This window comes from Streptomyces sp. NPDC001634, from assembly GCF_040298185.1.
In the GTDB taxonomy this organism is placed as follows: domain Bacteria; phylum Actinomycetota; class Actinomycetes; order Streptomycetales; family Streptomycetaceae; genus Streptomyces.
Genome location: NZ_JBEOZU010000026.1, coordinates 1 through 56,368 on the forward strand (window position 1 = coordinate 1; position 56,368 = coordinate 56,368).

At 69.7% G+C, this 56,368-nt stretch carries 52 protein-coding genes (1 of these 52 cut by a window edge); 21 read left to right on the forward strand and 31 right to left on the reverse strand.

Features of this window, described 5'->3' with window-relative positions; translation table 11 throughout:
- Positions 1-171 precede the first annotated feature (171 nt).
- Together ABT186_RS19135 and ABT186_RS19140 are read left to right on the forward strand one after the other, a co-directional pair.
- Positions 172-630, forward strand: coding sequence for an RrF2 family transcriptional regulator (locus ABT186_RS19135; RefSeq protein ID WP_351227417.1), 459 nt, complete (start codon positions 172-174; stop codon positions 628-630).
- 39 nt (positions 631-669) lie between these two features.
- A complete protein-coding gene (locus ABT186_RS19140) occupies positions 670-945 on the forward strand; it encodes a hypothetical protein (protein ID WP_351227419.1) in 276 nt (91 codons plus the stop codon).
- Positions 946-969: 24 nt separating this feature from the next.
- On the opposite strand, the gene ABT186_RS19145 is transcribed toward ABT186_RS19140, so the two are convergent.
- The 13 genes from ABT186_RS19145 to ABT186_RS19205 form a co-directional block, all read right to left on the reverse strand.
- Positions 970-1,494: a hypothetical protein gene (locus tag ABT186_RS19145; protein ID WP_351227421.1), complete on the reverse strand. Its 525-nt coding sequence runs from the start codon at positions 1,492-1,494 to the stop codon at positions 970-972.
- Positions 1,495-1,791: 297 nt separating this feature from the next.
- A complete protein-coding gene (locus ABT186_RS19150) occupies positions 1,792-2,772 on the reverse strand; it encodes a helix-turn-helix domain-containing protein (protein WP_351925987.1) in 981 nt (326 codons plus the stop codon).
- Between the two features lie 33 nt (positions 2,773-2,805).
- Positions 2,806-3,954, reverse strand: coding sequence for an FAD-dependent oxidoreductase (locus ABT186_RS19155; protein WP_351227425.1), 1,149 nt, complete (start codon positions 3,952-3,954; stop codon positions 2,806-2,808).
- A gap of 10 nt (positions 3,955-3,964) precedes the next feature.
- The gene (locus ABT186_RS19160; RefSeq protein ID WP_351925989.1) at positions 3,965-4,672 is read right to left on the reverse strand and encodes a TetR/AcrR family transcriptional regulator; all 708 of its coding nucleotides are present in this window, start codon (positions 4,670-4,672) and stop codon (positions 3,965-3,967) included.
- 113 nt (positions 4,673-4,785) lie between these two features.
- Positions 4,786-6,372 (reverse strand): PstS family phosphate ABC transporter substrate-binding protein, encoded by a 1,587-nt coding sequence (locus ABT186_RS19165; protein ID WP_351925991.1) that lies wholly within the window; start codon positions 6,370-6,372, stop codon positions 4,786-4,788.
- A 160-nt stretch (positions 6,373-6,532) separates the two neighbouring features.
- Positions 6,533-8,329 (reverse strand): pyridoxal phosphate-dependent aminotransferase, encoded by a 1,797-nt coding sequence (locus tag ABT186_RS19170; RefSeq protein ID WP_351925993.1) that lies wholly within the window; start codon positions 8,327-8,329, stop codon positions 6,533-6,535.
- A 164-nt stretch (positions 8,330-8,493) separates the two neighbouring features.
- Positions 8,494-9,672, reverse strand: a complete 1,179-nt coding sequence (locus tag ABT186_RS19175) for an aldose epimerase family protein (protein WP_351925995.1) — start codon at positions 9,670-9,672, stop codon at positions 8,494-8,496.
- A 59-nt stretch (positions 9,673-9,731) separates the two neighbouring features.
- Positions 9,732-10,976 carry a multiple monosaccharide ABC transporter permease gene (gene mmsB / locus ABT186_RS19180; RefSeq protein WP_351227435.1) on the reverse strand — a complete coding sequence of 415 codons (1,245 nt, stop codon included), beginning with the start codon at positions 10,974-10,976 and terminating at the stop codon, positions 9,732-9,734.
- Positions 10,973-12,523 (reverse strand): multiple monosaccharide ABC transporter ATP-binding protein, encoded by a 1,551-nt coding sequence (gene mmsA / locus ABT186_RS19185; protein WP_351227437.1) that lies wholly within the window; start codon positions 12,521-12,523, stop codon positions 10,973-10,975. The genes mmsB and mmsA overlap by 4 nt, the downstream gene beginning before the upstream one ends.
- A 43-nt stretch (positions 12,524-12,566) precedes the next feature.
- The gene (gene chvE / locus ABT186_RS19190; RefSeq protein WP_351227439.1) at positions 12,567-13,676 is read right to left on the reverse strand and encodes a multiple monosaccharide ABC transporter substrate-binding protein; all 1,110 of its coding nucleotides are present in this window, start codon (positions 13,674-13,676) and stop codon (positions 12,567-12,569) included.
- A gap of 50 nt (positions 13,677-13,726) precedes the next feature.
- A complete protein-coding gene (locus ABT186_RS19195) occupies positions 13,727-14,692 on the reverse strand; it encodes a hypothetical protein (RefSeq protein WP_351227441.1) in 966 nt (321 codons plus the stop codon).
- Positions 14,693-14,810: 118 nt separating this feature from the next.
- Complete coding sequence (locus ABT186_RS19200; protein ID WP_351227443.1) at positions 14,811-15,815, reverse strand: zinc-dependent alcohol dehydrogenase; 1,005 nt, start codon at positions 15,813-15,815, stop codon at positions 14,811-14,813.
- Complete coding sequence (locus tag ABT186_RS19205) at positions 15,812-16,969, reverse strand: mandelate racemase/muconate lactonizing enzyme family protein (RefSeq protein ID WP_351227445.1); 1,158 nt, start codon at positions 16,967-16,969, stop codon at positions 15,812-15,814. The genes ABT186_RS19200 and ABT186_RS19205 overlap by 4 nt, the downstream gene beginning before the upstream one ends.
- Before the next feature lie 247 nt (positions 16,970-17,216).
- Between ABT186_RS19205 and ABT186_RS19210 the strand changes: the two genes are divergently transcribed.
- Positions 17,217-18,077: an SCO2400 family protein gene (locus ABT186_RS19210; RefSeq protein ID WP_351227447.1), complete on the forward strand. Its 861-nt coding sequence runs from the start codon at positions 17,217-17,219 to the stop codon at positions 18,075-18,077.
- A 23-nt stretch (positions 18,078-18,100) separates the two neighbouring features.
- Here the strand turns inward: ABT186_RS19210 and ABT186_RS19215 are convergent, their stop codons facing one another.
- Positions 18,101-18,553: a MarR family winged helix-turn-helix transcriptional regulator gene (locus ABT186_RS19215; protein WP_351227449.1), complete on the reverse strand. Its 453-nt coding sequence runs from the start codon at positions 18,551-18,553 to the stop codon at positions 18,101-18,103.
- A 102-nt stretch (positions 18,554-18,655) separates the two neighbouring features.
- On the opposite strand from ABT186_RS19215, the gene ABT186_RS19220 reads away from it, so the two are divergent.
- The 3 genes from ABT186_RS19220 (at position 18,656) to ABT186_RS19230 (ending at position 21,874) form a co-directional block, all read left to right on the forward strand.
- A complete protein-coding gene (locus ABT186_RS19220; RefSeq protein ID WP_351227451.1) occupies positions 18,656-19,678 on the forward strand; it encodes an NADP-dependent oxidoreductase in 1,023 nt (340 codons plus the stop codon).
- A gap of 379 nt (positions 19,679-20,057) precedes the next feature.
- Complete coding sequence (locus tag ABT186_RS19225; protein ID WP_351227453.1) at positions 20,058-20,921, forward strand: hypothetical protein; 864 nt, start codon at positions 20,058-20,060, stop codon at positions 20,919-20,921.
- A gap of 140 nt (positions 20,922-21,061) precedes the next feature.
- A complete protein-coding gene (locus ABT186_RS19230; protein ID WP_351925997.1) occupies positions 21,062-21,874 on the forward strand; it encodes an EI24 domain-containing protein in 813 nt (270 codons plus the stop codon).
- Here ABT186_RS19230 and ABT186_RS19235 read toward each other — a convergent pair.
- The 4 genes from ABT186_RS19235 to ABT186_RS19250 form a co-directional block, all read right to left on the reverse strand.
- Entirely contained in the window at positions 21,861-23,204 is a 1,344-nt protein-coding gene (locus ABT186_RS19235) for a pyroglutamyl-peptidase I (RefSeq protein WP_351925998.1), read from the reverse strand. The two genes, ABT186_RS19230 and ABT186_RS19235, sit on opposite strands and share 14 nt — an antisense overlap.
- A gap of 93 nt (positions 23,205-23,297) precedes the next feature.
- Positions 23,298-23,882, reverse strand: coding sequence for a LysR substrate-binding domain-containing protein (locus tag ABT186_RS47990; protein ID WP_502973249.1), 585 nt, complete (start codon positions 23,880-23,882; stop codon positions 23,298-23,300).
- A 16-nt stretch (positions 23,883-23,898) separates the two neighbouring features.
- Entirely contained in the window at positions 23,899-24,870 is a 972-nt protein-coding gene (locus ABT186_RS19245; RefSeq protein ID WP_351227459.1) for an aldose epimerase family protein, read from the reverse strand.
- 10 nt (positions 24,871-24,880) lie between these two features.
- The gene (locus tag ABT186_RS19250; protein ID WP_351926000.1) at positions 24,881-25,783 is read right to left on the reverse strand and encodes an SGNH/GDSL hydrolase family protein; all 903 of its coding nucleotides are present in this window, start codon (positions 25,781-25,783) and stop codon (positions 24,881-24,883) included.
- A 272-nt stretch (positions 25,784-26,055) separates the two neighbouring features.
- Between ABT186_RS19250 and ABT186_RS19255 the strand changes: the two genes are divergently transcribed.
- Positions 26,056-26,550: a DUF3145 domain-containing protein gene (locus ABT186_RS19255; RefSeq protein WP_351236757.1), complete on the forward strand. Its 495-nt coding sequence runs from the start codon at positions 26,056-26,058 to the stop codon at positions 26,548-26,550.
- Between the two features lie 98 nt (positions 26,551-26,648).
- Here the strand turns inward: ABT186_RS19255 and fabF are convergent, their stop codons facing one another.
- The 5 genes from fabF to fasR all read right to left on the reverse strand — a co-directional run bounded on the left by fabF (position 26,649) and on the right by fasR (position 31,710).
- Entirely contained in the window at positions 26,649-27,920 is a 1,272-nt protein-coding gene (gene fabF, locus ABT186_RS19260) for a beta-ketoacyl-ACP synthase II (RefSeq protein WP_351236759.1), read from the reverse strand.
- A gap of 119 nt (positions 27,921-28,039) precedes the next feature.
- Positions 28,040-28,288: an acyl carrier protein gene (locus tag ABT186_RS19265; RefSeq protein WP_030545387.1), complete on the reverse strand. Its 249-nt coding sequence runs from the start codon at positions 28,286-28,288 to the stop codon at positions 28,040-28,042.
- A 104-nt stretch (positions 28,289-28,392) separates the two neighbouring features.
- Positions 28,393-29,460, reverse strand: coding sequence for a ketoacyl-ACP synthase III (locus ABT186_RS19270; RefSeq protein WP_351236761.1), 1,068 nt, complete (start codon positions 29,458-29,460; stop codon positions 28,393-28,395).
- 16 nt (positions 29,461-29,476) lie between these two features.
- Entirely contained in the window at positions 29,477-30,415 is a 939-nt protein-coding gene (locus ABT186_RS19275; protein ID WP_351236762.1) for an ACP S-malonyltransferase, read from the reverse strand.
- 89 nt (positions 30,416-30,504) lie between these two features.
- Complete coding sequence (fasR, locus tag ABT186_RS19280) at positions 30,505-31,710, reverse strand: fatty acid biosynthesis transcriptional regulator FasR (protein WP_351236764.1); 1,206 nt, start codon at positions 31,708-31,710, stop codon at positions 30,505-30,507.
- An 84-nt stretch (positions 31,711-31,794) separates the two neighbouring features.
- Between fasR and ABT186_RS19285 the strand changes: the two genes are divergently transcribed.
- On the forward strand, positions 31,795-32,448 hold the full coding sequence (locus ABT186_RS19285; protein WP_351236774.1) for a pirin family protein: 654 nt from the start codon (positions 31,795-31,797) through the stop codon (positions 32,446-32,448).
- Positions 32,449-32,498: 50 nt separating this feature from the next.
- Here ABT186_RS19285 and ABT186_RS19290 read toward each other — a convergent pair whose 3' ends face one another.
- On the reverse strand, positions 32,499-33,320 hold the full coding sequence (locus tag ABT186_RS19290) for a serine hydrolase domain-containing protein (protein ID WP_351236766.1): 822 nt from the start codon (positions 33,318-33,320) through the stop codon (positions 32,499-32,501).
- 21 nt (positions 33,321-33,341) lie between these two features.
- Positions 33,342-33,812, reverse strand: coding sequence for a GNAT family N-acetyltransferase (locus ABT186_RS19295; protein ID WP_351236768.1), 471 nt, complete (start codon positions 33,810-33,812; stop codon positions 33,342-33,344).
- A gap of 96 nt (positions 33,813-33,908) precedes the next feature.
- Between ABT186_RS19295 and ABT186_RS19300 the strand changes: the two genes are divergently transcribed.
- Together ABT186_RS19300 and ABT186_RS19305 are read left to right on the forward strand one after the other, a co-directional pair.
- A complete protein-coding gene (locus ABT186_RS19300; RefSeq protein WP_351236770.1) occupies positions 33,909-34,385 on the forward strand; it encodes a MerR family transcriptional regulator in 477 nt (158 codons plus the stop codon).
- Positions 34,382-35,398 carry an aldo/keto reductase gene (locus tag ABT186_RS19305; protein ID WP_351236772.1) on the forward strand — a complete coding sequence of 339 codons (1,017 nt, stop codon included), beginning with the start codon at positions 34,382-34,384 and terminating at the stop codon, positions 35,396-35,398. The genes ABT186_RS19300 and ABT186_RS19305 overlap by 4 nt, the downstream gene beginning before the upstream one ends.
- A gap of 24 nt (positions 35,399-35,422) precedes the next feature.
- Here the strand turns inward: ABT186_RS19305 and ABT186_RS19310 are convergent, their stop codons facing one another.
- From ABT186_RS19310 to ABT186_RS19320, 3 genes are all read right to left on the reverse strand, one after another.
- Entirely contained in the window at positions 35,423-36,274 is an 852-nt protein-coding gene (locus ABT186_RS19310; RefSeq protein ID WP_351926002.1) for a DUF4429 domain-containing protein, read from the reverse strand.
- Positions 36,275-36,340: 66 nt separating this feature from the next.
- Complete coding sequence (locus tag ABT186_RS19315) at positions 36,341-37,558, reverse strand: alpha/beta hydrolase (RefSeq protein ID WP_351236470.1); 1,218 nt, start codon at positions 37,556-37,558, stop codon at positions 36,341-36,343.
- A 245-nt stretch (positions 37,559-37,803) separates the two neighbouring features.
- Positions 37,804-38,448, reverse strand: a complete 645-nt coding sequence (locus tag ABT186_RS19320) for a TetR family transcriptional regulator (RefSeq protein ID WP_351236468.1) — start codon at positions 38,446-38,448, stop codon at positions 37,804-37,806.
- A 112-nt stretch (positions 38,449-38,560) separates the two neighbouring features.
- Here ABT186_RS19320 and ABT186_RS19325 point away from each other — a divergent pair, with 112 nt between their 5' ends.
- Positions 38,561-40,192 (forward strand): MFS transporter, encoded by a 1,632-nt coding sequence (locus ABT186_RS19325; protein ID WP_351926004.1) that lies wholly within the window; start codon positions 38,561-38,563, stop codon positions 40,190-40,192.
- A gap of 272 nt (positions 40,193-40,464) precedes the next feature.
- Here ABT186_RS19325 and aceE read toward each other — a convergent pair whose 3' ends face one another.
- Positions 40,465-43,212: a pyruvate dehydrogenase (acetyl-transferring), homodimeric type gene (gene aceE / locus ABT186_RS19330; protein WP_351236465.1), complete on the reverse strand. Its 2,748-nt coding sequence runs from the start codon at positions 43,210-43,212 to the stop codon at positions 40,465-40,467.
- A 427-nt stretch (positions 43,213-43,639) separates the two neighbouring features.
- Between aceE and ABT186_RS19335 the strand changes: the two genes are divergently transcribed.
- The 6 genes from ABT186_RS19335 to ABT186_RS19360 all read left to right on the forward strand — a co-directional run bounded on the left by ABT186_RS19335 (position 43,640) and on the right by ABT186_RS19360 (position 49,967).
- Positions 43,640-44,077, forward strand: coding sequence for a DUF3052 domain-containing protein (locus tag ABT186_RS19335; RefSeq protein WP_310776329.1), 438 nt, complete (start codon positions 43,640-43,642; stop codon positions 44,075-44,077).
- A 251-nt stretch (positions 44,078-44,328) separates the two neighbouring features.
- Entirely contained in the window at positions 44,329-44,787 is a 459-nt protein-coding gene (locus tag ABT186_RS19340; RefSeq protein ID WP_351236463.1) for a peroxiredoxin, read from the forward strand.
- Positions 44,788-44,900: 113 nt separating this feature from the next.
- Positions 44,901-45,476, forward strand: a complete 576-nt coding sequence (locus ABT186_RS19345) for a TerD family protein (protein WP_351236461.1) — start codon at positions 44,901-44,903, stop codon at positions 45,474-45,476.
- A 1,693-nt stretch (positions 45,477-47,169) separates the two neighbouring features.
- Positions 47,170-47,745, forward strand: a complete 576-nt coding sequence (locus tag ABT186_RS19350) for a TerD family protein (RefSeq protein WP_351225437.1) — start codon at positions 47,170-47,172, stop codon at positions 47,743-47,745.
- Between the two features lie 241 nt (positions 47,746-47,986).
- Complete coding sequence (locus ABT186_RS19355; protein WP_351225439.1) at positions 47,987-49,135, forward strand: DUF475 domain-containing protein; 1,149 nt, start codon at positions 47,987-47,989, stop codon at positions 49,133-49,135.
- A 100-nt stretch (positions 49,136-49,235) separates the two neighbouring features.
- Positions 49,236-49,967, forward strand: coding sequence for a TerD family protein (locus tag ABT186_RS19360; RefSeq protein ID WP_351225531.1), 732 nt, complete (start codon positions 49,236-49,238; stop codon positions 49,965-49,967).
- Positions 49,968-50,002: 35 nt separating this feature from the next.
- On the opposite strand, the gene ABT186_RS19365 is transcribed toward ABT186_RS19360, so the two are convergent.
- The gene (locus ABT186_RS19365) at positions 50,003-50,848 is read right to left on the reverse strand and encodes a TerD family protein (protein WP_351225441.1); all 846 of its coding nucleotides are present in this window, start codon (positions 50,846-50,848) and stop codon (positions 50,003-50,005) included.
- A gap of 210 nt (positions 50,849-51,058) precedes the next feature.
- On the opposite strand from ABT186_RS19365, the gene ABT186_RS19370 reads away from it, so the two are divergent.
- The 4 genes from ABT186_RS19370 to ABT186_RS19385 all read left to right on the forward strand — a co-directional run bounded on the left by ABT186_RS19370 (position 51,059) and on the right by ABT186_RS19385 (position 56,217).
- Positions 51,059-52,225: an HpcH/HpaI aldolase/citrate lyase family protein gene (locus tag ABT186_RS19370; protein WP_351926006.1), complete on the forward strand. Its 1,167-nt coding sequence runs from the start codon at positions 51,059-51,061 to the stop codon at positions 52,223-52,225.
- A 17-nt stretch (positions 52,226-52,242) separates the two neighbouring features.
- A complete protein-coding gene (locus ABT186_RS19375) occupies positions 52,243-54,657 on the forward strand; it encodes a phosphoribosyltransferase (protein WP_351926008.1) in 2,415 nt (804 codons plus the stop codon).
- Positions 54,654-55,466 (forward strand): HAD family hydrolase, encoded by an 813-nt coding sequence (locus ABT186_RS19380; protein WP_351225447.1) that lies wholly within the window; start codon positions 54,654-54,656, stop codon positions 55,464-55,466. The genes ABT186_RS19375 and ABT186_RS19380 overlap by 4 nt, the downstream gene beginning before the upstream one ends.
- 91 nt (positions 55,467-55,557) lie before the next feature.
- Positions 55,558-56,217, forward strand: coding sequence for an O-methyltransferase (locus ABT186_RS19385; protein WP_351225449.1), 660 nt, complete (start codon positions 55,558-55,560; stop codon positions 56,215-56,217).
- Positions 56,218-56,286: 69 nt separating this feature from the next.
- Here the strand turns inward: ABT186_RS19385 and ABT186_RS19390 are convergent, their stop codons facing one another.
- A protein-coding gene (locus tag ABT186_RS19390) for an FmdB family zinc ribbon protein (RefSeq protein ID WP_351225451.1) crosses the window boundary here: on the reverse strand, positions 56,287-56,368 show its 3' end. It continues 143 nt past the right edge of the window; 82 of the gene's 225 nt are visible here — the last part of the coding sequence; the start codon falls outside the window, past its right edge; its stop codon occupies positions 56,287-56,289.

The window sequence follows — 56,368 nt, forward strand, 5'->3', positions numbered from 1 at the left end:
CCGGTCGGCGCGCTCGCGGCGGCGCACACCCCGCCGCTCCCGCCGAGCGAGAGGCCGAGCGCGGCGGTGCCGGCGATCGCGCTGAAGGTACGTCTGCTCAACACCAGGACAGTCTCCTCGACAGGCGCGGCTCCGGTCATTGTCCCCGGTGACAAGCATGACAATGGGCACATGAGGATCTCGGCACGGGCGGATTACGCGGTACGGGCGGTCCTGGAGCTGGCCGTACGACAGGACGACGGCCCGGTGAAGGCGGAGACGATCGCCGCCACGCAGGGCATTCCGCACAAGTTTCTGGAGGGGATCCTCGGCGATCTGCGCCGTGCGGGTCTGGTGACCAGCCGGCGCGGCGGGTCCGGCGGCTACGGCCTGGCCCGCGAGGCGTCGGCGATCACGGTGGCGGACGTCATCCGTGCGGTGGACGGCCCGATCGTGTCGGTACGGGGCGAACGGCCGACGGGCCTGACGTACACGGGCTCGGCAGAGCCACTCCTTCCCCTGTGGATCGCACTGAGGGCGAACGTACGAAAGATCCTCGAAGGCGTCACGGTCGCGGACATCGCGACGGGCACACTGCCGGCACCGGTACGGGAGCTGACGGAGGAGCCGGCGGCTTGGGAGAACCCTTAGCCTGCTGTTCGGGGGGCGACCCTGAGTAGGGTCGTGGCCATGACCAACGCGAAGGACCGCTGGCCGAAGGCCGACCTGGAGAGCGGCGTCGAGGATGCGACGCTGCTCATTCTCGAATGGCTCGGCGAGCAGGGCGTGGGGGCCATGATCCGGGTCGATGCGGAACGGGTGCGCGACGGCCGCCCTGCATGGACGTTCGCTGCCCACGGTGGTCCTCTGGCCGAGGGCATGCGAGCTGACGGGGTCTCGGCGGCGGAGTGCATGGGCAGGGCACTGATCAGGCTGCGGGAGGCTGGGCTGCCCGTGCCCTTCTGAGCTCTGAACTTGAGCGGCTCACACTCAGTCGTCCGCGGCGACCAGGAGGGTGAGAATCCCTATGGAGTGGTCGATGAGCACGAGTTCATGGAACTCGAAATGGACGGGACCGTAGTCGTGCTGTGCCTCCTCCGGGAGGTCGCCGAGTGCGTACCGGCTCGTCGCCCGGTGAATCGGGGTGTAGACCGTCTCGTGCAGCCGGGCCTCCAGTGCCCGGGGGAGGACGACCCCGGCAGTGGCCCACTTGCGAACGGTTTCGAGCGCGGCCTGCTCGTCGATGGGCTCGTATGTGTCAGGGGTGATGCGGTCGGACCACCACTGGCCATGGCGTGGTTCGAGCCAGAGGCCGGAGCCGTCGTAGGTGTCCCGGAACTCCGGGTGCGCGATCAGCGCGGCGAGAAGGTCCCGGTCCTCCGATACGGCCGACGGCAGATGGAAGCGCTTCAGGTGAACCCACCGGTAGCCATGACCCTGCCCGTCCCGGAAGTCGAAACTCTTGAAGTTCACAAGGGGGCTGTCCCAGTGGGTCAGCTCGTCGGCCGAACTCATACCCTCCGCATTTTCGAATAGACAGTGGGAAAAGCTCCCGTCCTCATGGAAACCGGTGGAGACCGGCTGACGTGCCGCATCTCCCGGGGCGCCCTCCCCCGCGAGGTACCCCGGGAGTGCGGATCTCAGGAAGGTGCACGCCCCGCTCCCCGCGTGCGCGCACTCGACAGTCCCGTATCGCCCTCTCCTTCAGCCTGCCGGGTGGCCCGCAGGATGTCGTTGGCGCAGAGTCCACAGTTGCTTGGCGTTGCGTCTACTCGGCCATCACTCGGCCATCACTCGGCCATCACTCGGCCATCACTCGGCCATCGAGAGCGCCCGTTGGCGGTAGTCGCTGGGCGGTATGCCATATGTGGCGCGGAAGACGCGGGTGAAGTCGCCTGCACGGGGAAAACCCCAGCGGCCCGCGATGGCGTGGATGGGGGTCGTGACCAAGGCCGGGTCGGTCAGGTCGCGGCGGGCGCGTTCCAGGCGCTGGCGGCGGATCCAGGCCGCGACCGTCTCTTCCTCGTGCTGGAAGAGGCGGTGCAGATAGCTGGGGGATATGTGGTGGGCGGCGGCGATGGCGCGCGGGGTCAGCCGCGGATCCTGCAAGTGCTGCTGGACGAACGCCTTGATCTGCAGGACCAGGGCCCGCTGACGGCTTTCCGGGGGGAGGAACCGGTCGGCCTCCAGGGCGTTCGCGAACAGCGCGGACAGCAGATCGACCACCACCATTCCCAGCCGGGGCCCGTCGGTGGGGTGGTAGGCGGCGGTGCCTCTCGCCAACTGCTTGAGCAGCTGTGCCAGCACCGCCCCGAAGCCGGTCAGTGACGACAGCGGCAGCCCGGCCACCCGGTCGAGCTGATTACGGGACAGCGGCAGCAGCGCCTTGGGGACCTCCAGCCCGATTCCCGTGTGCGGGGTGGAGTCATTGCCCCCATAGATGTCGACAGGGCGTGAGGTGTCGACGAGGCACAGACTCTCCGGGCCGAACAGGGCCTGCTCCTCGCCCCGAGCGGCGCGCAGCGGCCCGCTCAACGGAAGGGAGAGGTGGAGCCCCTCGGGGTCGGACTGCCGGACCAGCTTCGGTGTGCGCAGAAAGCGCGCCGGCTGGAACGTCGTCGGCCACACCGTCACGGCACCGAGATCCAGAACACGCTGAACAGCCCGGAAATCCTGCCGGTGGTCACTCTGGAGCTCCAACGGGGCGTGGGTCCGAGCGACCAGTTCCCGCCAGCCGTCGAACCGGTCCTCCGCCGGCAGGTCCTCGCTCCGGAACACCATCTCGTTCAGCATGCGCCCCTCCTCGCCGTGTCGACTTTCACGGCTTCAGGAGCCGTTCCCCCTCATCATCTCGATCAAGCCAGGTACGGCGTCCGGGCCGAAGAGGAGGTCCATACCCGCGGCCGACCGGTCGGCGGCCTCCTTGGCGCGTGGGCACAGGGACTCTTCGTAGGCGATGAGCCCGGCGTCGAGGTCGTCGCGGTGGGCGGCCAGGGCCAGGGCGAGTTCCGCGCCGTCCTGCATCGCCATGTTGGCGCCCTCGCCCGCGAACGGGGACATCAGATGGGCCGCGTCGCCGAGGATCGTGATGCCGGGAGTGTGTTCCCAGCGGTGGCCGACGGGAAGGGCGTGGATCGGGCGCGGAACGAGCGGGCCCTCGGCGTCGGTGATCATCGCGCGCAGCCGCTCGTCCCAGTCCTCGAAGTACTCCAGAACGGTCTTCTTCGCGGCCGGCGTGTCGGTGAAGTCGATGCCGGACAGCCACTTCTCGGGCACCTTGAGGGCCACATACGCGTGGATCGAGCCGTCCGGTTCGCGGTGCGCGAGGATGGCCTTGCCGTCGCCGAGGGCGAACAGCATGCCGCCGCCCGCGAGTTCGGCCGTCGCGGGGTGTCGGAGGGCGGCGTCCGGCAGGTCGGCCTCCACGAACGAGACGCCGGTGTACGCCGGCTGGGCCGGGGAGAGGACGTGGCGGACCCACGACCGGGCGCCGTCCGCACCGATCAGCACGTCCGTGGTGAAGGAGGCGGGGGTGCCGTTCTCCTGGGTCAGCACCAGGTACTGGTCGTCGACCAGCGGACGCGAACCCTGGGTCCGTACGCCCCAGCGGACCGTGCCCTCGGGCAGCGACTCCAGCAGGATGCGGCGCAGGTCGTTGCGGTCCACCTCCGGACGCCCGCTCTCCGATGCGTCACGGAAGTGCAGCGTGCCGTCCGCGCCGACGATCCGGGTCTCCTCGCCGCCCCGGTGGACGATCGCCCGGAACTCCTCCATCAGCCCGGCGGCCTGCAGCGCGACCTGCCCCGATTCCTCATGGATGTCGAGCATGCCGCCCTGGTGGCGGGCGGTCGGCGAGGCATCACGCTCGTAGACGGCCACCTCGATGCCGTGCGTGTGGAGCACGCGGGCCGCGACGAGACCGCCGAGACCGGCGCCGACTATGGCGATGCGGTGGTGGACAGTGGATGCGGACATGCTGGCCTCCTCAAGGAGTACGTGGTGTGGTGGGCGGCTCCGGTGCCGCCGTGATGCCGCTGATCAGCACCTGGAAACCCCAGGCCAGGCGCTCCTCGCCGGCGCCGGACAGCAGTGCCGCCCCCAGCGCGGCGATCTGCGGGTGCCGGTCCGTCGACGCGTTCAGCAGGGCCCGGGTCAGTGCGTCCCACTCGTCCTGCGCCTCGGGTTCCTGCCCCCGGGTCGCGTGCTCGGCCGCGCTCGCCGTCGCGTACTGCAGCAGCAGGTCGAGGCCCCAGGAAGCGCGCTGGGGCGGGACACCGCCCTCGGCGAGCAGGGCCAGGACCGCGTCCACCAGGTCCAGGTAGTTCTCCCCGAAGGGGCGGGCCACCAGGGCCGCGCGGGCCAGCGCCGGGTGTTCGAAGAGCACGCCGACGTACGAGGTCAGCAGCCGTACGAGCCGCTCACGCCAGTCGTCGGCGGCATTCGTGTGGGACAGGTCCACCTCGCCGAGCAGCCGGTCGAGTACGGCCGCGTGCAGTTCAGCCGTGTTGCGGACATAGACGTAGAGCGATGCGGGGCCTGTGTCGAGTTCCTGCGCCAGCCGGCGCATGGTGACCCGCTCCAGGCCCTCGGCACGCATCAGCTCCACGGCCGTCGTGACGATCCCGTCCCGGGTGAGGGCGGGTTTGGCGGGGCGTTCGCGGCGGCTGCGGGGGGTTGGGGGCTGCGCTGTCATGCCACCACGGTAACGAACATGTTCGTAGCGAACAAGTGCGTGACGAACATGTTCGTCATCGGCCGCCACCGGGCCGGCCCTCCGGCAGACGACGGAAATGTGTCAAACAGGACCTAGCTGGGGCGGCACAGCAGTGGCTTGGCCAGTTCCGCGCAGGGGCGGTCGCCGTGGGCGCGGATGATGTCCTTGCCGACCTCGTTGGCCAGGTAGCGCAGGAAGCCGGCCGCCAGGGAGTCCGCGGGCGGCTCACCGTAGGTGTACGCGAACTCCGTCTGCCAATACGGGTACGCACCCTCGTCGGCGCCCTCGAGGGTGGCCGGGTAGCCGTCGATCCGTACCAGCTGGACGTCCTCGTGCGCCGTGGCGGCGCCGACCTCGCTGTGGCCCAGGGAGCCGGGGGTCGAGGCCACGGTGTCCAGGAGGGTCTGGGTGTCGCCGACCTCGCAGCGGCCCGGCCTGGCGTTGTCGAGGGCCGCGCAGTCGCTTGCCGTGGCGGCCAACAGCGCCCGGTTGCCGAGGACTTGGCGTTCGAGGGTGGTGCGGGTGCCGGAGCCGGGGTTGCGGCTGACGAGGTGGATCGGTACGTCGTTGCCCTTGACCTGGTTCCAGTTGGTGATCTTTCCGGCGTAGATGTCCCTGACCTGCTTCAGGGACAGGTCCTGGACCCCGGTGCCCTTGTTGACGACCAGGGTGAAGAGGGAGAGGGCGACGGGCCGGGGCAGGAGCTGCGGGCGGCCGTCGCTCTTGGGGCCGTCGCTGAACGCCAGCCGGTCGCCGAGCCCCTGGCCGCCCGCCGGCTTGGCCTTCTTGCCCGCCGCGGCCAGGGTGTTGAGCCCCGAGACGCTGCCCTGGAAGGTGTCGTCGCCGATCGGGATGTGCGCGTCGGGGCACGTCTTCTCATACTGCTTCGCGGCCTCCCGGAGCACCGGAGCGAACGCCGTGGAGCCGGAGAGCGTGAGGGTCCCCTTGGCGCAGTCCAGCGGGGCGGCCTTGGTGTCGCCGCGGGTGAACGTGATGAGGGACTGGACGGTGCCCACCAGTATCAGAGCGGCGAGCAGCACCAGGACCGGCCTCGAAGCGAACGGGTAGTACTCGGTCTTCTTGATCCTTCCGCGGCGCACCCCGCCCACGAGGCTGGCCTCGACCAGAGGATCGGGGAACGTGTCCTCCCCGAAGCCGTCCTCGCGTTCCAGGACTGCCAGCACCTTGTAGTGGTCGCGGCGGTTGAGCTTCACCTTCGGCAGCTCGATGAGACCGTCGACGACCCCGAGGCCCGGGACGTCGGGCGGGGGGCTCTGGCCCTCGGTGACCGGTCTCTGGGTGAAGAAACGGCGCAGCTCATTGCGGCTGAGTTCGGTCACGACCATGCCGACGACGCGGCGGCCCCGGCAGGTGACCCGGATGCCCACCGGGTCTCCTTCGGGAGCCAGGTAGTTGCTCTCCACGATCGGGGCCCAGCCGCTGTTCTCGATCCGCAGCAGGACGAACGACGGGTCCTTCAGCGGCGCGCCGTTCGTCCCCCGCATCTGCTGGAGCACCCCGGCATAGCGTGCGGCCGCCGCGTCAGTGGCGGTGGTGTCCATCTGGACGCGGTAGCCGAGCCGTTTGCGATCGGCGAGGACGAACTCCCAAAGGGCCGCGGCGACGGGGACCGTGAGACCGAGAACGGCGAAGACGAACTCCCAGGAAAAGCCCGGCACAGCCAACTCCGGTAGCAGATGGGGTGGTTGGAGAGGCCATGGTGAAGGGACGGGAGGCGTCACACCCGGGGAAACCGGGATCCTCCCGCTCGAATTCACCCATGTGTCATCTCGGACACCCGGGGTTCGCCTGCCGGAGCCGCGATCCTGCTTCGCGGGCTCAGCCCACCTGGTTGTACATCGCGCCCGCGGCCGGCCAGCCCGTGGGCTCGGGGACCGGTTCCGGCTGGGTACGGCCGCGGACCTGAGCGGCCGTCAGGCCGCCCGCGGCGGGCATGCCGAGGCCGCGCCGGTTCTGCGCGGTCGCCGCGAGTCCGGGCATGCCGGTCTGCGGCACGGCCTGCAGTCCTGCCGCAGCAGGGGGCATACCGGTCTGCGGGACCGCCTGCAGACCGGGCATACCGGTCTGCGGAACCGGCTGCAGACCGGGCATGCCGGCCTGCGGAACCGGCTGCAGACCGGGCATGCCGGCCTGCGGAACCGGCTGCAGACCGGCGGCCGGAAAGCCCCCAGGCGGCATCATGGCCGCCGGGGGAGCCATGGGCATGGCGGCGGCCGCCGGAGCGGGCATCGGGGCAGGGGCCGGAACCGGGGCCGGCACGGGCGCAGGGGTGGGGGTGGGGTAGGGCAGCGGAGTCGGCGCGGGCATCGGTGCCGGAGGGGGAGCCGGTGCCGGAGCGGGCGCCGGGGCCGGTGCCGAGCCCGGGGCCAGCGGCATCGCCGCGGCCTGGGAGGCCAGGCCGATGCCCGCCCCGTTGGTCTCGCTGACGAGCCGGTCCACCGCCGCCGTACCCGAGCTGTAGCTGGTCCCTGTGCTCAGCTCGGGCACGGCGGCTCCCCTCCTGGTCCCGTAGAGCACCTGTTCCAGGCCGGACACCAGGCGACGCACGTCCACCTGGGGGCGCACCACGAGTCTCAGGAAGCGGCTGGATGAACCGATCTTGTTGCCGCACTCGCGGACCAGGATCCGGTGCTCGGTGAGCATCCGGTCACGGACCACGGTGCCTTCGGCGCCCAGGGGGAGGCGCACGAAGAGGAAGTTGCCCTGGGACGGGTAGACCGTCAGCCCGGGCAGTGTGGAGAGCTGGGCGGTCATGTCCAGCCGGTCGCGGCGTACCTGCTGGAGGCTCTGCATGTACTCGGCGCCGTGCTCCTTGAGCATGAACACCACATGCTCCGCGAAGGAGTTGACGTTCCACTTGGGCAGCATGGAGCGGACCTGGCCCGCAAGTGCCGGGTTGGCGACCAGGTAGCCGAAACGTATGCCGTGGAGCCCGAAGCTCTTGCCGAGGCTGCGCAGGACCACGACGTTGGGCCGCAGCATCGCCTCGTGCACGACGCTCGGCTCGGCCTCGGCGTCCGCGAACTCCAGGAACGACTCGTCGATGACGATCAGGTCCAGATCGGCCATCGCATCCATGAACTGCACGAGCGCGTGCTTGTGCAGGAAGCCCCCGTCGGGGTTGTTCGGGTTGCAGATGACGGCGACTCGGGTGCCGCGCTTGCGGATGAACTCGGCGTACTGGGCGAGGTCCAGGGCGAAGCCGCTGGACTCCTGGAGCGGGAACATGTCGACCCGCTTGCGGGTCTCCATGGGCTGGTCGGTCCAGCGGCCGAAGGTGGGGACGGGGATGGCGAGGGACTCGCGGACCATCAGGTGGTCGATCCAGGTGATCAGTTCGGTCGAGCCGTTGCCCATCGCCACGCACTGCGGCGGCAACTGGAGCAGGTTGCACAGCTCGGCCGTGATGGTGTCCGCGCTGCTGGGGTAGTACGTGACGATCTCGCGCAACCGGGCCGCCATCTCGTCGAACATGGCGGGGGTGGGGAAGTAGGGGTTGCACGGGATACAGAAGTCCACGGGCCCCGTCCCGTCGCCGCCCTCACGCGTCAGCGCAGCCATCGACGGACTGTGCGCCGCGGTGCTGCGGAACAGCGAGGTGACGTTGTCGCCCATGGAACCTCCGTATGGGGCGGACCCGGTGGGGAGGCGGGCCCGTCGTCTGTGGGTGGCCCGCGCGGGGGAGCACGGGCCACCCAGTCATACGGATACGGAGGTGGCGTTGTTCAACGGGTGTGAAACCGGTGTGACTTCGGGAACCGATTCCACCCCCTGGCGCGTTACGAGCTGAACGTGTGGATCGTCGTCGACCGGTACGTCTGCCCGGGCCGCAGCACGGTCGACGGGAAGTTCGCGTGGTTGGGCGAGTCCGGGAAGTGCTGGGTCTCCAGGCAGAGCGCGTCGCCCTGGCGGTAGGTGTGGCCGCCGGTGCCGACGAGCGTGCCGTCGAGGAAGTTGCCCGAGTAGAACTGCAGGCCCGGCTGGTCGGTGGCGATCTTCAGGGTGCGGCCGGAGCGCGGGTCGTGGAGGGTCGCGATGTGCTCGGGCTTCGCCGTGATGCCCTTGTCGAGGACCCAGTTGTGGTCGTAGCCCTTGGCCTGGACCTGCTGCACATGGCCCGCCCGGATGTCCCGGCCGATGGTCTTGGCGTGCCGGAAGTCGAAGGGGGTGCCCGCGACCTTGGCCAGCTCGCCCGTGGGGATCAGGCCCGAGTCGGTGGGCGTGTAGCGGGAGGCGGCGATCTTGAGCTCGTGGTTCTCGATCGTGCCGCTGCCCTCGCCGCCCAGGTTCCAGTAGACGTGGCTGGTGAGGTTGACGACGGTGGCCTTGTCGGTGGTGGCCTCGTAGTCGATGCGCCAGTCGCCGTGCCTGGTGAGGGTGTACGTCACCTTCGCCTTGAGCGTGCCGGGGTAGCCCATCTCGCCGTCGACGCTGGTGTAGTGCAGCACCAGGCCGACGTCGGAGCCCTTGGTGAACGGCTCGACGTCCCAGATGTGCTTGTCGAAGCCCTGCTTGCCGCCGTGCAGGCTGTTCACGCCGTCGTTGACGGACAGCTGGTAGCTCTTGCCGTCCAGGGTGAACTGGCCCTTGGCTATACGGTTGCCGTAGCGGCCGATGAGTGCGCCGAAGTACGGGGTCTTCGCCACGTAGTCGTCGATGTTGTCGAAGCCCAGGGAGACGTTGGCGTGGCGGCCGCGCCGGTCGGGGATCTCCAGGCCCTGGACCACACCGCCCCAGTTCAGGACCTTCAGGCGGGTTCCGCCGTTCTCCAGCGACCAGCGGTAGACCTTGGTGCCGTCGGCCAGCTTGCCGAAGAGTTCCTTCACGGGCTTCCTGCTTCCCGAAGCGCTGCCTGAGGTGCCTTCCGCGGCGTGTGCCGCGCCGGCCGTACCGACCGTCGTGGCGGCGAGTCCCGCGGCCGCCGAGGCGGCGATAATGGTGCGTCTGCTCAGTTCCATGTGCGGCTCCTGTACTAGGAAGTTGAAGGCCCCCACCTCCTGGCGGGGGCCTTACCGACTTACGAACCGGACTTGCGCTTGTTCCACACGTCGAAGCCGACTGCCACCAACAGGGCCAGGCCCTTGATGACCTGTTGCCAGTCGGTGCCGACGCTGAGGAGGTTCATGCCGTTGTTCAGCACGCCGAGCACGAGACCACCGATGATCGCGCCGAGGACGGTACCGACACCGCCGCTCATGGACGCGCCACCGATGAACGAAGAGGCGATCGCCTCGAGCTCGAAGTTCACGCCCGCCTTTGGCGAGGCCGCGTTCAGACGGGCGGCGACCACCAGACCCGCCAGGGCCGCGAGCACGCCCATGTTCAGGAAGACCTGGAAGGTGACCCTCTTGTCCTTGACGCCGGACAGCTTCGCCGCCGGCAGGTTGCCGCCGATCGCGTAGATGTGGCGGCCGAAGACGGCGTTGCGCATCACGTAGCCGTAACCGACCACCAGGACGCCGAGGATGATGAGGATGATCGGCGCACCGTTGTAGCTGGCGAGCAGCATCGTGAGGGCGAGGATCGCGGCGACCAGGGCGACGAGCTTCAGCGCGAACAGCCGCGCGGGAACCACGTCGAGGGAGAACTCCTGCTGCCGGCGCCGGTCGCGCACCTCCTGCCACACCACGGCGGCGATCAGGACGAGGCCGAGGAGCAGCGTGAGGTTGTGGTAGTTGGTGTTCGGGCCGACCTCGGGCAGGAAGCCGTTGCCGAGCTTCTGCAGCCCGTCCGGGAACGGGCCGAGGGTCTGCCCCTTGAGCAGGATCTCCGTCAGACCGCGGAAGAGCAGCATCCCGGCGAGGGTGACGATGAACGACGGTATACCGAGATACGCGATCAGATAGCCCTGCACCGAGCCCGCGACCGCGCCCACCAGCAGGCACAGCACCAGGGCGATCGGCCACGCCACACTGTGCTGCACCGTCAGCACCGCCGCGAACGCGCCCACGAACGCCGTCAGCGAGCCGACCGACAGGTCGATGTGCCCCGCGATGATCACCAGCATCATGCCGATCGCGAGGATCAGGATGTAGCTGTTCTGCAGCACCAGGTTGGAGACGTTGCGCGGCAGCAGCAGGTCGCCGCCGGTCCAGATCTGGAAGAGGACGACGATCAGGCCGAGCGCGATCAGCATGCCGTACTGCCGCATGTTGCGGCGCAGGCCGTTCAGTACCAGCTGGAGCAGGCCGCCGCCCGTAGCCGATCCGCTTTTGCCCGGCGGCGCGGGGGCCGGGGTCTTGGCGGTCACATCCGTGCTCATCGGGTTACCTCTTTGTCCTTTGTCATGTGACGCATCAGCACTTCCTGCGTGGCCTCGGCCCGCGGCACCTCACCTGTCAGCCGTCCCGCGGCCATCGTGTAGATGCGGTCGCACATGCCGAGCAGCTCCGGCAGCTCGGAGGAGATGAAGACGACCGCCTTGCCCTGCGCGGCCAGCTGGTCGATGACCGTGTAGATCTCGTATTTGGCGCCCACGTCGATGCCGCGCGTGGGCTCGTCCAGAATCAGCACCTCCGGACCCGCGAAGATCCACTTGCTGAGGACCACCTTCTGCTGGTTGCCGCCCGACAGCTTGCCCACCGGCTCGAAGACGGTCGGCGCCTTGATGTTCATGGACTTGCGGAAGCCCTCGGAGACCTGGCGCTCCTGCTGCTCGTCGACCACACCCCGCTTGGCGACCTTGTTGAGCGCCGTCAGCGAGATGTTCCGGTTGATGGTGTCGATGAGGTTGAGGCCGTAGTGCTTGCGGTCCTCGGTGACGTAGGCGATGCCGTGCTCGACCGCCTCGGCGACGGTCTTCGTACGGATCTCCTTGCCGTCCTTGAGGACCGTGCCGTTCGCGTACCGGCCGTAGGTGCGCCCGAAGACGTTCATCGCCAGCTCGGTGCGGCCGGCGCCCATCAGTCCCGCGATGCCGACGATCTCCCCGCGCCGCACGTTGATCGACACATCGTCGACAACCTTGCGCTGCTGGTCGATCGGGTGGTGGACCGTCCAGTTGCGGATCTCCAGGGCCGGGGCCGCTCCCACCTCTCCCTCGTACGACGTGCGCTCGGGGAAGCGGTGGTCGAGGTCGCGGCCGACCATGCCGCTGATGATCCGGTCCTCGGTCGTCTCGGGCGCCTTCACATCGAGCGTCTCGATGGACTTCCCGTCGCGGATGATCGTCACCGAGTCGGCGACCCGGCGGATCTCGTTCAGCTTGTGGGAGATGATGATCGAGGTGATGCCCTGTTTCTTCAACTCCAGGATGAGATCGAGGAGTTTGCCGCTGTCCTCGTCGTTCAGGGCCGCCGTCGGCTCATCGAGGATGAGCAGCTTCACCTGCTTCGACAGGGCCTTGGCGATCTCCACGAGCTGCTGCTTGCCGACGCCGATGTCGGTGATCCGGGTCTCCGGGTGCTCGTCGAGGCCGACGCGGCGCAGCAGTTCGGTGGCGTGCTTGAGTGTTTCGTTCCAGTTGATGAACCCGCGCGTGGCGTGTTCGTTGCCGAGGAAGATGTTCTCGGCGATGGAGAGATACGGCACCAGCGCCAGTTCCTGATGGATGATGACGATGCCGTGGTGCTCGCTCGCCCGGATGTCCTTGAACTGGCAGACCTCTCCCTCGAAGAGGATTTCCCCTTCGTAACTGCCGTGCGGGTGGACGCCGGAGAGGACCTTCATCAGGGTCGACTTACCGGCGCCGTTCTCCCCGCAGATGGCGTGGACCTCGCCCTGCCGGACGGTCAGATTGACGTCCGACAGCGCCTTGACGCCGGGAAAGGTCTTGACGATCGAGCGCATTTCCAGGACGGGTCCCGCCATGGTCGTGCCTTCCAGTCGTTGCGGTCGGTGGGGGATGCGTCGGCTACTTCAGCTGTGCGTCGGTGTAGTAGCCGCCCTTGACCAGGGCGTCCTCGTAGTTGGACTTGTCGACGCTCACCGGCTGGAGCAGGTAGGCGGGGACGACCTTGGTGCCGTTGTCGTAGGTCTTGGTGTCGTTGGTCTGCGGCGTCTTGCCGTTGAGGGCGTCGTCGACCATGGTCGAGGCGACCTTGGCGAGCTCGCGGGTGTCCTTGTAGACGGTCTGCGTCTGCTCACCGGCGATGATCGACTTCACCGAGGCGAGCTCGGCGTCCTGGCCGGTGATGACCGGCAGCGGCTTGCTGCCCGAGCCGTAGCCGTCCGACTTCAGCGCGGACAGGATGCCGATGGAGATGCCGTCGTAGGGCGAGAGCACCGCGTCGACCTTGCCGCTCTTGTAGGCGGAGGTGAGGATGTCCTCCATGCGCTTCTGCGCGGTGGTGCCGTCCCAGCGCAGGGTGGTGACCTGGTTGAGCTTGGTCTGGCCGGACTTGACCACCAGCTCCTTCTTGTCGATGTACGGCTGCAGCACGCTCATCGCGCCGCCGAAGAAGTACTTGGTGTTGTTGTCGTCGTTCGAACCGGCGAACAGCTCGATGTTGAACGGGCCCTTCTTGCCGCTGTCCAGACCGAGCTTGTGCACGATGTACGTGCCCTGCAGCACGCCGACCTTCTCGTTGTCGAACGAGGCGTAGTAGTCGACGTTCTTGGTGCCGAGGATCAGGCGGTCGTAGGCGATGACCGGGATCTTCGCGGAGGCGGCCTCCTGGAGGACGTTGTTCAGCGACTTGTTGTCGATGGCCGCGATGATCAGGCCCTTGACGCCCTGGGTGATCAGGTTCTCGATCTGCGAGACCTGGGTGCTCGGGTCGTCCTCGCCGTAGACCAGCTTGGTCTTGTAGCCCTTGGCCTCGAGGTTCTTGACGACGTTGTTGCCGTCGTTGATCCAGCGCTCGGAGGACTTGGTCGGCATCGCGATGCCGATGGTTCCGCCCTTGGCGCTTCCCTTGTCGTCCTTGCTGCCGCCCGAGCCGCTCTGGCCGCAGGCGGACAGGGTGAGGGCGAGGGAGGCGGCTCCGGCTATCGCGGTGAGAGCGGCTCTACGAGTACGCATGCTGATCAGTCCTTGTTCTTCTCGTCGTTGAGAGGGGTGCGGCCGGCGGTTCAGGCGCCGGTGGGGAAGCGGTTGAGGGAACCGGGCAGCCGGGAGCCGAGCGGCGCCATGTCGCCGTCCGCGCCGTGCCGGGCGAGCAGGTCGAGAGCGAGACGGCCGCGCCGCACCCGCTCCCGGGCGGTGTCCAGGGTCAGATCCCGCATATGGGTGCCGTAGGGGTAGATCCCGGGCGCCTTGGACAGACCGAACTTCAGATAGAGCGGTGCGCCGCGCCGGATCAGCTCGGCGACCTCGTACATCCGTACGTACCCGCCGAGGTCGTCGGGGGCCTCGATGTACATGTCCATGGGAGCGGCGGAGACCCGCCGGATCTCGGTGAGATGGTCGAGCGTCAGATCGCTGGGCACGTTGAGCGAGTCCGCGCCCAGGCGCTCGTAGACGGCGTACGACGCCGGGTTGACCGGGCCGATCAGCGCGGACACCTTGAGCGTGGTGTCGGCCGGGATGATCCCCTTCTCACGGGCCCGGTGCAGGGTCCACAGCACACCCTCGTCGGCGACGAGCAGGCACTTGACGCCCAGCTCCGTGGCCCGGACGGAGTCCTCGACACAGCCGGCGACGGCGTCGTGGCCGCGGGCGCGCAGACCGCCGCCGCGGGAGTCCGTGCGCACCGAGCCGCCGATGTCCCAGGTGCCCCGTGGCCCCGTGAAAAGGCACAGCTCGATGTCACGCTCATTGGTGGCCTCGACCATCTCGGTGATCTCGGCGTCGGTCAGCATCCATACGCCGCTGCCCTGGCTGATCCGGTGGATCGGCACGTCGAGCCGAGAGGACTCCTTGAGGACCACGGCCAGCGCCTCGGGTCCCTCGCACGAGGGTATCTCGGTGCGCCAGCGGCCGCCTCCGGGGAAGGTGTGCGGCGATGCGTCGGCGGGGGAGAGGTCGGGCGCGCCCAGGCCGAGCTCGGCGAGCGCCTGCTCACCGGGCCTTCGGGCTGCCGTAGCGGAGTCGGTCACAAGGTGTCCTTCATGTTCGGTATTTCGGACGAGGTTCGCGGCTCAGGGTGTGAGGGGTTGGTGGTACGCCGGTACGGAGTTCGTCAGGTAACTCCGTACCGGCGTACGGCTTCGGGGATCACGGCCGCAGCAGGACCTTTCCGACCTTCGGGTCGCCGGCGCCCACGAGCTCGATGGCCTGCGGGAACTCGGCGAGCGGCAGCTCGTGCGTGACCAGCGGCAACGGATCGAGCAGTCCGGCGCCGAAGACCCGCACCGTGTGCGCCCAGGCGTCGGGCGGTGCCCCGAACACGGTGTGCACCTCCAGCTGCCGTACGACGAGATCGGTGGGGTCGAGGCCCTCGGCGCCCGGCGCCGGAATGCCCGTCAGGACCAGGCGTCCGCCGCGCCTGAGCAGGGAGGCGGCGGTGCGCGCGGCGGACGCGGACCCGGCGGTCTCGATGACGACATCGAAGTCGTCGGGGAGTTCCCGGTCCTTGGTGCGGAAGTCGGTGGCGCCGAACTGCCGCGACAGCTGCTCGCGGTCGTTCCTGGTGCCGACCACCAGCAGCTCGGCCGGGGAGATCGCCTTCAGGAACTGCACGGCGAACATGCCGAGCGTGCCGGTGCCGACGACCGCGACCCGCTCGCCGGGCTGCGCGTTCGCCTTCAGGGCGGCCGCCGCGATGCAGGCGGCGGGCTCCAGAAGGGCAGCCGCCGTCAGGTCCGCGTCGTCCGGGAGGACGTGCAGCAGACGGGCCGGGAGGGTGAGGGTGGTGGCCATCGCACCCGGCTGGGTGAAGCCCGTCTCCTCGTACCCCGAGGTGCACAGGGTGGTCTCACCCGTGTGGCAGCGGTCGCAGACCTGGCAGTTGCGGAAGCCCTCCCCGACGGTCTTGCGGCCGACGAGGGACTCGGGCACTCCGGCGCCCACCGCCTGGACGGTGCCGGACCACTCGTGGCCGGGGATCAGCGGGTAGCGGACGTAGCCCTCGGGCCGGTTGCCCTGGTACACCTCGCGGTCACTGCCGCAGATACCGACGGCGTGGACCCGGACGAGCGCCTCGCCGGGACCGGGCGCCACGGGCTCGTGGGGGACCAGGCTGTGCGCGCCCGGTGCCTCGATGACTACCGCGGTGCTCACTTCGCCCCCTTGGGCTTGCGCTGCTCCCAGCCCTCGGCCCACAGGTCGAACCGCGCCTGCTGCTGCGGGAACTCGGCCGCTGCGTCGACATCGAGCTCGACACCGAGGCCGGGCGCGTCGGAGAGATGGAAGTACCCGTCGACGACCTGCGGCGCGCCCTTCACGACCTTCTTGATCTCCGCGTCCGCGAAGTCGTTGAAGTGCTCCAGGATCTTGAAGTTCGGGGAGGTGAAGCCGACCTGGAGGGAGGCGGCGGTCAGGACGGGCCCGCCGACGTTGTGCGGCGCCACGAGCATGTAGTGGGTCTCGGCGGTGGCGGCCAGCTTCCTGGTCTCCCAGATACCACCGATGTGGCCGACGTCCGGCTGGAGGATGTCGACGGCCTGACTCTCGAAGAGCTCGCGGAACTCGATGCGGTCGTGGATCCGCTCGCCGGTGGCCACCGGGATGTCGACCTTCGCGGCGACCTTCTCCAGCGCCTTGAGGTTCTCCGGCGGGACCGGCTCCTCCAGCCAGGCGGGCTTGAACGGCGCGAGCTCACGGGCGAGCCGGACGGCGGTCGAGGGCGAGAACCGGCCGTGCATCTCCAGCATCAGCTCGGCCTCGGGCCCGATGGCGTCGCGCACGGCCTCGATGAGGGAGACGGAGTAGAGGGTCTGCTGGTGGTCGAGCTCGAAGTGACCGGTGCCGAAGGGGTCGATCTTGAGGGCCTTGTACCCGCGCTCCATGACCAGCTGGGCGGCCTTGTGGTACGCCTCCGGCGTTCGCTCGGTCGTGTACCACCCGTTGGCGTACGCCTTGACCTTGTCGGTGACCTTGCCGCCCAGCAGCTGCCACACCGGAACGCCGAGGGCCTTGCCCTTGATGTCCCAGCAGGCCATCTCGACGACCGCGATGCCGGACATGACGATCTCGCCGGCCCGCCCGTAGTCGCCGTACTTCATGCGGCGCACGAGATCCTCGACAGCGAACGGGTCCGATCCGAGAATGTGGTTGGCCTCGGCCTCCCGCAGATAGCCGATCAGCGCGTCGGTGTGACCGAGCATCCGGGTCTCGCCGACTCCCGTGATCCCCTCGTCGGTGTGCACCTGGACGTAGGTCAGATTGCGCCAGGGCGTCCCGACCACGTGAGTGCTGATTCCGGTGATGCGCACGGCAGTTGCCCCTCAGCTGTTCGAGATTTCGTCACACGTTCGAAATGCTGGCGTGACAGTAAGGACGGTGCGGTGGGAGTGTCAATGGGTCGAACGCATAACGGTTTCGGCACGGCTTTCGATACTGTTTCGGAGGCTGCTTCTGGCGCCGGGCTCAACTCGCCACACCGAGCGGGATAGTTCCCCACACAACTTTCACAGCAGCCACTAGGAACGTTACCGGGCAGGAACTTAGTCTTCCCGCGTCATGGACTACTGCCACCCGTGCCGAAGGCACCTCAACGGCGCCCTCGCCTGCCCGGGGTGCGGAACACCCGTCGAAGAACTGCGCGCGTACGCATACGCGGACGAGGGCGACACACACGCCGGTGCCGACGGTTTCGGCGGTGTCGATGGCTTCGGCGGTTCCGCTGGTTTCGGCGGTTCCGATGGTTTCGGTGGATCCGAGGCGTCGTACGGGGACGGCAACGAGGACTCGGACGAGGACGCGGGTGAGCACGGGAGCGAGGACGCGGCCGTGCGCCCCGGGCGTGCGCAGAACCGGCGGCGGACGAAGGGACGCGCCGGGGCGCCCGGTGGCCGCGACGGTGATCACGGGACGCGGTCCGGGCGTCGCGACCGCAAGGCCGCCGCGCACCGGCGGCGCCGGCGGCGGGTGCTGTTCGCCGGGGCCGGACTGTTGCTGGCGGCGGGTGGTCTGAGCCTGGCCGAACTCGGTATCGAGGCGCCCGGCTCGACCCCGAAGGCTGCGACCGCCGGGAGCGAGACCGCGGAAGGAGCGGCCTCCGCCAAGCAGACGGACGGGACCTCGGGCGGTACCGGGAGCGGGGGCGTCGCAGGTACGACCTCGGTGTCGTCGTCGGCGTCCGCGTCTCCGTCGGCTTCCGCGTCCTCGAAGAGCAAGAAGTCCGACGAGGAGAAGAAGAAGGCCGGGGCCGCGCAGTCGGCGGCCGCGACATCGCTCCCGCCCCACTCGGCACCGGCCCCTACGGCGACGGCTACCACGGCACCCGGTTCGGCTCCGTCGGCGAAACCGACGTCGACGATCCCGACGCCCGAACCGTCACCAACGAAAACGTGCAACCGATTCCTGTGGTGGTGCACCTAGGGCTCCCGGCGAGGCGGGTCCCGTCAGCCGGCGTCCGTCGCCGTCCCGTCCAGCATGCGGAGCAGCAGATCCCGCAGGGACAGCCGTTCCTCTCGGGACAGGCCCGCCAGGGGCTCGCGCGCGAAGTTCAGGGAGTTCCGCAGGCCACGGGCCACCTGTCGGCCCTCCTCCGTCACCGCCGCCAGCTTCACGCGGCGGTCCGCCGGGTCCGGGCGGCGCTCCACCAGACCACGCGCCTCCAGCCGGTCCACTATCCCGGTGACGTTGGACGGCTCGCACTTCAGCTTCTGCGCCAGCCGCCGCATCGGCAGCGGCTCCAGTGACAGCAGGCTCAGCAGTCGCGCCTGCGCACCGGTCAGCGCGTGGTCGGCCGCGGCCTCCTCGTACTCCTCGTGGTAGCGGGCCACGACGGTGCCGATGAGGTCCACGACTTCCAGGGTCAGGGGGTCGATGCGGGTTGTTCTCTGCGTGGCCATGAACTCCAGGCTACCTCTTTACTTGACATCCTGAAATATTCAGGAGCATCGTTGTTTCAGGTACTGAAGTATTTGAGCCGCAGCACGTAGAGGAAAGGCCCCATGTCCGACACCCCCGCTCTCCCCGCCGTCAGCCGCGAATGGCACCTGCTCAGCCGCCCGGTCGGCTGGCCCAAGCCCGAGGACTTCGCCCTCGTCGAGACGGAGGTCCGGCAGCCGGGTGAGGGCCAGGTGCTCGTGCGGAACAAGTACGTCTCCGTCGATCCGTACATGCGCGGCCGTATGTCCGCCGCGAAGTCGTACGTCGCCCCGTTCGAGCTCGACAAGCCGATGCAGGGCGGCGCGGTCGGCGAGGTCGTCGTCTCCAACGCCGAGGGGATCGAGGTCGGCGACCACGTCCTGCACTTCTTCGGCTGGCGCGAGTACGCGGTCGTGGACGCCAAGAACGCCGTGAAGGTCGATCCCGACGCCGCGCCGCTGTCCACGTACCTCGGCGTCCTCGGCATGACCGGGCTCACCGCCTACGCCGGTCTGCTGCGTACCGCCGCCTTCAAGGAGGGCGACTCCGTCTTCGTGTCGGGTGCCGCGGGTGCTGTCGGCAGCCAGGTCGGGCAGATCGCCAAGCTGAAGGGCGCCTCGCGGGTCATCGGGTCCGCCGGCTCCGACGAGAAGGTCAAGCTCCTGGTCGAGGAGTACGGCTTCGACGCGGCCTTCAACTACAAGAACGGCCCGGTGGGCGAGCAGCTGCGCGAGGCCGCCCCGGACGGTGTCGACGTGTACTTCGACAACGTCGGCGGCGACCACCTGGAGGCCGCCATCGGCTCCCTCAACCAGGGCGGCCGTATCGCCGTCTGCGGCATGATCTCCGTCTACAACAACACCGAGCCGGCCCCCGGCCCGAGGAACCTCGCCCGGCTCATCCAGACCCGCGGCCGCATCGAGGGCTTCCTGGTCGGCGACCACTACGACCTGCAGCCGCAGTTCGTCGAGGAGGTCGGCGCCTGGGTCCGCTCCGGCGAGCTGAAGTACCGCGAGACCGTCGTCGAGGGCATCGAGAACAACCTGGAGGCGTTCTTCGGCGTCCTGCGCGGCGACAACATCGGCAAGATGATCGTCAAGCTCTGACGTCCGGACCGACCATGGTCATCACCGTGACGCTCGTCCGACCAAGGTCGTTTGGTACGACGGAGGCCGCACCCTTGGACGTGGGGTGCGGCCTCCGCGCTTCCCGGGCTCGGGCTTCCCGGCTCGGGCTTGCCGGGCTCGGGCTTGCCGGGCTCGGGCTTGCCGGGCTCGGGCTTGCCGGGCTCGGGCTTCCCAGGCACAGGCTTCCCGGGATTCAGGTTCCCCGGCAGAATCTCCCCCTCCGGTGGTCGCGGAGATGGCCTGGTGGTGACGGAAGCCCGAACGGCGCCTCCAGGGCGGCCGGAGAGGGCATGCTGGAGGCGGCTGCCTCGGCACCGTTCGAGGCCCGTGACGCTTCGTACGAGGCGAGGAGGGCTCCATGTCCCCGATTCCGTCGCTCCCCAGCATGGACGACGTGGTGCGCATGGCGCGCAGCACCACCGATATCGCCGGCCAGCTCCTGGACACGGCCGGGAACATCACACGGATCGCCGTCAACACGCTGGACCCGAGGGACGGTTCGGGGGCCGAAGCACTGCGTGTCCTGCGGCAGACCACGGCGGAGCTCGCGGACGCGAGCGCGTCGCCGCAGGCGCAGGAGGCGTTCTACCGGATCGTCGACACGCTGACCCGGCTGGGCACGACCGGTGCGCCGCTGGCGGTGCACCCGGTGAGCGAACCGGCGCAGGCGCTGCTGACCGCGCTGGGCGACAGTCTGCTGCCGGTGCTCGACGCGCTCGAACCGGCGGTGGAGGAGGTCGCGTCGGTCCTGGGGGAACTGGTGGAGTCGACGTCGCCGCTGCTGCCCGCGGCGGCCGGCCTGGCGGCGGGCACGCTGCTCGCCCTGACGCCGCTGATCCGGGCCGCGGCGGAGGTGCTCCGGGACTCGGCGCCCGAACTGACGCGCATCGCCGACGCGCTCACGGCGGCGCTCGCACCGCTGATGCCGCTCCAGGTGGGCCTCGTGGAACGGGCGGCGGCAGCGGGGGCCACCGTGGTCCGGGCGACCCTGCCGCCCCTGGCAGACCTCACGGAAGCGGCGGCGGCCACGACCAAGGCAGCCCGCCCGGTGCTGCTGGCGGGCGAGGAACTGCTGGTCGCGGGCCTGGAGCAGATACAGCCGCTGCTCCTTTCCGCGGCCTCCCGCACGGGCCGCTACGCGAGGGCGACAGCGGTACGGGTGTCGGCGGCGATGAACCCGGCGGCGGAACAGGGGATGGTGGTGGCGGTGACACCGGCATGACTGTGCAGCCCGGGGCGAGCACAACCAGCCCGTCCGGCGTTTGAGGACGAGGCCGTTGAGGCCGTGGGGGCCGTTGAGACCGATCGGGGTTCTGGGGGCGCAGCCCCCAGGGACGGTAGGGCCCCCACTAGAGTTCACCCATGCGTGATCTTGGGGCGGGATTCGGCCATCTTCTCAACGGCCAGCGCTGGGTGGCCCGGCACGGCAAGCAGTACGGGTTCGGTCTCCTGCCGGGGCTGATAACCCTCGTCCTCTACGCGGCGGCGCTGGTCGCCCTGGCCCTCTGGGGCGACGACGCCGTCACCTGGGCCACCCCCTTCGCCGACGGCTGGCCCAGCCCCTGGCTCGGTCTCTTCCGCGGCTTCCTCACCGTCGTCCTCTTCGCCCTCGCCCTCCTCCTCGCTGTCCTCACCTTCACCGCCGTCACGCTCCTCGTCGGCCAGCCCTTCTACGAGAACCTGTCGGAGACGGTCGACCGGGACGTGTCCCCGGACGGCACGGCACCCGAGTCGGGCCTACCGCTCCACCGCGAACTGTGGATATCGGCCCGCGACAGCCTCCGCATCCTCCTCCGCGCCGCCCTCTGGGGCGTCCTCCTCTTCGCCCTGGGCTTCCTGCCGTTCGTCGGCCAGACCGTCGTCCCCGTGATCGGCTTCTTCGTCACCGGCTTCTTCCTCACCGAGGAACTCACCGCCGTCGCCCTCCAGCGCCGCGGTGTCGAACTCCGCGAACGCCTCACCCTGCTGCGCTCCCGCAAACTGCTCGTCTGGGGCTTCGGAACGCCCCTCGGCCTCGCCTTCCTCGTCCCCTTCGTCGCCGTCTTCCTGATGCCGGGCGCGGTCGCGGGCGCCACGCTGCTGGCCCGCGACCTGCTGGGCGAGGAGATCACCGACGAGGGTGATGAGCCCGGGAACCCGGGCGACCCCGAGGGGCAGCAGGTCACCGGTCCCTGATGGGGTCACCGAACGTCGAGTTCGCCGCCACCGTCACGATCGCGCGGACCTGCGCGATGATGTCGAGCCGGTTGCGTACGAACTCGGGATCTGTGACCGTTCCGGTCGCCGGATCCGTGTTCCCCGTCCCGAACTGCAGGACCGGGGTGTGCACATGTCCGCCCGGCAAGGTGTCGTGCAGCCCGAGCCGGTCCCGCAGCAGCGTCGCCCGGTACGCGATCTCGTTGGAGAGGTAGTTGCCGCCGCCCCCGGCCCGGGCCGTCGACCCCGCGGTCGGTCCGTCCGGCCGTACGACGGGATCGGTGCCGCCCGCCGGGATCTCGGTCACCTCCGTGTGGTCGTACACGGGGAAGCGCCCGGTGTGGGCGGCGACGATCGCCCGGTAGGGGAGGGTGGTCGAGGTCCACTGCGGCTGTGTGGCCGGGGCCGGGACCGGGATCGTCTCGGTCCGGCCGATGTTGTCGTTGTCCGGGAAGCCGCCCCGCCAGGCCCCGTTGGTCCGCTCGACGTCGAACCGGCCGACCCGGCCCTGGCTCACGGTCGTGAACAGGTCGACCTTCGGCAGATACGGCCGTAGCGTCCGCTCCACCGTCCCTCCCCCGGAGTCGAACGCCTGGGAGGTGCCCCCGGCGAAGTCCTGCCACCGCACCGGGAACACCACGGTCTCGATGCGTGCCGGGCCGTCCGCCGTCTCGATCGTGGTGCCGTCGAGCGCGAGTGCGGTGGCCCCGGACGGGTTGGAGATGCGGATGTCCCGGTCCAGCGTGAACGGGTCGAACCCGGTGAGCAGGATGCGCTTCACGCCCTTGTCGTGCGGGTACCGGATGGCGTCCTGGCCCCGTGAGGTCACCTCCAGCTTCGACAGCAGCGCGGCGCGCTGGGCGTCGGACAGGCCGAACTCCGGCTCCCAGGTGCGTACTTCCCTGGCCATACCGAGCCGTGCCCAGTACAGCGGCCGGTCGTCGTCCCGGCTGAGGCCTGCCCGTCTCCCACCACCACCCTTCCAAGGAAGCGCTTCGCGCCTTTCATATTCCGCGGGGCCCCGCCCCTGCGCCCGCCCGACGGCCCGCCGCCACAACAGGGAACCCTGCCGTGCGACCACACGCTCGGCCTGTGCGTACGAGTGGGTCTTCGCCAGCGCCCGCGCGAACTCGGGTGCCACGGAGTCGAATCCGGAGCGCTTGAGGATCTCCTGCGGGACTGCCCGGTCGAGCCTCTGTTCCTCGACGGTCGCGGTGGGGGCCGCCTGAGCCGTCGCGGTCGGCGGGGCCGCGAGTCCGGCGAGCAGGGCAAGACCGAGGGCGCCGATGCGAACACGTAGGGAATGCAAGGGAGTTCAGGTCCTTCCGTCGCAGTGGGGTGCGCTGGTGCGGGACAGCCGCAGTATCGCGTGACGGAAGTGACGTGTGCCATGGGGCGGGAGTCAGGAGGAGGGGATTCGCGCCGCCGCCTCCCGCAGCACCGCGACGAACGCCTCGGCGGCCTGCGGTCTGGACCGCCCCCGTGCGGTGGCCGCGCACACCGCCCGCGCCGGCGCGCCCTCGTCGAGTACCGGAAGCAGTACGACGTCAGACCGTACGGACTCGGCGGCGAGCGCCGGGACCAGGGTGACCCCGAGGGCGGCGACGTACCCCAGCTTGGCGGTCCACTCGGCCACGACATGCGCGACGCGCGGGCGGAAGCCCTGGCGCAGGGCCGCGTCGAGGAGGGTGCCCTCGGGGCGGGAGCTGCCGGAGAGCCGGTCGGCGTCGGCGAGCCGGCCGAGCCGCACCGGAACGGTTCGTACGAGATCCAGGCCGGCCGTTCGATCGCCGGCCGCTCGACTGCCGACTGCCGACTGCCGACTGCCGACTGCCGACTGCCGACCGCCGACCGCCGGGTGACGGCGACGGTTGACGTCTGACTCGGGACGTGTTCCTCCCTGGCGCACCGCCGGTCCGTCACCTGACCTCCGGGCCGGGGCTCGTCGCTTCCCGGCCCCGTACGACAGACTCGCGGGCCGGAACACGTCGGTTCGGGGCTGGCTAGCGCACCGAGAAGCCGTAGACCGTCTCCGACCGGTACACCCCGCCCGGCCGCAGCTCCGTGCTCGGGAACTCCGGCCGGTTCGGGGAGTCCGGGAAGTGCTGCGTCTCCAGCGCGATGCCCTCGCCCGGGATGAACGGGTCGCCGAGGTGGTCCGCGGTGTACAGCTGGAGCCCGGGCTCGGTGGTGGCCACGGTCAGGACCCGCCCGGAGGCCGGGTCGTGCATCTCGGCGACCTCCTTCGCGGCTCCGGTCACACCCTTGTCGAGCACGAAGTTGTGGTCGTACCCCGAGCCGACCTTCCGGGGCGCCCGGAAGTCGAAGCGGGTGCCCTCCACGTCCTCCGGCGCGCCGACCGGGATCAGGTTCAGGTCCACCGTGTTGACCCGCGAGGCGGCGATCCGCAGTTCGTGCCCGCCCGCGTTCCCCGAACCGGCCAGGTTCCAGTACGAGTGGTTCGTCAGGTTCACCACCGTCGGCGCGTCCGTGACCGCCTCGTACGCGATCCGCAGGGCACCGTCCGCGGCGAGGGTGTAGGTGGCCGAGACCTCCAGTCGGCCCGGGAAACCCTCCTCGCCGTGCGGGCTCACCCGGGACAGCCGTACACCGTGCTCCACCGGCTCCACGTCCCATATGTGCTTGTCGAAGCCTCGCGCCCCACCATGCAGCGAATTCGGGCCGTTGTTCGGTTCGAGCGCATAGGTCCGGCCGTCGAGCCGGAAGCGGGCGCCCGCGATGCGGTTGGCGTACCGGCCGACCAGCGCGCCGAGGTACGGCTCCGGATGGGTCAGATAGCCGTCCAGATCAGGAAAGCCCAGCACCACCTCCGCCGGACGCCCGTCCCGGTCCGGGACCTCGGCCGACTGTACGATCCCGCCGTACGACAGGACACGCACCCGCACTCCGCCGCGCTCCAGCGTCCAGCGGTGGACGGGCGTGCCGTCGGGAAGTGTGCCGAAAAGTTCGCTCATGTGGGAAACCCTAGGTCACAGGGTCCTTTGCCGTGATCGTGCGGTAGGCGATCTCGGCGAGTCGCGCCTGACCGATCGTGCTCGGGTGGAACCAGTCCCAGTGGCTCAACTGGTCGGTGCCGAAGTGGTAGTCGAAGACCGCGTTGCCGTCGAAGCGGCACCGCCGGTCCTTCGCGCACACCTCCTTCAGTACCTGGTTGTAGGCCTTCACACGGGCCTGCACCGTGTTCCGCCGCTTGGTCGCCTGCGCGTCCAGCGCATCCGCGTCGCCCAGCATCGACGGGCAGATGCCCAGTTTCCACACCTGCTTGCCGAGCTGACTGGTACGGCCCTGCGACCACAGCCGCAGCAGGTTCGGCACGCTGGACACGTACACCTGCGCCTTCGGCAGTGACTCGCGCAGGGTGTCCATGGCCTCCTGGAACTGCTTGCGGAAGTCGGCGACCGAGGTCATCGCGGAGGCGGAGGAGCGGCAGGCGTCATTGGCACCGGCCATCACCGTCACCAGCTCCGGCTTCTTCTGCACCGCCTGCTCGACCTGGCCGGCCAGATCGGACATCCGGGCCCCGGTCACTGCGTAGTTCCAACTGTGCTGCGCGGCCCCGTCCGCCCCGAGCAGCCGCACCGCGAGGCTGTCGACACTGGCGTCGCCACCCGTCGCCCACGACACCTCGGGGCAGTCGGTCAGCACGGTGCAAGCGTCGAAACCGCGGGTGATGGAGTCGCCGACCGCGGCGACAGAAGCGGGGGCGCGGTTCCAGACCGGAGTGGGCTTGGGGGACGGCTGCGCCTTGACGGCGGTGCCCTCGGGGGCGGCCTCGTTGCCACCGGAGGCGTCGCACCCGGCGAGCCCCAGAACGGCCGCCGTCGCGATCGCGACGACGGCCCGCGAGCGGTGGCTTCGCTTCCGCATCCCCTGATCCCCTCGTTCGTCGTCATCTCGGCGTAGCTGCACAGCGGCGAAGCACACGGATGGTCCGTCCGTGCGCGCAGTCGTTCGGCAGCGCTTCGAACACGCTGGGTCAGCCCCGCGTCCCCTTGGGTGAAACCTCGGAGTTTACGGGCGTCGGGACCGACGGTACGTCACACTCCTTGCGCCGCCGCACGGTAGCCTCGCCCCGTGGCCGCTCTTGCCACACCCCTTCCGTAAAGTTACAAGATGTCGCGGTCTGCCCGGAGGTTCAGGTGACGACACGTGGAGTCCTGTACGTGCACTCCGCGCCACGCGCACTGTGCCCGCATGTCGAGTGGGCAGTCGCAGGCGTGCTGGGAACGCGCGTCAACCTCGACTGGATCCGGCAGCCCGCCGCCCCCGGCACCTGGAGATCGGAGTTCTCCTGGCAGGGCGAGGCCGGCACCGCCTCCAAGCTCGCCTCCGCGCTGCGCGGCTGGCATCTGCTGCGCTTCGAGGTCACCGCGGAACCGTGCCCGACCGCCGAGGGCGAGCGCTACAGCTGCACCCCCGACCTCGGCATCTTCCACGCGGTCACCGGCATCCACGGCGACATCCTGATCCCCGAGGACCGACTGCGCGCCGCCCTGGTGCGCTCCCAGCGCGGCGAGACGGACCTGGAGACCGAACTGGCCAAACTACTGGGCAAGCCGTGGGACGACGAACTGGAACCGTTCCGGTACGCGGGTGAGGGAGCTCCGGTGCGCTGGTTGCACCAGGTGGTCTGAAACGCGCGCGACAAGCCCCCACCGGCCCGCAGCAAACGACGAACGGCGTGTGGCCCGAACTCCACCAAGGAGTTGGGGCCACACGCCGTTCAGAGCCGTCAGACCGTCCGGAACGCGAGCACCACGTTGTGCCCACCGAACCCGAAGGAGTCATTGAGGGCAGCGATGCGGCCCTCGACCGGCAGCTTCCGGGCCTCGCCGCGCACGATGTCCGCGTTGGCCTCGGCCTCCGGGTCGAGGTTCTCGACGTTGATCGTCGGCGGAGCCACCCGGTGGTACAGCGCGAGCACCGTCGCCACCGACTCCACGCCGCCCGCGCCACCGAGGAGGTGACCGGTCATCGACTTGGTCGCGGAAACCGCCATGTGGTCCGCGTCGTCACCGAAGACCTTGCGCAGCGCCTTCAGCTCGGCCACGTCACCGGCCGGCGTGGAGGTGGCGTGCGCGTTCACGTGCACGACCTCGGCCGGGTTCAGGTCGGTGTTGTCGAGCAGGTTCTGCAGGGCGTGCGAGATGCCGCGGCCCTCCGGCTCCGGCTGCACGATGTCGTGGCCGTCGGCGGAGATGCCCTGGCCGACCGCCTCCGCGTAGACGCGGGCACCGCGCTTGGCGGCGTGCTCGGCCGACTCCAGGACCAGGACGCCCGCGCCCTCGCCGAGGACGAAACCGTCGCGGTCGACGTCGTAGGGACGCGATGCACCCTGCGGGTCGTCGTTGTTCTTGGACATCGCCATCATGTTGCCGAACGCGGCGATCGGCAGCGGGTGGATCGCCGCCTCCGTACCGCCGGCGACGACGACGTCGGCACGGCCGGTGCGGATCATCTCGATGGCGTAGCCGATGGCCTCGGCGCCCGACGCGCAGGCGGAGACCGGGGTGTGCACACCGGCGCGGGCACCGACGAGCAGGCCCACGTTGGCGGACGGGCCGTTCGGCATCAGCATCGGCACGGTGTGCGGGGAGACACGGCGTACGCCCTTCTCCTTGAGCACGTCGTACTGGTCGAGGAGGGTCGTGACACCGCCGATGCCGGAGGCGATGACGGCACCCAGACGGTCGGGGTCGACGCTTCTGTCCTCGCCCGCCTTGTCGGTGAAACCGGCGTCCGCCCAGGCCTCCTTGGCCGCGATCAGCGCGAACTGCGCCGAACGGTCCAGACGGCGGGCCTGGGGCCGCGGGATCACCTCGGACGGTTCCACGGCGATCTGTGCGGCGATACGGACCGCCTGTTCGGCGGCCCACTCCTGCTCCAGGGGACCGACCCCGGACTTGCCGGCGATCAGCCCCTCCCAGGTAGAGGCCACGTCGCCACCCAGCGGTGTGGTTGCGCCGATACCGGTGACGACCACGGTGCGATTGGTCGAGCTCACGGGAATTCTTTCTCCAACGGATACGAGGATTCAGCGGCGCCACCGCCGGGTGGCGGGGCGACGGCCCGATTGCCGGGCCGGGGCCCGGCGTTGGGCAGTCAGCCCAGGTGATCGGACGATCAGGCCTGGTGCTTGAGGATGTAGTCGGCGGCGTCACCGACCGTCTTGAGGTTCTTGACGTCGTCGTCCGGGATCTTCACGTCGAAGCGCTCCTCGGCGGCGACGACGACCTCGACCATCGACAGCGAGTCGACATCCAGGTCGTCGGTGAAGGACTTGTCCAGCTGGACGTCCTCGGTGGGGATCCCGGCGATCTCGTTCACGATCTCGGCGAGACCGGCGACGATCTCTTCCTGAGTGGCGGCCATGTCAGGCGCTCCTTCGTTGATATTCCAGAGGGTGTGGCGCCCGCCGCGTCAGCGGCAGGTGTCTGCAGTTCCCGCACCGGACCGCAAGATCCGGCACGGAGTGCCTAGGGGAGGGTAACGACCGTCGCGGCGAAGACGAGACCCGCCCCGAAGCCGATGACGAGCGCGGTGTCGCCGCTCTTCGCCTCGCCGGTCGCCAGAAGCCGCTCCATCGCGAGCGGAATCGAGGCGGCCGAGGTGTTGCCGGTGGTGCGCACATCGCGGGCGACCGTGACGTGCTCCGGCAGCTTGAGAGTCTTCACCATCGAGTCGATGATCCGCACGTTCGCCTGGTGCGGGATGAAGACGTCCAGGTCGTTCGCGGTGATCCCGGCCGCGTCCAGCGCCTGCTGGGCGACCTTCGCCATCTCGAACACGGCCCAGCGGAACACCGCCTGGCCCTCCTGCGTGATCGCGGGGAACTTGACGTTGCCCTCGCTGTCGAGCGGGAGCGTGGAGAGGTCGCCGGTGGGGGTCCCCCCGCTCGAGCGAAGTCGAGAGTGGGGGAGGAACTCGTTCCACGGGACCGTTTGCTTGATGGTCTCGGACTTGTCGCCCTCCGAGCCCCATACGGTCGGGCCGATGTGCGGCTCGTCGGAGGGGCCCACGACGACCGCGCCCGCGCCGTCGCCGAACAGGAAGGCGGTGGCCCGGTCCTCAAGGTCCGTCAGGTCGGAGAGCCGCTCCACGCCGATGACGAGGACGTACTCCGCAGACCCCTCGACGATCATGCCCTTGGCGAGCGTGAGTCCGTAGCCGAAGCCCGCGCAGCCGGCCGAGATGTCGAAGGCGGCGGCCTTGTTCGTACCGAGCTTGTCGGCGATCTCGGTGGCGATGGCCGGGGTCTGGCTGAAGTGCGAGACCGTGGAGACGACGACCGCGCCGATCTGCTCGGCGGTGATCCCGGCGTCGGCGATCGCCTTGCCGGACGCCTCGATCGACATCGCAGCGACGGTCTCCTCGTCGTTCGCCCAGTGCCGGGTTTCGATGCCGGAGCGGGAGCGGATCCACTCGTCGGAGGAGTCGATCTTCTCCAGGATCACCTCGTTCGGCACCACACGGACCGGGCGGTAGCCGCCGACGCCGAGGATGCGCGCGAACGGAGCGCCCTTCCTTGCCTTGATCTTCGACATGCTCTCGGGCTCCTTCTCAGGCGCTGTGCTCGGCGATGAGCTCGCGAGCGGCGTCGAGGTCGTCGGGGGTCTTCAGGGCCAAGGTCTTGACGCCCGGCAGCGCACGCTTGGCGATGCCGGTGAGGGTGCCGCCGGGGCACACCTCGATCAGCGCGGTCGCGCCCAGCTTCTCGAAGGTCTCCATGCACAGGTCCCAGCGGACCGGGTTGGCGACCTGGCCGACCAGCCGCTGCAGCACCTCGGCGCCGGTCTCGACGACCTGCCCGTCCTTGTTGGAGACGTACGTGACCTGCGGCTCGGCCGGCGTCAGCGACTCGGCGGCCCGCGCCAGGGTGTCGACCGCGGGGGCCATGTGGTGCGTGTGGAACGCACCGGCCACCTTCAGCGCGACGACACGACGCACGCCCTCGGGCTTGTCCGCCTCCAGGGCGGCGAGTTGCTCCAGGGTGCCTGCGGCGACGATCTGCCCGGCGCCGTTCACGTTCGCCGGGGTCAGGCCCAGCCTCTCCAGGTGCGGGATCGTCGTGTCGGGGTCGCCGCCGAGGAGCGCCGACATGCCCGTGGGCGTGATGGCGGCGGCGTCGGCCATGGCCAGGCCCCGCTTGCGTACGAGCGTCAGCGCGGCCGTGTCGTCGAGTACGCCCGCGAAGGCCGCCGCGGTGATCTCACCGACGCTGTGGCCCGCGACCGCGCCGGGGACGCCCGCCGCGTCAGCGGCAAGTGTGTCAGTACCCAGTGCCGCGGCGGACAGCAGACCGGCGGCGACCAGGAGCGGCTGGGCGACGGCGGTGTCCCGGATGGCGTCGGCGTCGGCCTGCGTTCCGTAGTGGGCGAGGTCGAGCCCGATGGTGTCCGACCATGCGGCGATGCGGTCGGCGGCGCCGGGGAGGTCGAGCCAGGGAGTCAGGAAGCCGGGCGCCTGGGCGCCCTGGCCGGGAGCGACGAGTACGAGCACTCTCACACTCTCTCTTGGGGACGGCCGGGGCCGCCCGTGGGGACAAGGACGAAGAACCGCAGGGGGTTTTGTGGGCCCCCGACAAAAGACTAGATCTGGGGATCTCCCTCGGCCAGACGCCCCAGGATCAGTGCGATCCGCAGCGTGAACGCGGAGCGTACATCAGAGGGCGACCATCCGGTGACGTCAGTCACACGTCGGAGCCGGTAGCGCACGGTGTTCGGGTGAACGAAGAGCATCCGGGCCGCGCCTTCGAGACTGGAGGCCTGCTCCAGATACACGCTGAGGGTCTCCAGGAGCGCGGAGCCCGCCTCCTCCAGCGGTCTGTAGATCTCCTCCACCAGCTGCTCGCGGGCGCTCGGGTCACCGGCGATCGCGCGCTCCGGGAGCAGATCGTCCGCCAGCACCGGCCGCGGCGCGTCCTGCCAGGCAGAACACGCCTTGAGGCCCGCGGCGGCGGCCTGCGCGGACCGGGTCCCGGCGAGCAGATCGGGCACGATCGGCCCGGCGACGACGGGACCCGCGGCAAACGGCCCGATCAGCGACTTGGCGACGGCGAGCGGGTTGTCGCTGCCGCCGGCGATCACGACCAGCCGGTCCCCGAGTACACCCGTGAGGACCTGGAGCTTGGCATGCCGGGCGGCCCGCCGGATCGCCTCGACCGTCAACTCGCTGTCACCGTCGGGCGCGGTACCCAGCACCACACACACATGTTCCGGCGAGTTCCAGCCGAGCGCGGCGGCCCGGCTGACCGCGCCCTCGTCCGCCTCCCCGCTGAGCACGGCGTTGACGACGAGCGACTCCAGACGGGCGTCCCAGGCGCCGCGGGCCTCGGCGGCCTGGGCGTAGACCTGGGCGGTGGCGAAGGCGATCTCACGCGCGTACACGAGGAGCGCCTCGCGCAGCACGGACTCGTCACCGGGAGCGGCCACCTCGTCGATGGCGGACTCCATGACCTCGATGGTGGTCCGCACCATCTCGACGGTCTGCCGCAGGGTGATGGCCCTGGTCAGCTCGCGCGGGGCGGTCCCGAACACATCGGTGGAGATGGCCTGCGGGGCGTCCGGGTGCCGGAACCACTCCGTGAACGCGGCGATACCCGCCTGGGCAACCAGCCCGATCCATGAACGGTTCTCCGGGGGCATCGCCCGGTACCACGGCAGGGTCTCGTCCATACGCGCGATGGCTTGCGCGGCGAGGCTCCCGGACGACTTCTCCAGTCGCTTCAGGGTCGCGGCATGCGGATGGACGGAGTGTGCTGCGGGCTCGGTGTGGCTGACTTCGGGTTCGGGCACGGGGACAAGACTGCCTTATCGGGACGGGACCGCGCGGCGCGGGTCCCTGGGGGCGGGAAGCGCGGGGCTACGGTGGGGACTGTGATGGACGTACGGCGCGCTGACGAGCGCTACCGCGGAGGGGACCCGTCCGCCGGAATCGAGTCCCTGCACGCCTTCAGCTTCGGCCCGCACTACGACCCGGACAACCTCCGCTTCGGTGCGGTCCTCGCGTGCAACGAGGAGCGGCTCGCCCCCGGTGCCGGCTTCGACGAGCACCCGCACAGTCACACGGAGATCGTCACCTGGGTCGTGGAGGGTGAGCTCACCCACCGCGACTCCACGGGCCGCACCTCGGTGATCCGCCCCGGCGACGTCCAGCGCCTGAGCGCGGCGGGCGGCGTCCGGCACGTGGAACGCAACGACGCCGAGGTCCCGCTGGTCTTCGTCCAGATGTGGCTGGCCCCCCGGGACCCGGGCGGGGATCCCGCCTACGAGGTGGTCCACGGCATCGCGGACTCCACCCCGTACGCGGTCCCGGAGGCGGGCGCGATACTCCACGTACGTCGCCTGGCGCCGGGGGAGCGCACGGCGGTACCGGATGCGGAGTACGCGTACGTGCATGTCGTACGCGGCGAAGTACGGCTGGAGGGGGAGGAGTTGGGGCCGGGGGACGCGGTGCGGATCACGGGGGCGAAGGACGTGGAGGCGGTGGCCCGGACTCCGGCGGAGCTTCTGGTCTGGGAGATGACTCCTTAGCTGCGGACCCCACCCCCGGGCACCCCGACGCCGGGTGCCTGGAACCACCCTCAGCCCCGCAACTCCCCCAGCACCGCATCCGTGAACGCAGGCCACACCTCGACCGCCCAAGGCCCGAACGCCCGGTCCGTCAGCGCGGCGCACGCCACCCCCGCGTCCGGGTCGACCCACAGGAACGTCCCCGACTGCCCGAAGTGCCCGAACGTCCGCGGCGACGACGAACTCCCCGTCCAGTGAGGCGACTTGGAGTCGCGGATCTCGAAGCCGAGCCCCCAGTCGTTGGGGTTCTGGTGGCCGTACCCGGGCAGCACGCCCTTCGTCCCGGGAAACTGCACCGTCATCGCCTCGGCCACCGTCCGCGGATCCAGCAGCCGCGGCGCCTGCACCTCCGCAGCGAACCGCACGAGATCCGCGACCGTCGAGACGCCGTCCTTGGCCGGAGAGCCGTCGAGCGTGGTCGACGCCATACCGAGCGGCTCCAGGACCGCCTGCCGCACGTACTCCGCGAACGGGATGTCCGTCGCCTTCGCCACATGGTCGCCAAGGACCTCGAACCCGGCGTTGGAGTACAGCCGCCGCTCCCCGGGCGCAGACATCACCCGGTGCTCGTCGAACGCCAGCCCGGAGGTGTGCGCGAGCAGATGACGGACCGTCGAGCCGGCCGGCCCGGCGGGCTCGTCCAGCTCGATCGCCCCCTCCTCGTACGCGACGAGCACCGCGTACGCGGCCAGCGGCTTGGTGACCGAGGCCAGCGGGAAACGGTGGTCGACCGGCCCGTGCGTCCCGAGTACACCCCCGTCCGCGCGCACGACGGCCGCCGCGGCGGTGGGGACGGGCCAGTTCTCGATCAGCGCCAGGCTCTGCAACGACATGCTTACGAGCCTATAAGCGGCTCAGAGCTGGAGCCGCATCGAGGGGTCCGCCTTGCGCGCGAAGCCCAGCGACGCGTACAGCGGCTCGGCCTCCGCGGACGCGTGCAGATCGACCTGGCGGGCGCCCTGCTCCCGGAACCAGTCCAGCAGGGTCTCCATACAGGCGCGGGCGTACCCGCGGCGACGTGCGTCGGGATCGGTGGCGACGCTGAAGACGTACCCCACGCGCCCCTGTGGATTGCCCGCCCGTCCGATCCGGTACTCGAGCGTCCCGGCCACCAGCGCCGCCAGCGCCCCCGGCCGCTCCGGATGATCGACGACGAACGCGGCGAAGCCGCCGTCCGGATCGGCGAGCCGACGGCGCACGGTCGGCAGGGACTCCGCATGCCACTCGGTGGAGGAGTCGGCCGTGGAGAGCGAGTCGATCATCACCTGGCGCAGTCGCAGCAGTTCTTCGGCGTCCTCGGGCATGGCCCGGCGTACGAGACTCATGCGTGGCACGCTAGTCACGCGCGCCCGGTCAGGTCTCGGCATTTTCCCCTGATTCCGCTTGCTTGGAGTGCACTCCAAGGATTTAGCGTTGAGCCCATGACGGTGATGGAGACCTTGGCCGAGGCGGCCGAAAACGGGACCGACGTCTGCTCCGTACCGCCCGAGCGGCACCCCCGCCCCGACGGAGAGGACAGCTACACCATCAGCGAGGTCGTCGCCTTCACCGGCCTGACGGCGCACACCCTGCGCTGGTACGAGCGGATCGGGCTGATGCCCCACGTCGACCGCTCCCACACCGGCCAGCGCCGATACTGCAACGCCGACCTCGACTGGCTCGACCTCGTGGGCAAGCTCCGGCTCACCGGCATGCCCGTCGCCGACATGGTGCGCTACGCCGAACTGGTGCGCGCCGGCGACCACACCTACACCGAGCGTTACGAACTCCTGGAGGCAACCCGCCGGGACGTGCTCGCCCGGATCGCGGAGCTCCAGGACACGCTCGCGGTGCTCAACCGTAAGATCGACTTCTATGCGGACGCCGGGCGCGCCCTGGCGTCGGAGAGGCCCCGATGACCGACAGCAGGATCGCGACCGTGCAGCTCGGCGACAACGGCCCCGAGGTGGGCGTACAGGGCCTGGGTTGCATGGGCATGAGCTTTGCGTACGGCCCCGCGGACGCCGGGGAGTCGCGCGCCACTCTGGAGCGGGCGCTGGAGCTGGGTGTCACGCTCTACGACACGGCGGACATGTACGGAGTGGGGGAGAACGAGAAGTTCCTGTCGCCGTTCTTCAAGGCACACCGGGGCGAGGTGGTCATCGCCACGAAGTTCGCGATCTCGATCTCCCCGGACGACCCGACGAAGCGGACCATCCGCAATGACCCGCCGTACATCCGCCAGTGCGTCGAGGCGAGCCTGAAGCGCCTGGACGTCGATGTGATCGACCTCTACTACATGCACCGCCGCGATGTGAACGTGCCGATCGAGGAGACGGTCGGCACCATGGCGGAGCTGGTGCGCCAGGGCAAGGTCAAGCACCTGGGCCTGAGCGAGGTCACCGCCGGCGAACTGCGTGCCGCCCAGGCCGTGCACCCGATCGCCGCCGTGCAGTCGGAGTGGTCGCTGTTCAGCCGGGACATCGAGGCGAACGTGGTACCGGCCGCCAAGGAACTGGGCGTGGCCCTGGTGCCGTACTCGCCGCTCGGCCGCGGCTTCCTCACAGGCTCCTTCTCCAACGCCGAAACGGACCTCACGGACCAGGACTTCCGCCGTACGATGCCGCGCTTCACGGGCGAGAACGCGGCCGCCAACGTGGCGCTCCTGGAGCCGATCAAGTCCGTCGCCGAGGCCCACGGCGTCTCACCGGCGCAGATCGCCCTGGCCTGGGTGCAGCAGCAGGCCAGGGTGCACGGCCTCCCGGTGGTCTCGATCCCGGGCACGACCAAGCGCTCGCGCGTGGAGGAGAACGTGGCGGCGACGCGGATCGTGCTGACGGCGGACGAACTGGCGTTGCTGGAGCCGATCGCCTCGAAGGTGGCGGGCGACCGCTACCCGGACATGCGGTTCGCTTCGGCGAGCCGCGAGTAACCCTTGGAGCGCCGGGAGTTACTCCTACAGCTCCGCCAGCAACTCCGCCTTCTTCGTGGAGAACTCCTCGTCCGTGACGAGCCCCGCCTCGTGCAGTTCGCCGAGGTGGCGGATGCGTTCGGCGATGTCCGCCGGGTCCCTGCGGTCGGCGGGCACCGGCGCCGGTGCGGGCCCCGCGGCCCGCACCGCGGCCAGGACCGAGGCCGCGAACGGCAGGGACTCGTGGACCGGGCCGTAACCGAGCCCGAAGACCACGGCCGCCGGATCCTGATCCGGCTGAGCCGGCTGCGCGCCGACCGTATCCCGTCGCACCAGCCGTAGATGACCCTCGAAGACCTCGGGGGAGCGCCACTCCACACCGCTGAGGCCGGTGACCGGGAAACTCTGGTCGCCGGCCTTCCACTTGGCGGAGGACGCGCCCGTCCAGAACCACCGGAAGGACACCGCCTTGCCGTCGAAGGACGCCTTCGCGTCGTACGCCTTGAAGTGCAGCGGCGCCTCGGGCGGTGCGACCAGGAACTGCTCGGCCGGGGTGTCGTCCCCGGTGAGCAGGGCGCGCAGCTCGTCCGCGTAGTACTCGGCGAGGGTCTCGCGGTCGGCCGGCAGCACCAGCCGGTAGGGATCGGACGTCTCCTTCAGCTGCCCGGCCGCCGCCTCCATCAGCGGATCGGCTCCGGGCCTCGGCGCTATGTGCAGGACAACGGTCCCGCGCTTCCCCTGAGTCAGCGTCACCCCCGCGATCGCCTCCAGGGGGATACGACGTTCGCCGAGCGCCTGGAGCAGCTTCGGTGTACGAATCCCCCGTTCGAAGCGGATGAGCACGGAGTCGGACTCGAACTCCCAGGCGGCATGAAATCCGGCCAGTACGTCACCCATGCGGCTCATCGTATGCGGCACGCGCTCCTCCGTCGCCTCCCTCGGCAGACCGCAATTCCTGGTTCTCTACGCGCGTCCGGCAGTCACCGTGCCGGACAAACCCACCCGGCAGGCGTCATCCTGGCGGGCGCAGTGCACCGCGCGGTACGCGCCAATGCCGATCTCGGCGAAGTTGCGCAGGCTCTCGGTGCCCGGTTCGAAGTACCCGGCGTGGCCCTTCGCGCCCTGCGCCGACAGCACCCGCGCCCCGAAGCCCTGGGAGACCGGGTCGGCGCCGTGGCCGAGGCCTCCGAGCTCAACGTGCGGGACGTCCTGGATCCAGTCGTCGGAGTCCCGCATGGCCCACACCCGGGCCGTGGTGTGCAGTCCTGCGGCCGTCCCGGTCCGCATGCCGGGGCTGCCCGCCACGGCTATGTCGGACACCCGCGAGGGCAGCGCGTGGGCGGCGACCCCGCACAGCACCGAGCCGTAGCTGTGGCAGTACAGCTGGACGGGCGCGCGGCCGGGCAGGGCGCGCAGGAGGGCGTTCAGCCGGACGGCACCCTCCTCGGCGCGCATCGCCGTCGCCGCCTCCATGCCGAGCCCGTCGGGCGAGGTGTAGTCGGCCCAGGCGATCACGGCCGTACGGGTCAGGGGGGCCGCCGCGCGTTCGGCCGAGTACAGCGACGTGGCCATGCCGACCGGTGCCGAGTACGGGCGGAAGGTGCGCTGGAAGGTGAGCACGTCGGTGTCGACGCCGGGGACGACGATGGAGATCCGCTGGGCCGTGTCCAGGTTCCCGAAGACCTCGGCCACACGGCCCGAACCCTCCGGGTCGAAGGCGAGGATCTGCCGGTCGTTCCCGGTCAGCGCCTCGAAGCGGTGCATGAGGCGGCCCGCCTCCTGCTGGCCGACGGCCGACAGCCGGTCGTCGTGCATCCGGGCGCGCTCGACCTTGCGCTGGTGTTTGAGGGCGATGCGGTTGGCCGTGTAACGCAGTTGTACGGGTGCCCCGTTCATGTTGCCGACCGCGAGCGGGTAGCGGTGGGCGAGCCGCGAGCGCTGGTGGGCGTTGAGCGAGGCGAAGAAGTGCGTGAGCCGCGCGGGGGACTCATCGAGGTCCGGCAGCTTGCGCCCGGCGATCGTGCCGTGCTCCCACGCGGAGCGCGACGCCTGGAGGGGCGTGGCGCCACGGTGGCTGCGCACCGCGGTCCAGCCGGTCGTCGCGAGCATCACGAAGACGACGGCCAGCGCGAGCAGTGCGCGCCAGACGTTGAGTTGCGGGGAGGTGTCGAAGGAAGTCACTGGAAGGACACACTAGGAGAACGAGAGAGTCTCGCGTTAACCGAGTGACGCGTCTCACGTTTCCCGTGCCCCAATTGCGGCAAAACGGACGTCTATTGGGCGTGATCGTCACGCTGAGTGGATGAGGTGCATATCACTCGGTACTCCGTGTGGCCGATTCTTCACTCCGCGGGGAGTGCTGGCCTTTATGTGCACCGGGAATTCACTTGACTCGTACGGGATTGATACGGGCTGATTCCGCGGAATCACGCCGTACGCCACTTCTCCGCCAACGCGGGGCGTACGGCGTCGAGGTAAGAGACGGTCAGTTCATGGATCGCCGTCACGCTGATGTCTCCCTCGCCCGCACACCACAGTCGTTCCGTGACGCGCATCACTCCGCCGAACACGGCCACCGCGACGCGCGGCCGCGGGTCCGAGTCCACGTCGAGCCCCTCGCGTTCGGCGATCACGCGGGCGATCTCCTCCTCCAGCTCCGCCGAGCGGCGCAGATGGGTGGCGAACAGGGTCGGTGTCGACTCGATCAACCGGTAGGTACGGAGGTGGAGTTCGACCGGGATGATCTGCTCGACGGCCTCGCCGATACCGTCCCAGCCCTCCAGGACCGCCTGGCGCAGGGCCTCCAGTGGCGCCTCGTGGGGCGGTCGCGCCCGCAGCGCGTCGACGAAGTGGGACGCGGCGAGGGAGTGGGCGAAGAAGACGGCCTCCTCCTTGCCGGCGAAGTACCGGAAGAAGGTGCGCTGCGAGACGTCCACGGCCTCGGCGATCTCGTCGACGGTCGTCCGCTCGTATCCCTGGGTGAGGAACAGTTCCAGGGCGGCACGCAGCAGTGCGTCGCGGGTGCGCTGCTTCTTGCGCTCACGCAGCCCCGGGTGCGAAGCCGTCTCCATGTGTCCTCATTTCGTTCATCTGGCCGGTTCAGGCTGTCGGCCAGTGTCGTGACAGTTACCGACTTGTGAATTGGTTTGTCAATTGTCAGCGGCTGTCACTAGCCTCGAGCGCATGACTAGTCAGACCACCGTCGACGCGACGGAACCGGGGGACAGGACGTCCAGTACGTCGACGGCCCCGCCGGGTCGGGCGGCGGCTTCTTCGGGGCTGCGCGGGCATCCGTGGCTCACCCTCATAACCGTCGCCGTCGGGGTCATGATGGTGGCCCTCGACGGCACCATCGTGGCCATCGCCAACCCGGCCATCCAGAAGGACCTGGGCGCCACCTTCGCCCAGGTCCAGTGGATCACCAACGGCTACTTCCTCGCCCTGGCGGTCTCCCTGATCACCGCGGGCAAGCTGGGGGACCGCTTCGGCCACCGGCAGACCTTCCTGATCGGCGTGGTCGGCTTCGCGACCGCCTCGGGTGCCATCGGCCTGTCCGACAGCATCGCGCTCGTCGTCACCTTCCGCGTCTTCCAGGGCCTGTTCGGCGCGCTGCTGATGCCGGCCGCGCTCGGCCTGCTGCGGGCCAGCTTCCCGGCCGAGAAGCTCAATATGGCGATCGGCATCTGGGGCATGGTCATCGGCGCCTCCACCGCGGGCGGACCGATCCTCGGCGGCGTCCTGGTCGAGCACGTCAACTGGCAGTCGGTCTTCTTCATCAACGTGCCGGTCGGCGCGCTCGCGCTCGTCCTCGGCCTGCTGATCCTCACCGACCACCGCGCCAAGAACGCGCCGCGCTCCTTCGACCTGCTGGGCATCGCCCTGCTGTCGGGCGCCATGTTCTGTCTGGTCTGGGCCCTGATCAAGGCTCCGACCTGGGGCTGGGGCGACGGAAGGACCTGGCTGTTCATCGGTGCGTCCGTACTGGGCTTCGCTCTCTTCTCCTTCTGGGAGACCAAGGTGAGGGAGCCGCTGATCCCGCTGACGCTGTTCCGCTCGGTCCCGCTGTCGGCGGGCGTCGTCCTGATGGTCCTGATGGCCATCGCCTTCATGGGCGGCCTGTTCTTCGTCACGTTCTACTTGCAGAACGTGCACGGCATGAGCCCGATCGACGCGGGCCTGCACCTGCTGCCGCTCACCGGCATGATGATCGTCGGCTCGCCGCTCGCGGGCGCGATGATCACCAAGCTGGGCCCGCGCATTCCGCTGGCGGGCGGCATGGCGGCCACCGCCATCGCCATGTACGGCATGTCCACGCTGAAGGCGGACACGGGCAGCGGCATCATGTCGCTCTGGTTCGCACTGCTGGGCCTCGGCCTCGCGCCGGTCATGGTCGGCGCCACGGAGGTCATCGTCGGCAACGCGCCCATGGAGCTCTCCGGTGTCGCCGGCGGTCTCCAGCAGGCTGCGATGCAGATCGGCGGCAGCCTCGGTACGGCCGTGCTCGGCGCCGTGATGGCCTCCAAGGTCGACAGCGCCCTCCCGTCCAACTGGAAGGACGCGGGACTCCCGCCGCTCACGCCGACGCAGCTGGACCAGGCCTCCGAGGCGGTCCAGGTGGGTGTGGCGCCGACGTCGAAGGGAACCCCGGAGGCGATCACCGCGAAGATCACGGGTGTCGCGCACGACACGTTCATCGCCGGCATGAGCCTGGCGTCCCTCGTCGCGGCCGGTGTCGCGGTGGTCGCGGTGCTGGTCGCGCTGCTCACCAAGCGGGGCGAGAACGCGGAGGCGGGCGCGGGGGCCGCGCACATCTGACGCGGCTGCGGGACGAGTTCGCCTATCAGGGTGAAGGCGCTCAAGATCCCTCCCACCCGGCAGGCGCCGCACGTCACAGTGGGTCACGTCCTCCGTACGACATGGTCGTGGGACACGGAGGACGGCCGGCCTGCAGCGCGCTGCCGGAGGGGGGCAGCGCGCAAGCAGGTATCTGAGTACTCCCAACGGGCCTGCGCCGAAAAACGCGTAAGGGCGGCGGGCCATCAGCCCGCCGCCCTTACGCGTTCTTCAACCGCTCAAGCCGAGCAGCCTCACGCGTCGCCGCCCGCCGCACCCGGGTCGGCCGCCGTCACATCGAGCAGCTGGTAGCGGTCGATCGCCTGCTTCAGCACCGACCGGTCGATCCGGCCCGCCCTGACCAGCTCCGCGAGCACCGCGACCACGATCGACTGTGCGTCGATGTGGAAGAAGCGGCGGGCCGCACCGCGCGTGTCGGCGAAGCCGAAGCCGTCTGCGCCCAGGGACTGGTAGGCCCCCGGCACCCAGCGCGCGATCTGGTCCGGAACCGATCGCATCCAGTCGGACACGGCCACGAACGGACCCTCGGCGCCATTCAGCTTCCGCGTCACATACGGGACGCGCTGCTCCTCCTCGGGGTGCAGCAGGTTGTGCTGCTCGCAGTCCACGGCCTCGCGCCGCAGCTCGTTCCAGGAGGTCGCCGACCAGACGTCGGCCCGGACGTTCCACTCCTCGGCGAGGATCCGCTGCGCGTCGAGGGCCCACGGCAGGGCGACACCGGAGGCCATGATCTGCGCCGGGACGGTGCCCGACGGGCCCTCGGCGATGCGGTGGATGCCCTTGAGGATGCCCTCGACGTCCACGTTCGCCGGCTCGGCCGGCTGCTGGATCGGCTCGTTGTAGACGGTGAGGTAGTAGAAGACGTCCTCGCCGTGCGGGTGCTCGGCCGAGGAGCCGTACATCCGGCGCAGACCGTCCTGCACGATGTGGGCGATCTCGTAGCCGTACGCCGGGTCGTACGCCACGCACCCCGGGTTCGTCGAGGCCAGCAGCTGAGAGTGGCCGTCCGCGTGCTGCAGACCCTCACCGGTCAGCGTCGTACGGCCGGCGGTCGCGCCCAGGACGAAACCGCGCGACAGCTGGTCGGCCATCTGCCAGAACTGGTCACCGGTGCGCTGGAAACCGAACATCGAGTAGAAGACGTACACCGGGATCAGCGGCTCGCCGTGCGTGGCGTACGCCGAACCCGCCGCGATCAGCGACGCCGTACAGCCCGCCTCGGAGATGCCGTCGTGCAGCATCTGGCCGGTCGGCGACTCCTTGTAGGCGAGCAGCAGGTCCCGGTCGACCGACTCGTACTGCTGGCCGAGCGGGTTGTAGATCTTCGCGCTCGGGAAGAACGAGTCCATGCCGAACGTGCGGTACTCGTCGGGCGCGATCAGCACGAACCGCTTGCCGAGTTCCTTGTCCCGCATGAGGTCCTTCAGTAGCCGCACAAACGCCATGGTCGTGGCGATCGACTGCTGACCGGAGCCCTTCTTCACCGTTGCGTACGTCTTGTCGTCCGGCAGCTCCAGCGGCTTCGACCGCACGACGCGCGTCGGGACGTACCCGCCGAGCGACTTGCGCCGGTCGTGCATGTACTGGATCTCCTCCGAGTCCCGGCCCGGGTGGTAGTACGGGGGCAGGCCGGACTCGAGGTCCTTGTCGGGGATCGGCAGGTGCAGACGGTCGCGGAAGCCCTTGAGGTCGGCGACCGTCAGCTTCTTCATCTGGTGCGTGGCGTTGCGGCCCTCGAAGTTCGGGCCGAGCGTCCAGCCCTTGATGGTCTTGGCGAGGATCACCGTCGGCTGGCCCTTGTGCGCCTTGGCCGCGGAGAACGCCGCGAAGATCTTCCGGTGGTCGTGACCGCCTCGGCCCAGGTGCAGGATCTGGTCGTCGGTCATGTTCTCGACCATCGCGCGCAGCCGGTGGTCGTCACCGAAGAAGTGGTCGCGGATGTACGCGCCGGACTCGGTCGCGTACGTCTGGAACTGGCCGTCCGGCGTGGTGTTCATCTTGTTGACCAGCACACCGTCGCGGTCCTGCGCGAGCAGCGGGTCCCAGGTGCGGTCCCAGACCAGCTTGATGACGTTCCAGCCGGCGCCCCGGAAGACCGACTCCAGCTCCTGGATGATCTTGCCGTTGCCGCGCACCGGCCCGTCCAGACGCTGCAGGTTGCAGTTGACGACGAAGGTCAGGTTGTCCAGGCCCTCGCGGGCGGCGATGGTCAGCTGGCCGAGCGACTCCGGCTCGTCCATCTCGCCGTCGCCGAGGAACGCCCACACATGCGACCTGGAGGTGTCCGCGATGCCGCGGGCCTCCATGTAGCGGTTCATGCGGGCCTGGTAGATCGCACCGATCGGGCCGAGACCCATGGAGACCGTCGGGAACTCCCAGAAGTCCGGCATGGAGCGCGGGTGCGGGTAGCTGGAGAGGCCGTACGGGGCCTTGGACTTCTCCTGGCGGAACCCGTCCAGGTGCCGCTCGGAGAGCCGGTCCAGCAGGAACGCGCGGGCGTAGATGCCCGGTGAGGCGTGGCCCTGGAAGAAGACCTGGTCACCGCCGTCGCCCTCGTCCTTGCCGCGGAAGAAGTGGTTGAAGCCCACGTCGTACAGCGAGGCGGAGGACGCGAAGGTGGCGATGTGGCCGCCGACCCCGATGCCCGGCCGCTGTGCGCGGGAGACCATCACGGCGGCGTTCCACCGGGTGGCGTTCAGGATCCTGCGCTCGATCTCCTCGTTGCCGGGGAAGAACGGCTCGTCCTTGGTCGCGATGGTGTTGACGTAGTCCGTGCTGCGCATCTCGGGCACGGCCACGCGCCGCTCGCGGGCCCGCTCGATCAGACGGAGCATCAGGTAGCGGGCCCGCTCACGGCCGCGCTGGTCGACGGCGGCGTCGAGGGAGTCGAGCCACTCCTGGGTCTCTTCGGGGTCGAAGTCAGGAACCTGACTCGGAAGGCCGCCAATGATGATCGGATTGCGATCGGATCCGGAAGCCACGCTGTTCCTTACCTGTCAGAGGGCCACTTTTTCCAGGTGCCTGCACCGATCCCCATCGTGTACCTCGTGGATGCGAAACGTCATCTCTACCGCGAGGTAACCACGACGGCGGACGGTTCTTCAGGGGATGGGCCCGACCAGAACGCAACGATACGCCCGGGTCGTGACACGCCCCGCAAAGTCATTCGAGAGTCGTACCCACGGAGGATTCCGGAATGCGCAAACCGGGCAGAACGGTGTGGTGTAGATCACCCCGGGTCGCGATACCGTGCCTGGAGTTGCGGCGACACGGCCAGGATCGTCACCGTTTCGGCGGTCTGAACCGCCGGGTACTTGCGCGATCCGTCCCGCCCGTGTGGACTACGGCCAACGCTTCGCGTACGCGCGTGGCTGAGATACTCACCAAGACATGATCAGGAGGCAACCCGTGAGCGCGACCGCGGACCACGCGGAGGAGCGGACGAACCCTGCCGCGAGGCTGGGGTTCCAGCCCGAGCAGGTGGTCCAGGAGATCGGCTACGACGATGACGTCGACCAGGAGCTCCGCGAGGCCATTGAGGAAGTCGTCGGCAGTGAACTCATGGACGAGGAGTACGACGACGTCGCCGACGCCGTGGTGCTGTGGTTCCGCGACGAGGACGGCGACCTGACGGATGCGCTGGTGGACGCCACCACGTACATCGAAGAAGGCGGCTCGATCCTGCTCCTCACGCCGAAGACCGGCCGTACGGGCTACGTGGAGCCGAGCGACATCTCTGAAGCCGCGACGACGGCGGGTCTGTCGGCGTCCAAGAGTGTCAGCGTGGGCAAGGACTGGAGCGGGTCGCGTCTGGTGACGCCGAAGGCCGCCAAGTCCAAGCGGTGACCGTCCGCTGAGCAGTGCCCTTGGCCGGGGTGGCCGTCCCCGGGGGTCGTGCCCTCGGATCCCCCTTTCGGCCTGAACGGCCTCGTCCTCGATTTCCCGCCAAGCTCTTCGAGCAGGGGGACCCCCGGACGGGCCGGATTCTGCCGGGTTGGGCCGAACAGTCGGCTCAGCCCGGCCTCTCGCATGGGCCGCGGTGATCGCTGCGTAGGGTGGGTCCCACCCGAACAGTCCCACCGGAAGGATGCAGGACCATGGCGATCCAGGTCGGCGACAAGGCCCCCGACTTCGAGCTCAAGGACAACCACGGCGCGACCGTGAAGCTCTCCGACTTCCGCGGTGAGAAGAACGTGGTGCTGCTCTTCTACCCCTTCGCCTTCACCGGCGTGTGCACGGGCGAGCTGTGCGAGCTGCGCGACAACCTGCCGAAGTTCGTCAACGACGACACGCAGCTGCTCGCCGTGTCCAACGACTCCATCCACACCCTGCGCGTCTTCGCCGAGCAGGAGGGCCTGGAGTACCCCCTGCTGTCCGACTTCTGGCCGCACGGCAACATTTCTCGCGCGTACGGCGTCTTCGACGAGGACAAGGGATGCGCGGTGCGCGGGACCTTCATCATCGACAAGGAGGGCGTCGTGCGGTGGACCGTCGTCAACGGCCTGCCGGACGCGCGTGACCTGAACGAGTACATGAAGGCGCTCGACACCCTGTGATTCTTCGGTTCCAAGGCCTGCAGGGCGTGGGAACCCGTCACTAGGATCGACACGTTGATCCGATACCAACGCACGACGGGGCTCCCCGCCCCCGGACATCAATGGGAGGACTCGTGGGAGTCAGCCTCAGCAAGGGCGGCAACGTATCGCTGACCAAGGAGGCCCCCGGCCTGACCGCGGTCCTCGTCGGTCTGGGGTGGGACGCTCGCACCACCACCGGCACCGACTTCGACCTGGACGCCAGCGCCCTGCTGCTGAACTCGTCGGGCAAGGTCGGCAGCGACCAGAACTTCGTGTTCTTCAACAACCTCAAGAGCCCCGACGGCTCTGTCGAGCACACCGGTGACAACCTCACCGGTGAGGGCGAGGGCGACGACGAGGTCATCAAGGTCAACCTCGCCGGGGTCCCGGCGGACGTGGACAAGATCGTCTTCCCGGTCTCGATCTACGACGCCGAGAACCGCCAGCAGTCCTTCGGCCAGGTGCGCAACGCGTACATCCGCGTGGTGAACCAGGCCGGCGGCCAGGAGATCGCGCGCTACGACCTCAGTGAGGACGCCTCCACGGAGACCGCCATGGTCTTCGGCGAGCTGTACCGCCACGGCGCCGAGTGGAAGTTCCGCGCCATCGGCCAGGGCTACGCGTCGGGCCTGCGCGGCATCGCACAGGACTTCGGCGTGAACGTCTGACGGCCGCGCCACCTGGGTCCGGTGCCGCAATGGGCGACACCAGCGCCGGCCCCAAAAACAACCGCCCCGGAACCGGCACACCCCGGGAAGCGGCCCCTCGAGTGACCGGGAGGCCGGACCCCGGGGATTCGGTTGGCCTGGGCTTCGGGAAACCGGGGGCTGCTTCGGGAACCGGGGGTGGCTTCGGGAAACCGTGGGCCCTTTGGTAAACCGGGGCCTCCTCGGGAACCGGAAGCAGCCCTGGGGAACCGGACGGTTCGGCCTTCGGGTGACTCGGGGGCTCGGCCATCCGGGTGACTCGGGGTTCGGCCTTCGGCTGCAGGTCGTCTGGGCATCGGCTGCCGAGGGTTGCGCTTGTGGGCCACCGGGGGCTCGACGCGCGGGCACCGGGGGTTTCAGTTCTCGGGCCACTGGGGGCCAAGGCTCCCGGCCGCCGGGATCTTGGCATCCGGCCGCCGAGGGTTCTGCCCCTGGACCACCAGGGGTTTGAGTCTTCGGCTGCCGGGAGCTCCGGCGCTGGGGCGACCGGGGGTTCCGGTTCCCGGCCGCCGGGGTTTTGGTCTGCGGCCGCCGAGGGTTCTGCCCCTGGGTCACCGGGGGTTTGAGTCTTTGGCTGCCGGGGTTTCGGCTCTGGGGCAACCGGAGGGTCCGGTTCTCGGGCCACCTGGGGTTTGGGCTCCCGGCCATCGGGGTTTTGGCCTTCGATCGCCGGGGGTTCTGCCCCTGGGCCGCTGGGGACTCGACGCGCGGTCGCCGGAGGTATTGGTTCTTGGGCCGCTGGGGTTTTGGCCTTTGGTCGCCGGGGGTTCTGCCCCTGGGGCACCGAGGCGTGAGCATCCGGTTGCCGGAGGTTCCGGCTCTGGGGCTGCCGGGGGTTGCGGCTCCCGGCCGCCGGGGTTTTGGCCTTGTGCCGCCGAGGGTTGTGCCCCTGGGCCACCGGAGGCTTGAGCCTGCGGCCGACCGGGGGTTCGGGCTCTCGGCCGACCGGGGGTTCCGGGTTCCTGGGCCACTGGGGTTTCGGCATTGTGCCGCCGAGGGTCGTGCCCCTGGATCACCGGGGGCGTGAGCCTGCGGGCGCCGGTGTTCCGGCTCTGGGGCGACCGGGGATTTTGGTCTTCGGCCGCCGTGGGTTCCGGTTCCCGGGCCGCCGGGGGTTTAGGCTCCCGGCCATCGGGGTCTTGGCCTTCGGCTGCCGAGGGTCGTGCCCCCGGACCACCGGAGGCGTGACCCCCGGGCCACCGGAGGTTTCGGTTCTCGGGCCATCGGGGTCTTGGCCGTCGGCCGCCGAGGGTTCTGCCCCCGGACCACCGGAGGCGTGAGCCTGAGGCCGCCGGAGGTTTCGGTTCTCGGGCCACCGGGGGCTTCCGCCTCCAACCACCGGAGGTTTCGGCCTCCAGCCACCGGAGGTTTTGGCCTCCAACGGCCGGAGGTGCCGGCTCTCGGGCCACCGGGGGCTTCCGCCTCCAACCACCGGAGGTTTCGGCCTCCAACCGCCGGAGGTTTCGGCCTCCAGCCACCGGAGGTCTCCGCCTCCAACCGCCGGAGGCTTCCGCCTCCAACCGAGGGTTTCGCTCTCCGGCCACGGGGGAGTGACCCCGACCATGCGGGAGTGACCCTGACCACGGGGCCACCCCCTGAACCGCCGGGGGTCGCCGCCCCCGGGACGACGTAGTACTCGGGGAGGACCAGCATCATGGGCGTCACGCTCGCCAAGGGAGGCAACGTCTCCCTCTCCAAGGCCGCACCGAATCTCACGCAGGTGATGATCGGGCTCGGCTGGGACGCGCGCTCCACCACCGGAGCCCCCTTCGACCTCGACGCCAGCGCGCTGCTGTGCGGCGGAGGCCGGGTGCTCGGGGACGAGTGGTTCGTCTTCTACAACCAGCTCAAGAGCCCGGACGGCTCGGTGGAGCACACGGGCGACAACCTCACCGGTGAGGGCGAGGGCGACGACGAGACCATCCTGGTCGATCTCGCCAAGGTGCCACCGCAGTGCGACAAGATCGTCTTCCCGGTCTCCATCCACCTCGCCGACGAGCGCGGCCAGACGTTCGGCCAGGTCAGCAACGCCTATATCCGCGTCGTCAACCAGGCCGACGGCCAGGAACTCGCTCGCTACGACCTCAGCGAGGACGCCTCCACCGAGACGGCCATGATCTTCGGCGAGGTGTACCGCTATGGCGGCGAGTGGAAGTTCCGCGCCGTGGGACAGGGGTACGCGTCCGGCCTCCGCGGCATCGCACTGGACTTCGGAGTCAACGTTTCGTAAAGCCGGGCATGGCGACGGCGGCAGCGAACGCCTCGGAACCGCAATCCCGCACTCTCCGCGCTGGTGTACTGTGCCGTGCTGTCCCGCCGAAGAGTCCGGCGGCCTCCGGACCTGTGTGTCTCCCGTCGAGACCGACCTGTGTGTCCCGGCGGGAGGGGCAGCCCCGTACACTCGTGGTCAACGTTTCGTAAAGCCGGGTACGGCGACGGGGAGCCCCGTACACATACGGATTGGGTAGCCAGTGCTTCTGAAAACCTTCGGCTGGTCGTTCGTGGTCACCGCGGTCGGCCTGGCCCTAGCGGTCCTCTACGGGGGGTGGACCGCCCTCGGCATCGTGGCGATCCTGTCCATCCTCGAAATCTCGCTGTCCTTCGACAACGCGGTGGTCAACGCCGGAATCCTGAAGAAGATGAATGCCTTCTGGCAGAAGATCTTCCTCACGGTGGGCGTGCTGATCGCCGTCTTCGGCATGCGGCTGGTCTTCCCGGTCGTGATCGTCGCCGTCACCGCGAAGAAGAGCCCGATAGACGCGGTCAACCTGGCGCTGACCGACAAGGACCAGTACCAGCAACTCGTTACCGACGCCCACCCCGCGATCGCCGCGTTCGGTGGCATGTTCCTCCTGATGATCTTCCTGGACTTCATCTTCGAGGACCGGGACATCCAGTGGCTGCGCTGGATCGAGCGCCCGCTCGCCAAGCTCGGCAAGGTCGACATGCTGTCGGTCTGTATCTCGCTGATCGTCCTGCTGATCGCCTCCATGACCTTCGCGACCCACGCCCACCAGCATGGCGGCGCACACGTCGACAAGGCCCAGACGGTCCTGATCGCCGGCATCGCCGGCCTGATCACCTACATGATCGTCGGCGGTCTCTCCGGCTACTTCGAGGACCGGCTCGAGGAAGACGAGGAGCGGGAGCACGAGGAGGAGGAAGAGGCCAGGCGCAGCGGCAAGGAGCGCTCGGCGATCCTCCTCGCCGGCCAGGCCGCGTTCTTCATGTTCCTCTACCTGGAGGTCCTGGACGCGTCGTTCTCCTTCGACGGTGTGATCGGCGCCTTCGCCATCACCAACGACATCGTCCTGATGGCGCTCGGCCTCGGCATCGGCGCGATGTACGTGCGGTCGCTGACGGTCTACCTGGTCCGCCAGGGCACCCTCGACGACTACGTGTACCTGGAGCACGGCGCCCACTACGCGATCGGCGCGCTCGCCGTGATCCTCATGGTCACCATCCAGTACCAGATCAACGAGGTGATCACCGGTCTCGTCGGCGTCGTCCTGATCGGCTGGTCGTTCTGGTCCTCCGTGCGCCGCAACCAGGCGCTGGCCGCGGCCGAGGGAAAAGACGAGGGCTCGGACGAGAAGGCTGAGGTCTCGTCCGGGGTATGACACCCCGCAGGGTGAGGAACGCTCTGTGCGGGGCGGCCGTGAGGACTCGTCCTCGGCGGCCGCCCCGCGGCTGTTGAACCGGTATGTACAGGGGGAGGGCATGGGCTTCTGGGACGGCGTGTGGCGCGGCCGTGCGACGGAGTTCGACTCGGGCAGCGCGGCGACCAACGCGATCGAGCTGACCAAGCGGCATCACCGGGTCTCACTCACCAAGCAGGGGGCGGCGTCCGGCAACCTGCGCATCAACCTGTCGTGGCGTATGCGGACCTCCGACATCGGCGCCCCCGAGCGGGGCGGTCTGCTGCGCCGCCCCTTCCGGCTGTTCACCCCGGAGGTCGTGCAGGCGCACACCCAGAGCATGGTCAACGTCGACCTCGACCTGGGATGCATGTACGAGCTGACCGACGGTACGAAGGGTGTGGTGCAGCCGCTGGGCAGCTTCTTCGGCGAGCTCAACGACCCGCCGTACATCAAGCTCAGCGGCGACGACCGGTTCGGCTCCGGATCGGGTGAGACGATCTTCGTCAACCTTGACCACCGGGACGATTTCAAGCGGCTGCTGATCTTCGTCTACATCTACGACCAGACGCCGGCCTTCGACCGTACGCACGCCCATGTCACGCTCTATCCCAGCAACGGCCCCCGCATCGAGATCGGCCTCGACGAACGCCACCCGCAGGCACGCTCCTGCGCGGTCGTCATGATCGAGAACATCAAGGGCGAGATCGTGGTCCGCCGCGAGGTGAGGTTCGTCTACGGCTTCCAGGCAGAACTGGACCGGCTGTACGGCTGGGGCCTGCAGTGGGGCCGGGGCTACAAGACGAAGGCGTGACCCGGGCCGGCCCCATCGCCGGGGACCGGCCCGGACTACCGCCCGATGAACTGCGGGCCCTGCGGCGGCAGCTTGAAGTCGGGGTCCGGGACCGGTACAGCCGTCTGCGGATACCCGTACGCCGGCGCGGCGGCCGCCGTTGTCTGCGGCTGCGGGTACCCGTACGCCGGCCCGCCGGCCGGCTCGGGGTAGCCGTACGCCGGCTGCGTCGTGGCCGGCTCCGGCGGATACCCGTACGAGGGCTGCCGCACCACCGGCTGCTCCGGCGGCAGCGGCACCGACACCTCGGACACCGCGGACACCGTGGGAACCGGCAGCGTCCCCGCCTCCGGCGTCTCCGACTCGTCCACCGAGATGCCGAAGTCGTTCGCGAGGCCCTTCAGCCCGTTCGAGTAGCCCTCGCCGAGCGCCCGGAACTTCCAGCCCTCGCCCCGCCGGTACAGCTCCCCGCAGATCAGCGCCGTCTCGGCACCCGTCTCCGGCTTGATGTCGAAGTACGCCAGCGGTTCTGCGTCGGTGCCGACCGCGTCGTACAGCAGGATGCGCAGCGCCCGCACCCGGTCGAAGGCGATGTCGTCCGCCGACGCCACCAGCAGGATCCGTCCCACTCCCGGCTCGATGCCCGCCAGATCCGTCTGGACCGTGTCGGTCAGCCCGTCCGCCTCCCGCTTCTTGCCGAGCAGCCTGACCTTCCCGGAGGGATGCCGGGGCTGGTTGTAGAAGACGAAGTCCTCGTCGGACCGCACACGTCCGTCGTGGCCGAGGAGCAGCGCCGAGGCGTCGACCTCCGGGACGCCCTGTCCCGCGGCCCAGCGCAGCACTGCCCGTACCGCCGTGGCCTCGAGCGGTACGTTCGACCCTTTCAGCATCGCGTGCGTCATGGCGTCATCCTGCCCTCTCGGTTCTGGTCACGACAACGCGGGGGTGGGGCACCCCGGCGTGGTGGCGACGTGTCATCGACTTACCACCGACCTGTCGGCGACACAGCCGAGTTACCTGAACTTCACGCCCAGTGGGAACCCAGAACACGGAGTTCTACGTACTATTACCGGCCACATCTTTTCGGGCAGTCCAGCCCTACGGGGAGTCTCATGCGTCATTTCGGGCACATCGCCCCTGAGGAGCGGCAGCGCCTCTTCCACCGCGAGCCGGCCGTCTTCACCGCCGACTCGCCCGCCCGTGTGCTCGCGGCGGCCCTGGGGGCCACGCTGTACAGCCCGGCGACCCGGCCGAACCTCGCCGACGATGTGATCAAGCAGGCGGGCCGCGGGGTGGTGTCCATGGTGCTGTGCCTGGAGGACTCCATCGACGACGCGGACGTCGTGGACGCCGAGGAGAACCTGGTCCGGCAGTTCACCGATCTCGCCTCCCGACCTGACGCCGAGCTCCCGCTGCTCTTCATCCGTGTCCGCCTCCCGGAGCAGATTCCTGACCTGGTCGCACGGCTCGGCCCGGCGGTCCGGCTGCTGTCCGGGTTCGTGCTGCCCAAGTTCACCGAGGAGCGGGGTGTCCCGTTCCTGGAGGCGCTGACCGCGGCCGAGTCGGCGAGCGGGCGCCGGCTGTTCGTCATGCCGGTCCTGGAGTCGCCCGACCTGCTCTACCTGGAGACGCGCCGGGAGACCCTGGACGGGATCTTCCGCACGGTCGACAAGTGGCGCGACCGCGTCCTCGCGCTGCGCCTGGGCGTCACCGACTTCTGTTCCTCGTACGGCCTGCGCAGGGCGCCCGACATGACGGCGTACGACGTCCAGATCGTCGCCTCCGTGATAGCCGACGTCGTCAATGTCCTCGGGCGCGCCGACGGCACCGGGTTCACGGTGACCGGGCCGGTGTGGGAGTACTTCCGGGTCCAGGAGCGGATGTTCAAGCCGCAGCTGCGGCGCAGCCCCTTCCTCGAGGGCGAGGTCGAGGAACTGCGCGAGGCGCTCATCGAGCACGACATGGACGGGCTGCTGCGGGAGATCGCCCTCGACCGCACCAACGGCCTGCTCGGCAAGACCTGCATCCACCCCTCGCATGTGATGCCCGTGCACGCACTGTCGGTGGTCAGTCACGAGGAGTTCAGCGATGCCCAGGACATCCTGCGGCCCGAGCGCCTCGGCGGGGGCGTTCTGCGCTCCGCGTACACGAACAAGATGAACGAGGTGAAGCCGCACCGCGCCTGGGCCGAGCGCACCCTCCAGCGCGCCGAGGTGTTCGGCGTGGCCAACGAGGACATCGGCTTCGTGGAACTGCTGGCCGCCGGGCTGCCGCACTGAGTACGGACAAGGAACCGATGAAGAACGTGGTCTGGTCCGGTACCTGGGTCGCCGAGCGGCTCGGGGTCGAACTCGTCGGCGACGAGCAGCTGACCGATCTGCTGGGGCTCGCGCTGCGGCGCAACCCCAAGCGGGCGCACCTGCTCGTCTCCAATGTCCTGGGCAAGCATGTCCCGCAGTCCCCGTCCGTCGTCTACGGCCATGGGTTCGAGCTCGGCCGCCGGGTGCTGGACCTGCTGGGCGCCGACGAGGCGGGCCGCGCGGTGGTCCTCGGGTACGCGGAGACGGCCACCGGACTCGGCCACTCCGTCGCGGACGGAATCGGTCTCGCGCCCTACCTCCACTCCACCCGCCGCCCCGTCGAGGGCGTCGCCCGCGCCGGCGGCTTCGAGGAGTCCCACTCCCACGCCACCTCGCATCTGCTGCTCCCGGAGGATCCGGCGCTGCTGGTGGGCGACGGCCCGCTGGTCCTGGTCGACGACGAGTTCTCGACCGGCAACACGGTCATGAACACGATCCGGGACCTGCACGAGCGGTACCCGAGGCAGCGGTACGTCGTCGTGGCACTGGTCGACATGCGCTCGGTGGCGGATCTGGGGAGGCTGGAGGAGTTCGGCCGGGAGATCGGCGCGCGCATCGACCTGGTGGCGGCGGCCGCGGGGACCGTACGGCTGCCCGATGGCGTCCTGGAGAAGGGGCAGGAGCTCGTCGCCCGGCATGAGTCGCCGGTACCCGACCCGGAGTCCCACGGGTCGATCAGCCGCGTCGATCTCGGCTGGCCCCGTGGACTGCCCGACGGCGGGCGGCACGGGTTCACTTCCAGGCACCGGACGCGGCTCGAGCGTGCGCTGCCCGTCATGGCCGAGCGGCTCGCCGAGGCGATACCCCGGGAGGCGCGCCGCGTGCTCGTGCTCGGGTTCGAGGAGCTGATGTACGCGCCGCTCAGGCTCGCCCGCGAGCTGGAGCAGGTCGTGGCCGCCGAGGTGCGCTACTCCACGACCACCCGCTCGCCCGTCCTCGCGGTCGACGACCCCGGTTACGCGATACGCAGCCGGATCGTCTTCCCCGCCCACGACGACCCGGCAGACGGCCCCGGCGAGCGCTACGCCTACAACATCGCGGGCGCCGGCTTCGACGCCGTCGTCGCGGTCGTGGACTCCGTGGCCGACACCCCCGCCCTGCACGCCCCCGGCGGCCTGCTGGACCGGCTGGCCGCCCACATCCCGCATGTCCTGCTCGCGGTCGTCCCCAGTCATGTCCCCGAAAGGCCCCCTATGCTGCCCGAGCCCCTCCGCGGCCCCGCCTTCTCCTCGTACGCGCCCGACGAGGTCGGCTGGCTGCTGCAGGACCTGTCGGACGTCACCCTGGAGGCGCCGACCGAGGAGCGCGAGGAGGCGATCCAGAGCGGCGGCGCGCACTACGCGGAATCGCTGCCGGTGGAGTACCAGCCGAGCGAGCAGTACCAGCAGCTGTTCCACGCGGCGCTGCAGGCGTCGGCCGCGCGGCTCGCCCAGGCGGTCGGCGTGGTCACCGAGACCGTCCTCGCCGAGCGGTCCCCCTGCCCGGTCCTGGTGTCCCTCGCCCGCGCCGGCACCCCCGTCGGTGTCCTGATGCGCCGCTGGGCCCAGTACCGGCACGGCCTCGACCTGCCGCACTACGCCGTGTCCATCGTGCGCGGCCGCGGCCTCGACGCCAACGCGCTGCGTTATCTGGCCGACCGGTACGACCCCTCCGACGTGGTCTTCGTCGACGGCTGGACCGGCAAGGGCGCCATCACCCGGGAACTCGCCGACGCCATCCGGGAGTTCGAGGCCTCCGACGGCGTCACCGGCTTCGACCCGGAGATCGCGGTGCTCGCCGACCCGGGCTCGTGCGTGCGGACGTACGGCACCCGGGAGGACTTCCTCATACCGTCCGCCTGCCTCAACTCGACGGTCTCGGGACTGATTTCGCGTACGGTGCTGCGCGCCGACCTGGTCGGCCCGCACGACTACCACGGCGCGAAGTTCTACCGCGAACTCGCCGGAGCGGATGTGTCCGTCGCGTTCCTCGACGCCGTCTCCGCCCGCTTCGCCGAGGTCGAGGAAGCGGTCGACGCGCAGACCAAGGACCTGCTCTCCGGCGACCGCACACCCACCTGGGAGGGCTGGGCGGCGGTGGAGCGCATCAGCGAGGAGTACGGCATCCACGACGTGAACCTCGTCAAGCCGGGCGTCGGCGAGACCACGCGCGTGCTGCTGCGCCGGGTGCCCTGGAAGATCCTGGCGTGCTCGGGGGCGGGCGCCGACCTCGACCACGTACGTCTGCTGGCCGAGCAGCGCGGCGTGCCCGTCGAGGAGGTCGACCACCTCCCGTACACCTGCGTCGGATTGATCCACCCCAAGTACACGCGGGGCGCCACCGGCGCCGACGGCAAGGCGGTGGCCGTATGAACCCCGTACTCGTCGCCAGCGACCTCGACCGCACACTGATCTACTCGTCCGCCGCGCTCGCGCTGACCATGCCGGACGCGCGGGCGCCCCGGCTGCTGTGCGTCGAGGTCCACGAGAGCAGGCCGCTGTCCTACATGACCGAGACCGCGGCCGGGCTGCTCACCGACCTCGGCGACCATGCGGTGTTCGTGCCCACCACGACCCGCACCCGCAAGCAGTACCAGCGCATCAACCTGCCCGGCCCCACCCCGGCGTACGCGATCTGCGCGAACGGCGGCCATCTGCTCGTCGACGGCGTCGCGGACCTCGACTGGCACGCGGCGGTGCTCGCCCGGCTCGCCGACGAGTGCGCGCCGCTGGAGGAGGTGCGCGACCATCTGATGGCCACCGCGGACCCGGCCTGGGTGCGCAAGCACCGGGTCGCCGAGGACCTCTTCGCGTACCTCGTCGTCGAGCGCGAGCTGCTGCCCGAGGAGTGGGTGAAGGAGCTGGCGGCCTGGGCGGAGAACCGCGGCTGGACGGTGTCGCTGCAGGGCCGCAAGATCTACGCCGTTCCGGGGCCGCTCACCAAGAGCGCGGCCGTGCGCGAGGTCGCCCGCCGCACCGGCGCCGTGCTCACGCTCGCCGCCGGGGACTCGCTGCTGGATGCGGACCTGCTGCTCGCCGCGGACCGCGGCTGGCGGCCGGCCCACGGCGAACTCGCCGACACCGAATGGACGGCGCCCGGGATCAGTGCCCTGCCGGAGCGCGGCGTCGTGGCCGGGGAGCGGATTCTGCGGGAGTTCCTGAAGGCGGCGCGGCAGGCGTAAGCAGCCCCGGTCGGGGCCCCGAGGTTACGGTGGAGGGGAGTGAGTGAGCGGGGAGCGCTCAGGACCTGGGGTCGAGACCGAGGAGGGCCGGGTGGCCAAGGGGAACGGGACGCCGCTGACGGACGAGCTGTACGCATACATGCTCGGACACAACCCGCCGCTGGACCCCGTGCAGCGGATGCTCGTCGAAGTCACGCACACGCAGCTGCCGCTGGTGGCGGGCAAACAGGTCGCCGAGGAGCAGGGCCCGTTGCTGGCCTTTCTGGTGCGGCTGACCGGGGCGCGGCGGATCGTGGAGGTCGGGACCTTCACGGGGCTGTCCGCGCTGTCCATGGCGCAGGCGCTGCCGCCGGACGGGACGCTCCTGACGTGTGACGTGTCCGAGGAGTGGACGGAGCACGCACGGCAGGCGTGGGCGAAGGCGGGCGTGGCCGACCGGATCGAGCTGCGGATCGCGCCGGCGCTGCGGACACTGCGGGAACTGCCGGCCGAGCCGCACATCGACCTGGCGTTCATCGACGCGGACAAGGACAACTACGTTGCGTACTGGGACGAACTGGTGCCACGGATGCGTCCCGGGGGCCTGCTCGTGGTGGACAACGTCTTCTACCACGGCGGTGTGACGGACCCCGATGCGACCGGACTCGCCGCCGCGATCAAGGAGTTCAACGAGCACGTGAAGGCGGACGAGCGGACGGACAGCGTGATGCTGTCGGTGGCGGACGGACTGACCCTGGCGCGCCGGCGCTGAGCGGGTCCCTGCCGCAGCAGCCCCGCCGCGGCTGACCGGGGCGGGGCGCGGGGGCCGGTGCCCGTCGGTTCAGCCGCAGCAGCCCCCGCCGCAGCACCCGCCGCCTCCGCCGCCGACCGCCCGCGGGGCCGGCGCGGGGGCGGACGCCGTG

Excerpts from the sequence above, each read along its gene's own strand:
- ABT186_RS19360 (WP_351225531.1), top strand. The coding sequence starts at position 49,236 with ATGGGCTTCTGGGACGGCGTGTGGCGCGGCCGTGCGACGGAGTTCGAC.
- ABT186_RS19375 (WP_351926008.1), top strand. The coding sequence starts at position 52,243 with ATGAAGAACGTGGTCTGGTCCGGTACCTGGGTCGCCGAGCGGCTCGGG.
- ABT186_RS19325 (WP_351926004.1), top strand. The coding sequence starts at position 38,561 with ATGACTAGTCAGACCACCGTCGACGCGACGGAACCGGGGGACAGGACG.
- ABT186_RS19380 (WP_351225447.1), top strand. The coding sequence starts at position 54,654 with ATGAACCCCGTACTCGTCGCCAGCGACCTCGACCGCACACTGATCTAC.
- ABT186_RS19225 (WP_351227453.1), top strand. The coding sequence starts at position 20,058 with ATGTCCCCGATTCCGTCGCTCCCCAGCATGGACGACGTGGTGCGCATG.
- ABT186_RS19265 (WP_030545387.1), bottom strand. The coding sequence starts at position 28,288 with ATGGCCGCCACTCAGGAAGAGATCGTCGCCGGTCTCGCCGAGATCGTG.
- ABT186_RS19215 (WP_351227449.1), bottom strand. The coding sequence starts at position 18,553 with ATGGCCACGCAGAGAACAACCCGCATCGACCCCCTGACCCTGGAAGTC.
- ABT186_RS19320 (WP_351236468.1), bottom strand. The coding sequence starts at position 38,448 with ATGGAGACGGCTTCGCACCCGGGGCTGCGTGAGCGCAAGAAGCAGCGC.
- ABT186_RS19220 (WP_351227451.1), top strand. The coding sequence starts at position 18,656 with ATGTCCGACACCCCCGCTCTCCCCGCCGTCAGCCGCGAATGGCACCTG.
- mmsA (WP_351227437.1), bottom strand. The coding sequence starts at position 12,523 with ATGGCGGGACCCGTCCTGGAAATGCGCTCGATCGTCAAGACCTTTCCC.
- chvE (WP_351227439.1), bottom strand. The coding sequence starts at position 13,676 with ATGCGTACTCGTAGAGCCGCTCTCACCGCGATAGCCGGAGCCGCCTCC.
- ABT186_RS19155 (WP_351227425.1), bottom strand. The coding sequence starts at position 3,954 with ATGTCCGCATCCACTGTCCACCACCGCATCGCCATAGTCGGCGCCGGT.
- ABT186_RS19295 (WP_351236768.1), bottom strand. The coding sequence starts at position 33,812 with ATGAGTCTCGTACGCCGGGCCATGCCCGAGGACGCCGAAGAACTGCTG.
- ABT186_RS19210 (WP_351227447.1), top strand. The coding sequence starts at position 17,217 with ATGGACTACTGCCACCCGTGCCGAAGGCACCTCAACGGCGCCCTCGCC.
- ABT186_RS19140 (WP_351227419.1), top strand. The coding sequence starts at position 670 with ATGACCAACGCGAAGGACCGCTGGCCGAAGGCCGACCTGGAGAGCGGC.
- ABT186_RS19300 (WP_351236770.1), top strand. The coding sequence starts at position 33,909 with ATGACGGTGATGGAGACCTTGGCCGAGGCGGCCGAAAACGGGACCGAC.
- ABT186_RS19160 (WP_351925989.1), bottom strand. The coding sequence starts at position 4,672 with ATGACAGCGCAGCCCCCAACCCCCCGCAGCCGCCGCGAACGCCCCGCC.
- ABT186_RS19310 (WP_351926002.1), bottom strand. The coding sequence starts at position 36,274 with ATGGGTGACGTACTGGCCGGATTTCATGCCGCCTGGGAGTTCGAGTCC.
- ABT186_RS19305 (WP_351236772.1), top strand. The coding sequence starts at position 34,382 with ATGACCGACAGCAGGATCGCGACCGTGCAGCTCGGCGACAACGGCCCC.
- ABT186_RS19270 (WP_351236761.1), bottom strand. The coding sequence starts at position 29,460 with ATGTCGAAGATCAAGGCAAGGAAGGGCGCTCCGTTCGCGCGCATCCTC.
- ABT186_RS19245 (WP_351227459.1), bottom strand. The coding sequence starts at position 24,870 with ATGAGCGAACTTTTCGGCACACTTCCCGACGGCACGCCCGTCCACCGC.
- ABT186_RS19150 (WP_351925987.1), bottom strand. The coding sequence starts at position 2,772 with ATGCTGAACGAGATGGTGTTCCGGAGCGAGGACCTGCCGGCGGAGGAC.
- ABT186_RS19365 (WP_351225441.1), bottom strand. The coding sequence starts at position 50,848 with ATGACGCACGCGATGCTGAAAGGGTCGAACGTACCGCTCGAGGCCACG.
- mmsB (WP_351227435.1), bottom strand. The coding sequence starts at position 10,976 with ATGAGCACGGATGTGACCGCCAAGACCCCGGCCCCCGCGCCGCCGGGC.
- ABT186_RS19145 (WP_351227421.1), bottom strand. The coding sequence starts at position 1,494 with ATGAGTTCGGCCGACGAGCTGACCCACTGGGACAGCCCCCTTGTGAAC.
- ABT186_RS19285 (WP_351236774.1), top strand. The coding sequence starts at position 31,795 with ATGGACGTACGGCGCGCTGACGAGCGCTACCGCGGAGGGGACCCGTCC.
- ABT186_RS19250 (WP_351926000.1), bottom strand. The coding sequence starts at position 25,783 with ATGCGGAAGCGAAGCCACCGCTCGCGGGCCGTCGTCGCGATCGCGACG.
- ABT186_RS19175 (WP_351925995.1), bottom strand. The coding sequence starts at position 9,672 with ATGGAACTGAGCAGACGCACCATTATCGCCGCCTCGGCGGCCGCGGGA.
- ABT186_RS19340 (WP_351236463.1), top strand. The coding sequence starts at position 44,329 with ATGGCGATCCAGGTCGGCGACAAGGCCCCCGACTTCGAGCTCAAGGAC.
- ABT186_RS19135 (WP_351227417.1), top strand. The coding sequence starts at position 172 with ATGAGGATCTCGGCACGGGCGGATTACGCGGTACGGGCGGTCCTGGAG.
- ABT186_RS19350 (WP_351225437.1), top strand. The coding sequence starts at position 47,170 with ATGGGCGTCACGCTCGCCAAGGGAGGCAACGTCTCCCTCTCCAAGGCC.
- ABT186_RS19230 (WP_351925997.1), top strand. The coding sequence starts at position 21,062 with ATGCGTGATCTTGGGGCGGGATTCGGCCATCTTCTCAACGGCCAGCGC.
- ABT186_RS19370 (WP_351926006.1), top strand. The coding sequence starts at position 51,059 with ATGCGTCATTTCGGGCACATCGCCCCTGAGGAGCGGCAGCGCCTCTTC.
- ABT186_RS19290 (WP_351236766.1), bottom strand. The coding sequence starts at position 33,320 with ATGTCGTTGCAGAGCCTGGCGCTGATCGAGAACTGGCCCGTCCCCACC.
- ABT186_RS19170 (WP_351925993.1), bottom strand. The coding sequence starts at position 8,329 with ATGGGCGACAACGTCACCTCGCTGTTCCGCAGCACCGCGGCGCACAGT.